57 protein-coding genes (2 of these 57 running past the window's edge) are annotated in these 56,675 nt (G+C 57.8%); 25 read left to right on the top strand and 32 right to left on the bottom strand.

All coding sequences use genetic code 11. From position 1 onward, the window contains the following. Positions 1–1,740, bottom strand: partial view of a heavy metal translocating P-type ATPase gene (locus E6W33_RS07750; RefSeq protein WP_136416101.1) — the 5' portion only. 486 nt of this gene lie to the left of the window's left edge; the window shows 1,740 of its 2,226 coding nt (coding positions 1–1,740); its start codon is at positions 1,738–1,740; its stop codon lies off the left edge, out of view. A gap of 97 nt (positions 1,741–1,837) precedes the next feature. On the opposite strand from E6W33_RS07750, the gene cadR reads away from it, so the two are divergent. Further along, on the top strand, positions 1,838–2,278 hold the full coding sequence (gene cadR, locus E6W33_RS07745) for a Cd(II)/Pb(II)-responsive transcriptional regulator (protein ID WP_282183685.1): 441 nt from the start codon (positions 1,838–1,840) through the stop codon (positions 2,276–2,278). Positions 2,279–2,358: 80 nt separating this feature from the next. Here cadR and E6W33_RS07740 read toward each other — a convergent pair whose 3' ends face one another. Next, positions 2,359–2,889, bottom strand: coding sequence for a hypothetical protein (locus tag E6W33_RS07740; protein WP_136416099.1), 531 nt, complete (start codon positions 2,887–2,889; stop codon positions 2,359–2,361). 325 nt (positions 2,890–3,214) lie between these two features. Between E6W33_RS07740 and czcI the strand changes: the two genes are divergently transcribed. The 5 genes from czcI to E6W33_RS07715 all read left to right on the top strand — a co-directional run bounded on the left by czcI (position 3,215) and on the right by E6W33_RS07715 (position 10,185). Further along, on the top strand, positions 3,215–3,565 hold the full coding sequence (gene czcI / locus E6W33_RS07735; RefSeq protein ID WP_136416097.1) for a cation efflux protein, CzcI family: 351 nt from the start codon (positions 3,215–3,217) through the stop codon (positions 3,563–3,565). 88 nt (positions 3,566–3,653) lie between these two features. Beyond that, a complete protein-coding gene (locus E6W33_RS07730) occupies positions 3,654–4,955 on the top strand; it encodes a TolC family protein (RefSeq protein ID WP_136416095.1) in 1,302 nt (433 codons plus the stop codon). Between the two features lie 9 nt (positions 4,956–4,964). Beyond that, on the top strand, positions 4,965–6,548 hold the full coding sequence (locus E6W33_RS07725) for an efflux RND transporter periplasmic adaptor subunit (RefSeq protein ID WP_136416092.1): 1,584 nt from the start codon (positions 4,965–4,967) through the stop codon (positions 6,546–6,548). An 18-nt stretch (positions 6,549–6,566) separates the two neighbouring features. Next, positions 6,567–9,785, top strand: coding sequence for a CusA/CzcA family heavy metal efflux RND transporter (locus E6W33_RS07720; protein ID WP_136416090.1), 3,219 nt, complete (start codon positions 6,567–6,569; stop codon positions 9,783–9,785). A gap of 19 nt (positions 9,786–9,804) precedes the next feature. Next, a complete protein-coding gene (locus tag E6W33_RS07715; protein ID WP_136416087.1) occupies positions 9,805–10,185 on the top strand; it encodes a hypothetical protein in 381 nt (126 codons plus the stop codon). A 57-nt stretch (positions 10,186–10,242) separates the two neighbouring features. Here the strand turns inward: E6W33_RS07715 and E6W33_RS07710 are convergent, their stop codons facing one another. Further along, positions 10,243–11,058 (bottom strand): methyltransferase domain-containing protein, encoded by an 816-nt coding sequence (locus E6W33_RS07710; RefSeq protein ID WP_136416085.1) that lies wholly within the window; start codon positions 11,056–11,058, stop codon positions 10,243–10,245. A 283-nt stretch (positions 11,059–11,341) separates the two neighbouring features. Between E6W33_RS07710 and E6W33_RS07705 the strand changes: the two genes are divergently transcribed. Together E6W33_RS07705 and E6W33_RS07700 are read left to right on the top strand one after the other, a co-directional pair. After that, positions 11,342–11,869 carry an arsenate reductase (azurin) small subunit gene (locus E6W33_RS07705; protein WP_348983152.1) on the top strand — a complete coding sequence of 176 codons (528 nt, stop codon included), beginning with the start codon at positions 11,342–11,344 and terminating at the stop codon, positions 11,867–11,869. 13 nt (positions 11,870–11,882) lie between these two features. Then, positions 11,883–14,369: an arsenate reductase (azurin) large subunit gene (locus E6W33_RS07700; RefSeq protein ID WP_136416081.1), complete on the top strand. Its 2,487-nt coding sequence runs from the start codon at positions 11,883–11,885 to the stop codon at positions 14,367–14,369. 89 nt (positions 14,370–14,458) lie between these two features. Here E6W33_RS07700 and E6W33_RS07695 read toward each other — a convergent pair whose 3' ends face one another. The 8 genes from E6W33_RS07695 to pstS form a co-directional block, all read right to left on the bottom strand. Beyond that, positions 14,459–15,007, bottom strand: a complete 549-nt coding sequence (locus E6W33_RS07695; RefSeq protein WP_136416079.1) for a type II toxin-antitoxin system HicB family antitoxin — start codon at positions 15,005–15,007, stop codon at positions 14,459–14,461. A gap of 8 nt (positions 15,008–15,015) precedes the next feature. After that, on the bottom strand, positions 15,016–16,344 hold the full coding sequence (phoR, locus tag E6W33_RS07690; RefSeq protein ID WP_136416077.1) for a phosphate regulon sensor histidine kinase PhoR: 1,329 nt from the start codon (positions 16,342–16,344) through the stop codon (positions 15,016–15,018). A gap of 8 nt (positions 16,345–16,352) precedes the next feature. Further along, the gene (gene phoB / locus E6W33_RS07685; protein ID WP_136416075.1) at positions 16,353–17,042 is read right to left on the bottom strand and encodes a phosphate regulon transcriptional regulator PhoB; all 690 of its coding nucleotides are present in this window, start codon (positions 17,040–17,042) and stop codon (positions 16,353–16,355) included. 2 nt (positions 17,043–17,044) lie between these two features. Next, positions 17,045–17,752 (bottom strand): phosphate signaling complex protein PhoU, encoded by a 708-nt coding sequence (gene phoU / locus E6W33_RS07680; protein WP_136416073.1) that lies wholly within the window; start codon positions 17,750–17,752, stop codon positions 17,045–17,047. A 45-nt stretch (positions 17,753–17,797) separates the two neighbouring features. Beyond that, on the bottom strand, positions 17,798–18,565 hold the full coding sequence (pstB, locus tag E6W33_RS07675) for a phosphate ABC transporter ATP-binding protein PstB (protein ID WP_211097260.1): 768 nt from the start codon (positions 18,563–18,565) through the stop codon (positions 17,798–17,800). 25 nt (positions 18,566–18,590) lie between these two features. After that, positions 18,591–19,436: a phosphate ABC transporter permease PstA gene (pstA, locus tag E6W33_RS07670; protein WP_247869567.1), complete on the bottom strand. Its 846-nt coding sequence runs from the start codon at positions 19,434–19,436 to the stop codon at positions 18,591–18,593. Beyond that, positions 19,433–20,440, bottom strand: a complete 1,008-nt coding sequence (pstC, locus tag E6W33_RS07665; RefSeq protein ID WP_247869590.1) for a phosphate ABC transporter permease subunit PstC — start codon at positions 20,438–20,440, stop codon at positions 19,433–19,435. Before pstC ends, pstA begins: the two co-directional genes overlap by 4 nt. 132 nt (positions 20,441–20,572) lie before the next feature. Further along, on the bottom strand, positions 20,573–21,622 hold the full coding sequence (gene pstS / locus E6W33_RS07660) for a phosphate ABC transporter substrate-binding protein PstS (protein ID WP_136416066.1): 1,050 nt from the start codon (positions 21,620–21,622) through the stop codon (positions 20,573–20,575). A gap of 640 nt (positions 21,623–22,262) precedes the next feature. Here pstS and E6W33_RS07655 point away from each other — a divergent pair. Beyond that, a complete protein-coding gene (locus E6W33_RS07655; RefSeq protein WP_136416064.1) occupies positions 22,263–22,646 on the top strand; it encodes a hypothetical protein in 384 nt (127 codons plus the stop codon). Positions 22,647–23,016: 370 nt separating this feature from the next. Here the strand turns inward: E6W33_RS07655 and E6W33_RS07650 are convergent, their stop codons facing one another. The 3 genes from E6W33_RS07650 to E6W33_RS07640 form a co-directional block, all read right to left on the bottom strand. Continuing rightward, the gene (locus tag E6W33_RS07650; RefSeq protein WP_136416062.1) at positions 23,017–23,229 is read right to left on the bottom strand and encodes a hypothetical protein; all 213 of its coding nucleotides are present in this window, start codon (positions 23,227–23,229) and stop codon (positions 23,017–23,019) included. Continuing rightward, a complete protein-coding gene (locus tag E6W33_RS07645; RefSeq protein ID WP_136416060.1) occupies positions 23,226–23,537 on the bottom strand; it encodes a hypothetical protein in 312 nt (103 codons plus the stop codon). Before E6W33_RS07645 ends, E6W33_RS07650 begins: the two co-directional genes overlap by 4 nt. Before the next feature lie 459 nt (positions 23,538–23,996). Next, positions 23,997–24,482, bottom strand: a complete 486-nt coding sequence (locus tag E6W33_RS07640; protein WP_136416057.1) for an arsenate reductase ArsC — start codon at positions 24,480–24,482, stop codon at positions 23,997–23,999. Positions 24,483–24,875: 393 nt separating this feature from the next. On the opposite strand from E6W33_RS07640, the gene E6W33_RS07635 reads away from it, so the two are divergent. From E6W33_RS07635 to E6W33_RS07575, 13 genes are all read left to right on the top strand, one after another. Continuing rightward, positions 24,876–25,214 (top strand): metalloregulator ArsR/SmtB family transcription factor, encoded by a 339-nt coding sequence (locus tag E6W33_RS07635; RefSeq protein ID WP_136416055.1) that lies wholly within the window; start codon positions 24,876–24,878, stop codon positions 25,212–25,214. Between the two features lie 89 nt (positions 25,215–25,303). After that, positions 25,304–25,783, top strand: coding sequence for an arsenate reductase ArsC (locus E6W33_RS07630; protein ID WP_136416053.1), 480 nt, complete (start codon positions 25,304–25,306; stop codon positions 25,781–25,783). An 8-nt stretch (positions 25,784–25,791) separates the two neighbouring features. Continuing rightward, a complete protein-coding gene (gene arsD, locus E6W33_RS07625) occupies positions 25,792–26,154 on the top strand; it encodes an arsenite efflux transporter metallochaperone ArsD (protein WP_136416051.1) in 363 nt (120 codons plus the stop codon). An 18-nt stretch (positions 26,155–26,172) separates the two neighbouring features. Next, entirely contained in the window at positions 26,173–27,951 is a 1,779-nt protein-coding gene (arsA, locus tag E6W33_RS07620; protein ID WP_136416048.1) for an arsenical pump-driving ATPase, read from the top strand. Between the two features lie 17 nt (positions 27,952–27,968). Next, a complete protein-coding gene (arsB, locus tag E6W33_RS07615) occupies positions 27,969–29,045 on the top strand; it encodes an ACR3 family arsenite efflux transporter (RefSeq protein ID WP_136416046.1) in 1,077 nt (358 codons plus the stop codon). 9 nt (positions 29,046–29,054) lie between these two features. Beyond that, positions 29,055–29,705: a hypothetical protein gene (locus E6W33_RS07610; RefSeq protein ID WP_136416044.1), complete on the top strand. Its 651-nt coding sequence runs from the start codon at positions 29,055–29,057 to the stop codon at positions 29,703–29,705. Positions 29,706–29,803: 98 nt separating this feature from the next. Further along, positions 29,804–30,367 (top strand): sigma-70 family RNA polymerase sigma factor, encoded by a 564-nt coding sequence (locus E6W33_RS07605; protein WP_136416042.1) that lies wholly within the window; start codon positions 29,804–29,806, stop codon positions 30,365–30,367. Positions 30,368–30,569: 202 nt separating this feature from the next. Beyond that, positions 30,570–31,361, top strand: a complete 792-nt coding sequence (gene modA / locus E6W33_RS07600) for a molybdate ABC transporter substrate-binding protein (RefSeq protein ID WP_136416040.1) — start codon at positions 30,570–30,572, stop codon at positions 31,359–31,361. Then, a complete protein-coding gene (gene modB / locus E6W33_RS07595) occupies positions 31,361–32,041 on the top strand; it encodes a molybdate ABC transporter permease subunit (RefSeq protein ID WP_136416038.1) in 681 nt (226 codons plus the stop codon). The genes modA and modB overlap by 1 nt, the downstream gene beginning before the upstream one ends. After that, positions 32,022–33,164: an ABC transporter ATP-binding protein gene (locus E6W33_RS07590; protein WP_136416035.1), complete on the top strand. Its 1,143-nt coding sequence runs from the start codon at positions 32,022–32,024 to the stop codon at positions 33,162–33,164. Before modB ends, E6W33_RS07590 begins: the two co-directional genes overlap by 20 nt. A gap of 164 nt (positions 33,165–33,328) precedes the next feature. Further along, on the top strand, positions 33,329–34,363 hold the full coding sequence (locus E6W33_RS07585; protein ID WP_136416761.1) for a permease: 1,035 nt from the start codon (positions 33,329–33,331) through the stop codon (positions 34,361–34,363). Positions 34,364–34,401: 38 nt separating this feature from the next. After that, the gene (locus tag E6W33_RS07580) at positions 34,402–34,644 is read left to right on the top strand and encodes a thioredoxin family protein (RefSeq protein WP_136416033.1); all 243 of its coding nucleotides are present in this window, start codon (positions 34,402–34,404) and stop codon (positions 34,642–34,644) included. A 213-nt stretch (positions 34,645–34,857) separates the two neighbouring features. Next, complete coding sequence (locus E6W33_RS07575) at positions 34,858–36,234, top strand: hypothetical protein (protein WP_136416031.1); 1,377 nt, start codon at positions 34,858–34,860, stop codon at positions 36,232–36,234. Positions 36,235–36,474: 240 nt separating this feature from the next. On the opposite strand, the gene E6W33_RS07570 is transcribed toward E6W33_RS07575, so the two are convergent. The 11 genes from E6W33_RS07570 to E6W33_RS07520 form a co-directional block, all read right to left on the bottom strand. Then, positions 36,475–37,152, bottom strand: a complete 678-nt coding sequence (locus E6W33_RS07570; protein WP_247869566.1) for a nitroreductase family protein — start codon at positions 37,150–37,152, stop codon at positions 36,475–36,477. A 57-nt stretch (positions 37,153–37,209) separates the two neighbouring features. After that, positions 37,210–37,740 carry an Rrf2 family transcriptional regulator gene (locus tag E6W33_RS07565; RefSeq protein WP_136416029.1) on the bottom strand — a complete coding sequence of 177 codons (531 nt, stop codon included), beginning with the start codon at positions 37,738–37,740 and terminating at the stop codon, positions 37,210–37,212. Next, the gene (locus tag E6W33_RS07560; protein ID WP_136416027.1) at positions 37,703–37,990 is read right to left on the bottom strand and encodes a hypothetical protein; all 288 of its coding nucleotides are present in this window, start codon (positions 37,988–37,990) and stop codon (positions 37,703–37,705) included. The genes E6W33_RS07565 and E6W33_RS07560 overlap by 38 nt, the downstream gene beginning before the upstream one ends. 38 nt (positions 37,991–38,028) lie before the next feature. Then, the gene (gene moaA / locus E6W33_RS07555; protein WP_136416025.1) at positions 38,029–39,000 is read right to left on the bottom strand and encodes a GTP 3',8-cyclase MoaA; all 972 of its coding nucleotides are present in this window, start codon (positions 38,998–39,000) and stop codon (positions 38,029–38,031) included. A gap of 48 nt (positions 39,001–39,048) precedes the next feature. Next, positions 39,049–39,207 carry a Sec-independent protein translocase subunit TatA gene (tatA, locus tag E6W33_RS07550; protein WP_136416757.1) on the bottom strand — a complete coding sequence of 53 codons (159 nt, stop codon included), beginning with the start codon at positions 39,205–39,207 and terminating at the stop codon, positions 39,049–39,051. Positions 39,208–39,263: 56 nt separating this feature from the next. Next, positions 39,264–39,932: a Crp/Fnr family transcriptional regulator gene (locus E6W33_RS07545; RefSeq protein WP_136416024.1), complete on the bottom strand. Its 669-nt coding sequence runs from the start codon at positions 39,930–39,932 to the stop codon at positions 39,264–39,266. A 61-nt stretch (positions 39,933–39,993) separates the two neighbouring features. Beyond that, on the bottom strand, positions 39,994–40,815 hold the full coding sequence (locus E6W33_RS07540) for a molecular chaperone TorD family protein (RefSeq protein ID WP_136416022.1): 822 nt from the start codon (positions 40,813–40,815) through the stop codon (positions 39,994–39,996). 63 nt (positions 40,816–40,878) lie between these two features. After that, a complete protein-coding gene (gene nrfD / locus E6W33_RS07535; protein ID WP_211097259.1) occupies positions 40,879–42,156 on the bottom strand; it encodes an NrfD/PsrC family molybdoenzyme membrane anchor subunit in 1,278 nt (425 codons plus the stop codon). Positions 42,157–42,168: 12 nt separating this feature from the next. Further along, the gene (locus E6W33_RS07530; protein ID WP_211097258.1) at positions 42,169–42,945 is read right to left on the bottom strand and encodes a 4Fe-4S dicluster domain-containing protein; all 777 of its coding nucleotides are present in this window, start codon (positions 42,943–42,945) and stop codon (positions 42,169–42,171) included. A 20-nt stretch (positions 42,946–42,965) separates the two neighbouring features. Beyond that, complete coding sequence (locus E6W33_RS07525; protein WP_136416020.1) at positions 42,966–45,500, bottom strand: molybdopterin-dependent oxidoreductase; 2,535 nt, start codon at positions 45,498–45,500, stop codon at positions 42,966–42,968. Positions 45,501–45,595: 95 nt separating this feature from the next. Further along, positions 45,596–46,756, bottom strand: a complete 1,161-nt coding sequence (locus tag E6W33_RS07520; RefSeq protein ID WP_168798565.1) for a 4Fe-4S binding protein — start codon at positions 46,754–46,756, stop codon at positions 45,596–45,598. A gap of 132 nt (positions 46,757–46,888) precedes the next feature. On the opposite strand from E6W33_RS07520, the gene E6W33_RS07515 reads away from it, so the two are divergent. The 3 genes from E6W33_RS07515 to E6W33_RS07505 are packed head-to-tail and all read left to right on the top strand — an operon-like array spanning position 46,889 to position 50,587. Continuing rightward, positions 46,889–47,773, top strand: a complete 885-nt coding sequence (locus E6W33_RS07515) for a PhnD/SsuA/transferrin family substrate-binding protein (RefSeq protein ID WP_136416016.1) — start codon at positions 46,889–46,891, stop codon at positions 47,771–47,773. Positions 47,774–47,783: 10 nt separating this feature from the next. Beyond that, positions 47,784–49,238: a HAMP domain-containing sensor histidine kinase gene (locus tag E6W33_RS07510; protein ID WP_136416014.1), complete on the top strand. Its 1,455-nt coding sequence runs from the start codon at positions 47,784–47,786 to the stop codon at positions 49,236–49,238. Continuing rightward, positions 49,235–50,587: a sigma-54 dependent transcriptional regulator gene (locus E6W33_RS07505; protein WP_136416012.1), complete on the top strand. Its 1,353-nt coding sequence runs from the start codon at positions 49,235–49,237 to the stop codon at positions 50,585–50,587. Before E6W33_RS07510 ends, E6W33_RS07505 begins: the two co-directional genes overlap by 4 nt. 168 nt (positions 50,588–50,755) lie before the next feature. Here the strand turns inward: E6W33_RS07505 and E6W33_RS07500 are convergent, their stop codons facing one another. The 7 genes from E6W33_RS07500 to E6W33_RS07470 form a co-directional block, all read right to left on the bottom strand. After that, a complete protein-coding gene (locus E6W33_RS07500) occupies positions 50,756–51,169 on the bottom strand; it encodes a rhodanese-like domain-containing protein (protein WP_211097257.1) in 414 nt (137 codons plus the stop codon). Then, positions 51,169–53,190 (bottom strand): methyl-accepting chemotaxis protein, encoded by a 2,022-nt coding sequence (locus tag E6W33_RS27800; RefSeq protein ID WP_282183684.1) that lies wholly within the window; start codon positions 53,188–53,190, stop codon positions 51,169–51,171. The genes E6W33_RS07500 and E6W33_RS27800 overlap by 1 nt, the downstream gene beginning before the upstream one ends. Positions 53,191–53,328: 138 nt before the next feature. Next, positions 53,329–53,730, bottom strand: coding sequence for a hypothetical protein (locus E6W33_RS07490; RefSeq protein ID WP_136416010.1), 402 nt, complete (start codon positions 53,728–53,730; stop codon positions 53,329–53,331). Between the two features lie 26 nt (positions 53,731–53,756). Next, positions 53,757–54,728, bottom strand: coding sequence for a GTP 3',8-cyclase MoaA (gene moaA / locus E6W33_RS07485; protein ID WP_136416008.1), 972 nt, complete (start codon positions 54,726–54,728; stop codon positions 53,757–53,759). Between the two features lie 9 nt (positions 54,729–54,737). Then, a complete protein-coding gene (locus tag E6W33_RS07480) occupies positions 54,738–55,829 on the bottom strand; it encodes a 4Fe-4S binding protein (RefSeq protein WP_136416006.1) in 1,092 nt (363 codons plus the stop codon). 3 nt (positions 55,830–55,832) lie between these two features. Next, positions 55,833–56,285, bottom strand: a complete 453-nt coding sequence (locus tag E6W33_RS07475; protein ID WP_136416004.1) for a hypothetical protein — start codon at positions 56,283–56,285, stop codon at positions 55,833–55,835. Continuing rightward, positions 56,282–56,675, bottom strand: partial view of a hypothetical protein gene (locus E6W33_RS07470; RefSeq protein ID WP_136416002.1) — the 3' portion only. The gene runs 299 nt beyond the window's last position; only the last 394 of its 693 coding nucleotides appear in the window; its start codon lies off the right edge, out of view; its stop codon occupies positions 56,282–56,284. Before E6W33_RS07470 ends, E6W33_RS07475 begins: the two co-directional genes overlap by 4 nt.

Raw genomic sequence — 56,675 nt, 5'->3', positions numbered from 1 at the left:
TACCTCGACACCGAGTGCGCGAAGCCGCGCGACGGCATCAACGCTGGTCTCACGGATCGTATCTGCAACCGCGAGCACCATCAGCGGCGAGGCGACGGAACACAACACCACCACCGTTTTGCCCTGCTCTTCCAGGTTCTCCAGTGTGGCTTCCAGTTCAGGGCTGCATATCACCAGCTCATGTACCAATCGGTGATTCCCGAGATAGAACATTTCGCCATTGATCTTGCCCTTGATGCCGCGTCCAGTGATAGCCTGGAATTCGGTCACATCCGCCAGCGGCTGTGTACCGTTCTGTTCACGCCAGTGAGCGACGATGGCGCTCGACACTGGATGATCGGAACAGCTTGACAGGCTGGCCGCGTAGCGCAACAGCGTCCCTTCATTGCCCTCTTTAACCCTCAACACATCGGTAACACCCGGCTTGCCGACGGTGACAGTGCTAGTCTTGTCAAGCGCGATCGCCTTCAGCTTATGTCCCTGCTCCAGATAGACGCCGCCTTTGATGAGAATGCCGTGCCGTGCGGCGGCAGCCAGTCCGCTCACCACGGTCACCGGGGTGGAGATGACCAGTGCGCAGGGGCACGCGATCACCAGCAACACCAAGGCCTTGTAGAGCCAGGGCTGGAAAGCGGCACCCATCCACAATGGCGGGACTACCGCGACCAGTAACGCGAGGAGTACCACCGCGGGGATGTAGTAATGCGCGAACTGGTCGACAAATCGCTGCGTCGGTGCGCGATCCCCTTGGGCTTGCTGGACGCTCTTGATGATACGTGAGAGCGTGGAATTGCTTTGCAATGCGGTGACTGAATAGTCGAACGCGCCGCGCTCGTTGATCGTGCCGGCGAATACCGGATCGCCCGGTTGCTTGGGCACGGGCATGCTTTCACCAGTGATCGGCGCCTGATTGATGGTCGTCTGCCCTTCGGTCACTACCCCGTCGAGTGGGACGCGCTCGCCTGGCTTGACCCGGACAATTGCGCCCAACGACGCCTGCTTGGCAGGTATGTCGCGCCACTGACCATCGATCTGCACGGTGGCGGTTTCGGGCGACATCGCCATCAAGCCCTTGATCGCGTTTCGCGCGCGATCGAGCGACATCGCTTCGATGAGTTCAGCCAGCGCGAACAGGAAGATGACGACCGCCGCTTCCGGCCATTGCCCGATGATGGCCGCGCCGATCACCGCCAGCGACATCAAAAAATTCATGTTCAGCGAGAAGTGGCGCAGCGCAATCCATCCCTTCTTCATGGTGTCGAGGCCGCCGGTCAGGATCGCAATGAGTGCCAGTGCGATAACCGGCCACGATCCCTCCTGCCCGGTACTCCACGCCACAATTTCCGCGCTAATTGCCGTCAATCCCGAAATCGTCATCAGGATCCAGGTGCGGCGAGGAATGCGATGTTTGCCGGTCTCATCGCCTTCATCCACAAACTCGGGCGCCGCTCCAAGCGAGTCGGACTTAGTCACCGGCTCCATGCCGAGTGATTTAAGCGCACCCACGATCGGATCGACCGACGTCAGACGATGGCGCACGGTCAGCTCGCGCTCCATCAAATTGAATTGCATGTTCTCGATGCCATCCATGCCCTGTAGCCGGCTGCGAATCAGCTTTTCTTCGGTCGGACAATCCATTTTCTGAATTAGGAACACCGCTTCGGCGGCGCCCGGGCTGACTACCACGGGTGCAATCGGGGCCACACTAGCGGAACAACCCTTGTTGTCACAGCAACTCATGTAATTCTCCTGTGCATATCTTTCTCATATTGCACATTAGAGACCCTATAGCTACTATAGAGTCAAGCATTTGTTAAAAACGCAGGAAGGAGGCTTCATGCAAGCCGCATTGAAGATCGGCGAGTTATCCAAACTCACGGGATGTCAGGTCGAAACCATTCGGTTTTACGAACAGGAAGGACTCTTGCCCGAGCCGGCACGGTCGCAGAGTAACTACCGCCTGTATGGCGATGCGCATGTCGAGCGGTTGCAGTTCATCCGCCACTGCCGCTCGCTGGATATGACACTCGATGACGTGCGGACCCTGCTGCGGCTACGGGACGCACCTAATGAAAGCTGCGGCGAAGTGAATGCGATGCTGGACCGGCATATCGAGCAGGTGAGCCGCCGTATTGCAGAACTTAAGGCATTGCAGCAGCAGCTCAAGACATTGCGTCGCCAGTGCCAAACAGGACACGTGGTGAAGGACTGTGGCATTTTGCAGGGGCTCACCCATGCTGGCACCTGTCAGTCCGGTTGCCAGATGGCGCCGCGTTAACAAATGGTCCGTTGTCGCATCACGAGCCCCCTCTGAAAGGCAGAGGCGACGTCGATCGTGCCTGCTGTAGATACAGCGGTCTATTTCTGGACGGGACGTGGTGGCATCTGTCCCATCCAACGCTGATGCCACATCATGTGATCCATCATCGTCTGCTGGGCAGCCAGGTATTGGTCCGTCATGTACTGCCGTTGTTTCAACTGCTCCGGCGTCAGATTGGAATAATAGTCGCTCATCCCGCCCCACCCCATGTGTCCGCCCATCATTGGGCCACCCATCATGTGTCCCCCTCCCATCGGGCCTGAACCACAACAGCCCATCATTCCTGGCCCCCACATGCCGTGCATCATGCCCATGGTGTTTTGCATCGTTGACCAATGGTCGTCGAGCAAGCGTTGGCGTTCTTGCGGATTTTGAGTCTGCTGCAGCTTTGCCATCTGCTCCTGCATCTTCTTCATGTTTTCCTGCACCTGCGCCATCTGCTTGTCGAATTCGGCTGGGTTCGGTGCGGTTTGCTTTGCTTGTGCGCTGCTTGCCGCCGAAGGTGCTGTTTGCTGGGCAAACGCTATTGAGCTGGCAAGTGCCATGGCGACCACGATCATTGACTTCATTGCTTTCTCCTTCACGGTTATCTGCTCAAGCAACCTACTTTTCAGTTGTTGAACCAGTCTAAACACGTCATTAAAATATTGGCAACATCCTCATGCCCGTTGTACTCCTGCAGGCAGTCAGTCTCCACTGATTCGGGTCAAAATAGCCGCGGATTCCGTGCTGTATCTGAGTTACTTCTACGACATGCTCAGATGCCAACACGACGGCATGACCAGCGTCGTCGGCATCGAACGGGAGGGGCCTTTCCTTGATCAGCAACGGTAGTACATCATCGTCCGTAACACTACGTTAATGACATCAGATAGAAATGTTATTATCTCGGCCGTGAAAAAATTTCTCCTCATTTTCCTGTTGATGCTGTTGCCGTACCAGTTTAGCTGGGCTGCGGCAGCCGTATATTGTCAGCATGAAACCGAGCGGACAACGCAGCACTTTGGCCATCACAGCCACGCCCATGACGCGAAATCGGACACGGTGAAAGACTCAGGTAACCCGTTCAAAATCCACACCGATTGCGAATATTGTCATTTGGCGTGTCAGTCACCGTTCGTGGCGGAAGAGCATCCTATCGTCGTTCCTGACGGATTAATCTACTCGCAGACTCTGCCGGCACTGTCTTATTCTTCCCATATCCCGGACGGCCCTCGTCGGCCCGACTGGCGTCTCGTCGCTTAAGCCGACGAGACCATCTGTTGTTACTAACTTCTTAGCAATACTCCTCGGACGTCTCGTCGAAGTCTTTCCCTTCCATTAGGAGATTTCGATGTACAGGCTTTTGTTGCCACTGACGTTTGTGGCACTCGGCGTATCAAACGCCGTCGCGGAAAATGTTATTTCTTCATCAACCAATCGCACCATTGCGCTGCCGATGGCTGGCCGTCCAACCGGCGTGCAGGAGCCAGCGGTTCCGCTCACGCTGCATGCTGCGCTCTTATTCGCGTTGGAGGCGAACCCGGACTTGGCGGCCGCCCGCCATGAATTGCAAGCGGTCGACGCATCGGTCATGCAAGCCGGCGTACTCCCCAATCCTGCTCTGGAGTTCTCGGTTCAAGATACGCACCGCGAAACGCGCGAGACCACACTGCAATTCAACCAACCGATTGAACTGGGCGGCAAGCGTGCAGCCCGCATGCAAGCCGCGGAACACGGCCGCAACGCAGCGTCGGCCGAGTTGAATGCGAAACAAGCGGAAGTACGCGCGACCGTCATCAGTGCGTTTTTTGACGTCCTTGCGGCGCAGGAACGCATGCGTCTTGCGCAAACATCCACTGACCTGGCCCAACACGCGACCACGATCGCATCCAAACGCGTTGCTGCGGGCAAGGTGTCACCAGTGGAAGAAACCAAAGCGCGGGTGGCCGAATCGAGCGTGCGATTGGAACTCAATCAAGCGAAAGCGGAATTGGCGGCCGCACGCAAACGGCTCGCAGCAACCTGGAGTAATCCGACCCCGTTCTTTGATCGCGCCGAGGGCCAGCTTGAAACGCTGCCCGAACTGCCAGCCTTCACTGAATTGTCGGCCCGCCTTTCCACTGCTCCGGCTGTTGCGCGCGCGCGTAGCGAGGTCGATCGGCGCCAGGCGCTCGCCCAATTGGAGAGCAGCCGCCGCGTCCCTGATGTGACGGTCAGTCTCGGTGTCAAACGATCCGAAGAATTGGGACGCAACCAGGCGATTGTGGGTGTCTCCATTCCTCTTCCGCTGTTCGACAGCAATCACGGCAATGTCCTGGAATCCTTACGTCGGACGGAAAAAGCGCGCGATGAACTGTCTGCAACCGAGACCCGTCTCGATAGCGATCTCGCGCAAGCTTATGAACAGCTGAACCTGGCGCGCCAGGAGGCGGACGCATTGCAGAAGGAGATTGTGCCCGGCGCTCAAAGCGCCTACGACGCTGCGGCCAAGGGCTTCGAATTCGGCAAGTTCAGCTTTCTCGATGTGCTGGATGCGCAACGCACCCTATTACAGGCCAAATCCCAATACCTGCGCGCGCTGTCCGAAGCGCATCGCGCCGCCGCCGAGATCGATCGCCTTCTCGGTGAATCTTCGCACGCTACCAAGCAGTAAGAACCGATCATGAAAACCAATCTGAGTAAAAAGCAAACCATTTCCATCGCTGTCATTGTTGCCATCGGCGCCTTATTGGGCGGCCTGATCCTGGGCATGGAAAAATCCAAACCCGCAGGCGATGCGCATGAACATGGACACGCACATGAAGAAAAACATGCGGACCATCTCGATGAAAAAGACGGCGACAAGCACGGCCATAAGGATGAGCATGGGCACGATGGACACGATGATCGCCATGACAAAGAAAGTGCCAAGGGGCCGCATGGCGGCAGGATGCTCGAAGAAGACGATTTCGGAGTGGAAGTCCTGCTCACGGAAGAAGGCGGCGAACCGCGTTTCCGCGTCTATCTGTTCAAAGAGGACAAGCCCTTGCCCAGCAACGCCGCCAAGGTTTCCATCACATTGACACGCCCTGATGGCGAGAAGCAGGAAATCTCCTTTATCCCGGAAAAGGATTATTTGAAGAGCAAGGAGATCGTGGCAGAGCCTCACGTGTTTGAGGCAACGGTAGCGGCCCAAACCAGCAAAGAGCCATATCTGTTCACGTTTGCAGAACAGGAAGGGAAGATCGAACTGGCGGACGCACAGGTCAAAGCGGCCGGCGTCACGGTCCAGACCGCTGGGGCGGCGAAACTGAACAGCGCCGTCACCTTGCCCGGGGAGGTCCACTTTAACGAAGACCGGACTGCCCACGTCGTACCTCGGTTGGCCGGCGTGGTAGAAAAAGTCCACGCGAACCTGGGACAAAAGGTCAAAAAAGGCCAGGTACTGGCCGTCATTGCGAGCACTGGCTTGTCCGAGCAGCGCAGCGAGTCGCTCGCCGCGCAGAAGCGCCTGTCTCTGGCGAAGACCACCTACGAGCGCGAGAAAAAGCTATGGCAGGACAAGATCTCGGCTGAACAGGATTACCTGCAGGCCCGGCAGGCGATGCAGGAAGCGGAGATCGCGGTGCGCAATGCACAGCAAAAGCTGCGGGCATTAGGCGCCAATACCGGCACCTCGGGTTCGCTCACCAGCTACGAGGTGCGCGCGCCGTTCGATGGCACGGTGGTGGAAAAGCACCTATCCCTCGGCGAGGCCGTCAAGGAGGACGCCGATATCTTCACGATTTCCGATTTGTCGACGGTCTGGGCCGAAGTCGCGGTCCCTGCAAAGGACCTGAACGTCGTACGCGTCGGCGAGAAGGTTACGGTCAAGGCCACGGCATTCGACGCGAAAGCAACGGGAACGATCGCCTATGTCGGCTCATTGCTCGGCGAGCAGACACGTACCGCCAAGGCACGTGTCGTACTCGCCAATCCGCAGATGGCATGGCGCCCCGGTCTGTTCGTTAATGTGGAAATCGTCTCCAGCGAAGCGGATGTTCCCGTTGCTGTCTCGACCGAGGCAGTACACAACGTGAACGACAAGCCCACGATCTTTGTACGCGTGCCGGGAGGCTTTCTGCCGCAGCAGATCGCGCTGGGCCGCACCGATGGGAAACTGGTCGAAGTCGTCAAGGGGGTGAAGCCGGGCAGCCAGTATGCCGCGGCAGGCAGCTTCGTGATCAAGTCGGAACTGGGTAAAGCCAGTGCCGAACATACCCATTGATGCGGAAGGTAAATCACTATGTTTGAGCGCATCATACGTTTTGCCGTCGAACAGCGATGGCTGATACTTCTCGCGGTGCTCGGCATGGCAGCGGTCGGCGTGTTCAGCTATCAAAAGCTGCCGATCGATGCCGTACCGGATATCACCAATGTCCAGGTGCAGATCAATACCGCTGCCCCCGGTTACTCACCCCTGGAAACCGAGCAACGCATCACCTTCCCGCTCGAAACGGCCATGTCCGGTTTGCCCAATCTGGAGCAAACCCGGTCCCTGTCGCGCTACGGCCTGTCCCAGATCACCGTGATCTTCAAGGATGGCACCGATATTTATTTCGCGCGACAGTTGGTCAATGAGCGCATCCAGGAAGCCAAGGAGCGCTTGCCAGCCGGCGTGACGCCAGCCATGGGACCGATCTCGACCGGCCTGGGCGAAATCTACCTGTGGACAGTGGAAGCCAAAGAAGGTGCGAAGAAGCCGGACGGCTCGCCTTACACGCCGACCGACCTGCGCGAAATCCAGGACTGGATCATCAAGCCGCAACTGCGCAATGTGCCGGGCGTCACCGAGATCAACTCAATCGGCGGCTTTGCCAAGGAATATCAGGTCGCACCGATTCCGGAAAAGCTCGCCTCCTACGGCCTGACTTTGCAGGATATTGTGACGGCGCTGGATCGTAACAACAGCAACACCGGTGCCGGCTATATCGAGAAACGCGGCGAGCAGTTGCTGATCCGCGCACCCGGCCAAGTGCAGTCGATCGACGACATCCGCAACATTATTCTCGGCAATGTCCGAGGCGTACCGATCCGGATACGCGATGTCGGCGAAGTCGATATCGGCCGCGAACTGCGCACCGGCGCCGCCACCGAAAACGGGCGCGAAGTCGTGCTGGGCACGGTATTCATGCTGATCGGCCAGAACAGCCGCACCGTGTCGCAGGCGGTCGACAAGAAGATGGTGGAGATCAACCGCACGTTACCGGAAGGCGTACAGGCGGTGACCGTGTATGACCGCACGTCGCTGGTCGATAAAGCCATTGATACGGTAAAGAAGAACCTGCTGGAAGGCGCAGTGCTCGTCATCGTCATCCTGTTCCTCTTCCTGGGCAATATCCGTGCAGCCGTAATTACGGCCCTGGTTATCCCGCTGGCGATGCTCTTCACTTTCACCGGCATGGTGAGCTACAAGGTCAGCGCCAACCTGATGAGCCTGGGTGCGCTCGACTTCGGCATCATCATCGATGGCGCGGTCGTTATTGTGGAGAATTGCGTGCGACGGTTGGCCCATGCACAGGCACATCATCGCAGACCCTTGACGCTCACGGAGCGCTTCCATGAAGTGTTCGCCGCATCCAGGGAAGCCAGGCGGCCCCTGTTGTACGGGCAGTTGATCATCATGGTGGTGTACCTGCCGATCTTTGCGCTGACAGGCGTCGAAGGCCGCATGTTCCATCCGATGGCCTTCACGGTGGTAACGGCGCTATTGGGGGCGATGATCCTGTCCGTCACCTTTATCCCGGCGGCGGTGGCGCTTTTCATCGGCAACAAGGTCGCCGAAGCCGAAAACGCCCTGATGCAAAGTGCCAAGCGTTTTTATGCGCCAGTGCTGGATAAGGTGATGCTGAATAAGCCGGTAGTGCTGACCTTTGCCGCGGTCACGATCATCCTGTCCGCCCTGCTCGCCACCCGCATGGGCAGCGAGTTTGTGCCCAGCCTGAATGAAGGCGATTTTGCGATCCAGGCATTGCGCATTCCCGGCACCAGCCTGTCGCAATCGGTCGCCATGCAGCAGCAACTGGAGCGTACGCTGAAAGAGACGCATCCGGAAATCGACCGGGTATTTGCGCGCACCGGCACGGCCGAAATCGCTTCCGACCCGATGCCGCCGAATATTTCGGATGGCTACATCATGTTGAAACCGCATGACCAGTGGCCGGAACCGCGCAAAACCCGCGACGAACTGCTGGCGGCGGTACAGGAGACCGTTTCCAGGCTTCCGGGCAACAACTACGAATTTTCGCAGCCGATCCAGTTGCGATTCAACGAGTTGATTTCGGGTGTGCGCAGCGACGTGGCGGTGAAGCTGTTCGGTGACGACATGGAAGTGCTCAACGACACTGCTGCCAAGATCTCCGCTGTATTGGGCAAGGTCCCGGGCGCTGCGGAAGTCAAGGTCGAGCAAACCACGGGGTTGCCGATGTTGACGGTTCATATCGATCGCGACAAAACCTCCCGCTATGGCTTGAACGTCGCCGATGTGCAGGATGCCGTTGCGATTGCCGTGGGCGGGAAAGAAGCCGGCACCCTGTTCCAGGGCGACCGCCGTTTCGACATCATCGTTCGACTGCCCGATAGCCTGCGCAACGACCTGGAAGCCGTGAAGCGTCTGCCGCTGTCGCTGCCGCACGGACAAAACAACGATGGCCGGGCAACGTATATCCCGCTCGGTGAAGTGGCCAGTCTGGAACTCGCGCCCGGTCCGAATCAAATCAGCCGCGAAGATGGCAAGCGCCGTATCGTCATCAGCGCCAATGTCCGCGGACGCGATATCGGCTCCTTCGCAGCGGAAGCGGAACAGCAAATCCGGCAACTGGTAAAGATCCCGGCCGGTTACTGGACGACCTGGGGTGGTCAGTTCGAGCAACTGCAGTCGGCCACACAACGCCTGCAGATTGTGGTGCCGCTCGCGCTGCTGCTGGTCTTTACGTTGTTGTTCACGATGTTCGGGAATATCAAGGATGGTTTGCTGGTGTTTAGTGGCATTCCGTTTGCACTGACCGGCGGCATCGTTGCGCTCTGGTTGCGCGGTATCCCGCTGTCGATTTCCGCGGCGGTGGGTTTCATTGCGCTGTCCGGCGTTGCAGTGCTCAACGGCCTTGTGATGATTTCATTCATCCGTAACCTGCGTGAAGAAGGACGAACGCTGGACGCAGCCATTCGCGAAGGCGCATTGACCCGTCTGCGCCCGGTATTGATGACGGCCCTGGTCGCATCGTTGGGCTTCGTGCCGATGGCACTCGCCACCGGCACTGGCGCCGAAGTGCAGCGGCCGCTGGCAACCGTCGTCATCGGCGGCATTCTGTCGTCGACGGTCCTGACATTGCTGGTCCTGCCGATCTTGTATCGGCTTGCACATCGCCGCGACGAGGATTCCGATACGGCTCTGGGCAACGCCACAATGCCACCCGTTTTACAACGCAATGCCGTGCCCCATTCTGAAACTTCGTCGCTCCATTAACCTTCGAAAGGACATATCGATGAGCTTTACCAAAAAACTGCTGCTGACCGCTGCGACGGCGCTACTCCTGACCATGAATGCCGTCTATGCGCATGAAGCCAAACCGATGCATGGCGGCATCGTCACTGAAGTGAGCGAGGTTCAGTACGAACTGGTGGCAAAGCCGGATGTAATTACCTTGTATGTACGGGACGAGGACAAGCCGGTCGATGTGGCGGGAGGCTCTGCCACAGTGACTCTGCTGACCGGCAGCGAAAAGACGGATGTCAAACTCGTCCCGGCAGGCGGCAACAAGCTGGAAGCAAAAGGCAATTTCAAGCTCTCTCCCGGCACGAAGGTCGCGGCAAGCGTGACGGCCGCGGGAAAAACTCTGCAGAATGTAAAGTTCAAGCTGAAGTAACGAGATGGCCGCGCAACACGGCCATCATTTCCCGCTTGTCAGCCCCGTAGCGGCCCGCTATGGGGCGTCGCTGCGAACATATGTGACAACTTGCCACAGTACTGTTCGTTCATAAAAGCTGCGGCGAAAGCCATGCCGCCGGATGACGGCATCCACAGCCTTGCTTGAGTGTATATAGGTGCGGAAAGCACCGCCACGCAGACGGAGAAATACGTTCACCAGCCCGGCTCCTATCTTGGTGATCCACCGCTCGCGCGGATACACTAGCGCGTAGACATGCTTTGCTTTGGCTATCGACGCGTCAACGAGCGTTTCCATATCCGGATAGCAGCAAATCACGCGGTCGAGAGTGACAATGTCCGCTGGTGCCAATTCACTGGCCAATTCGACGAAATCTCCATGGTGGCAGATTAGACGCTTACGATGTCCACGGCGGTTCGCTTCCTCCTCGGCAACATGGAGGTATGCGACAGATGCCTCGACAAGGACCGCACTGGTCAGCCCAGACGCCAGAAGTTCATGTGGAATTGCGCCTATTCCGCCACCGATGTCGAGAAGCGTCTTGGCATGAGTTCCTGGCGGACCGATCACTCGAAGCAACAGTCGAGTCGAGAAGCGTGGCCCGTACTTGCGGTAGCGAAGAAGGTCGCGCTGCGCTATTCGCTGTGTGAAAAGGCTTTCCGCATCGACGCAATGACTACAACAACTCATTGGTTCAATCCTCCAGCGGCCACTCTCGAATTGGCATTGACTTGCCCCCATATTTACTTTGGCCAGATAGCAGCTCAACGATGCCACGGCGATCAAAAACAACAACCCGAGCAAGGGATACACGTGTGTTGTCACCCCGCAGCTACTTGGGAGATCCAACATTCTGCTTCTCGACTTCGATGGGATCTTGTTGCCCAGTGGCTGTCGGACAAGCACCCGCCCGTTCATGTTTTAGCCGCAGATCAATGCCCTTCCGCATAGAGCTTGAAGTTCCGCAGTCATTGCTCTAATTAGTAATCATCAATACCTCAGTGTAAATCGCAGACGCTGATGTGATCCACCGCGCTTCTTGGCTTTCCTAATCTCAGTTTCGGCAATTTGACGCTGTCCTTATAGCAGCCTACTTTCAACGTTGGACCATAAGCGAACGCTTTCCCTCACATTGATGGCGGAGGAGACCATGACATTAAGCCGAAGAGATTTTCTGAAAGTTACTGGCAGCGCCGCCGCAGGCGTTGGCATTACGGTCGGAAAAGCGACCCACGCTGAGGCACCACCGGCCGATGTCGGACGTGCCACCCTACCCTATGTGCCAAAGGTGATCGGACGTGCCGGACAAATGAAAAATAATGTCCCAGTCGCCTTCACGTTTCCCGATCCCTCATCCCCATGCGCAGTTCTCAAGATGGGTACACCGGTACCGGGCGGTGTCGGCCCCAATCAGGACATCGTCGCCTACAGCACGCAGTGCACGCATATGGGCTGCCCGGTGTCGTATGACCCTGCGGCGAAGACCTTTAAGTGCCCCTGCCATTTCAGCACTTTTGATCCCGAGAGATCCGGTCAGATGGTCTCCGGACAAGCCACGGAAAACCTGCCAGCCATCGTACTTGAATATAACGCCAAGGACGACACGGTAAGGGCAGTCGGTGTGGAAGGACTGATCTACGGACGCCAGTCCAACCTACTTTGAATGGAGGCGCACCATGAGTACCAGCAAAGACCGTGTCGCCCTGCCCCCAGTGGGGGCCCAAAAGACCAATATGACATGCCACTTCTGCATCGTGGGATGCGGCTATCACGTGTACAAATGGCCAGAAAACATGGAAGGAGGACGCGCCCCCGAGCAAAACGCGCTCGGGCTGGAGTTTCGCAAGCAACTCCCGCCACTGTCCATCGTGATGACGCCGGCTATGCAAAACACGGTTACCGACAAGGATGGCAAGCGCTCCAACATCATGATCGTGCCTGATAAGCAGTGTGTGGTGAATCAGGGGTTGTCGTCCACGCGCGGCGGACAAATGGCCAAGGTAATGTATAACCCCTCCGGCGTCGGAAAGGAACGGCTGCGCAGCCCGCGCGTTTATGTGGCCGACCAGTGGGTCGATACCAGTTGGGAGGACGCGCTCGCGTTGTATGCTGGACTGACAAAGAAAATTCTCGACAACGACGGACCGGCAGCACTGGCCTTCGATTGCTTCGATCACGGCGGCGCCGGCGGCGGATTCGAAAACACGTGGGCGACCGGCAAACTGATGTTCGATGCCCTCAAGACTCCGCTGGTACGGATCCATAACCGGCCTGCATACAACTCCGAATGCCATGCCACGCGTGACATGGGCATCAGCGAACTCAACAACAGTTACGAAGACGCCGAACTGGCCGACGTGATGATGGCGATCGGGTGTAATTCCTATGAAACGCAGACCAACTATTTCCTGGCGCACTGGATACCCAACCTGCAGGGAAAAACGATTGATAAAAAGAAACAGCGGTTTCCCGGTGAGAGCGTCGGTGCCGCAAAGATAATTTTTGTTGACCCTCGCCGTACTGACACCATGACCGTCTCAGAACAGGCGGCTGGCAAAGCCAATGTGCTGCACCTGGACATCGAGCCCGGTACCGATATCGCATTGTTCAACGGCCTGATGACGTATGTGGTGGATCAGGGGTGGCACGATAAGGAGTTCATCGCTGCCTATACCAAGGGGTTTGAGGCGGCGATAAAGACCAACCGCATGTCGCTAGAGGATACCAGCCGCATTACCGGTATCCCGGTGGACAAACTGAAGCAGGCGGCAGAGTGGGCGTACAAGCCCAAGCCTTCCGGGCATCGACCGCATACGATGCATGCCTATGAAAAGGGCATCATCTGGGGAAACGACAATTACGTGATCCAATCGGCATTGGTCGATCTGGTGCTGGCCACGCACAACGTCGGGCGCCGTGGCACCGGCGTCGTCCGCATGGGCGGACACCAGGAAGGTTATACCCGTCCCCACTATCCGGGTGAAGGCAAGACCTTTGTCGACCAAGAAATCATCAACGGCAAAGGCATGATGTACACCGCGTGGGGTGCCAATCCATTCCAGACCACGCTCAATGCACAACAGCATCGCGCGGTGATCCTGCGGCGCGCCAGCATCGTCAAGGATGCGATCGCAAAGACGCGCGGCGGCTCGACACCGCAAATGGTGGATGCGATATATGACGCGGTGAAAAACAAAGGCGGGCTGTTTCTCGTCAATATCAATCTCTATCCGACCACGCTCGCAGAGGCGGCGCACCTGATGCTGCCCGCAGCGCATCCGGGCGAGATGAATCTGACGTCGATGAATGGCGAACGCCGCATGCGCTTGTCTGAAAAATTCATGGACCCACCTGGATCGGCCAAGCCCGATTGCCTGATTGCTGCCGACATTGCCAATACGTTGAAGCGGATGTACCAGGTCGAAGGGAAGCAGAACATGGTGGCACGGTTCGCCGGCTTCGACTGGAAGACTGAAGAAGACGCCTTCAATGACGGCTTTCGGCGCGTGGGACAACCCGGCGTCGAACCGATCGACAGCCAAGGTGATAAAACCGGCCATCTCGTCACCTATGCAAGGTTGCGTGCGATGGGCAACAACGGCGTGCAGCTGCCGGCAAAGGACTACAAGGATGGCAAGTTGTTAGGCACGGAAATGCTATACATGGACAACAAATTCGACACCAAGGATGGCAAGGCGGAATTCAAGCCGGCCACTTGGGCGGGGCTGCCGAAACCCGTGGCGGACCAGAAGGCAAAGTACCGATTCTGGATAAACAATGGCCGGATCAACGAAGTATGGCAGACCATGTATCACGACCAGTACAACGAGTTTGTCCGCGGGCGCGTTCCAATGGCGTACCTTGAGATGAACCCCGAAGATGCGCGCGCGTTGAATGTTGCGTCTGGCGACGTCGTGGAGGTATTTAACGATTATGGGTCAACCTACGCCTTGGCATACCTGGAGCCGCAAATCAAGCGCAACCAGACGTTCATGCAGTTCGGGCACTATAACGGGGTCATGGGCAACGTGACCACGTCCTGGGTGGACCGCAACGTGGTGCCCTATTACAAGGGAACCTGGGCCAACATTCGTCGGATCGGCCCCGTGCAAGACTTCAGGGAGACGGTTAGTTTCAAGAGCAGACGGTTTCTATCGACATAATCGACATCGGGGGGGCGCTGACTGGCGCAAGCCATACCTGCCCCCTCCACCAGCCCTATATGTTCTGATTGGCCGCGCCGGCGACGCAACTACCGCGTCAACGTCGGTCTGGGCTTCTGAGGTGATGCGGGCAAGTTCGCTTCAGCCTCCATCGTTTTCAACAATTCGTAATACGCTTTATCGTCGGCCGCCTTGGTCTCTTGCGGCAAGGATGGCCATACCGATGAAGGAGGTTCGTTGAGCGATCGCGCGATAGCGCAGCGCACCTGGCGAGTTCCTCGACCTGAGAATGCGCTCGACAGCATCACCGGTGCGTCGGGCGCGATCAATCCAATGCAAGCCGCCAGCTGCCTATTGGACAAGTTGCCGAATTTTTCGATGAGGCGGTATTTCACCGGTCCGTATTTCCTCATCATTGCCGGACGCATTGCTCGTGCGGATGAAACCGGCGTGGTTGGCGCGGGAATCGGCTTTCCTGTATTGACTGCGTTAAAGATCCATTCCTCGATCGCCTGTTCGGCACGCTGGAGTGCTTCGGCATAGCTTTGCCCTTTTCCACGACAGCCCGCCAGCTCCGGCACGTTGGCGACATAGATAACGCCATCGTGATAGAGATGAATGTGGTAGCGCGGCTGCATCGCAGGAGTTAGACAATTTCATCGAGGAGAGGGGCGGCACGGTCCCCTTTAGCAACACAGGTCCGTGAAAATTTCACGGCAAAGGTGCTTCCCTGATCAGGTACCGAGTGAACCGCCAACACGGCGTCATGGCGCAATAAGACATGCTTAACAATGGCCAAACCCAGCCCTGTGCCCTTCGTTTCCCGGGAACGGCTCTTGTCGACACGATAGAAGCGCTCGGTCAGACGGGAAATGTGTTCGGGCCGAATGCCTATCCCATTGTCTTGAACAGAGAACTGCGGTCCTTTTTCCGTGTCTTTCCAAATCAGTTGAATGACGCCGCCTGCAGCCGTGTACCGTACAGCGTTAGAAACAAGGTTACTGAATGCACTGTGTAATTCGTCCCGACTTCCCTGGATATCCGGCCCGTCGAACGTCAGACCGATCTCATGTCTGCCGGCGGATAGTGCGTGCGCTTCCTGCAATACCTGGTCAAGCAGACTCCACATATTGACCGGCTCACGTCGGACTGGATAATCGATCGACTCGAGCCGCGTCAAGGCCAGCATATCGTCAATCAGATTCTGCATGCGCAGGCCTTGCTCCCGCATCAGCTTGAGATGATCGAGCCTTGTCTGTGCTGCGAGATTGGGCTGGTTCGCCGCGATTTCGAGAAAGCCGTTAATAACGGTCAGCGGTGTGCGCAGCTCGTGCGATGCATTCGCGACAAAATCACGCCGCATCATCTCGATCCGTTCCGCATCGGTCACATCGTGGGTGACGAGAATCTGGCGGCGATTTTCAAACGGAATGATTTGCACGATCAACTTGCGCTCGCGCAGAGAAAGCGTCAGCGGCTGCTCATAGCGCCCGAGGATGATGTAATCCATGAACTCCGGGCTGCGGATCAGATTGGTTACGCGCATGCCCTTGTCACGATCGAGCTGCAGGCCGAGATGTTTTTCCGCCGCCGGATTGCACCACTCCAGGAACAGCACGTCGTCCATGATGACCACGCCATCCGGCAACAGACTCATCGCCTGCCGAAAGCGCGCCAGCCACTCGGTCAGTTCGGCCTGGTTTTTTTCGTCGTCGCGGCGCAGTTTATAAAGGCGGGAAAAGATATCGGTCCAGGCGCCCCACCCGTCCGGCAGCCTGGCGCTGGCCGGATGATCCAGCCAGTCGGCAAGGCGATACAGGTAATGCAGTTGCATAACCAACGCAATGCCCATGCCGATCAATCCCGTCGCAAGGCCTGCGATTGAGCCAAAAAAGTACCAGACAATTCCGGCGCCGATCAACAGCAGCGACAGACGCAAGCCGGCCGGAACCCAGAATAGCAACTGTGGATTCATGAATGAAATTATTTCTCGGACAACATGTATCCTACACTACGGACGGTCTTGATCAGAGTCTCTGCTTCCTTGAGCGCCTTGCGCAGTCGCAGCACATGTACGTCCACCGTACGCTCTTCAATCGCCACGTGATCGCCCCACACCTTGTCCAGCAGCTGGCTGCGCGAAAACACTCGCTCCGGATGCGCGAGGAAGAACTTCAGCAGCTTGAATTCAGCATGGCCGATATCGATCTTCTGGCCATGCAACATGACCGTGCAGCTGGCCGGATCCAGCGCGACTGCACCGACGGTCATCAGGCTCTGCGCATGCTCCGGGCTCTTACGGCGGAGCAGCGCCTTGATGCGCGCAGTCAATTCGCGCGGCGAAAAAGGCTTGGTGATGTAATCGTCGGCGCCGTTATCGAGGCCGGCGATCTTGTCCTCCTCCATGCTTTTCGCCGTCAGCATGATGACCGGCAGTTCCTGCATCTGACGATCGGCGCGAATGCGCGACAGCAGGCGCAGGCCGCTCTGGTCCGGCAGCATCCAGTCGAGCAGAATCAGTTGTGGCGAGCGGCGCTGGATGAACTCCCATGCCTCGCCAGCGCTGCCGACGGTAAACGTATTCCAGCCCGCTTCCTGCAGCGAAAAGGTCACCAGTTCGGCAATCGACGGTTCGTCCTCAACGACCAGGATCGTAGTTTTGTCGACTGCCATGATCACACCGAACTATCCAGCTTGGTGTACACGTAATCGGTGTGGCGAATGTCCTTGCCTTCGACGACGTAAATCACATATTCGGCAATGTTCTTCGCATGGTCGCCGATGCGTTCGATCGCCTTGGCCACCCACAGCGTATCGAGTGCAACCGAAATCGTACGTGGATCTTCCATCATGAAGGTGATCATCGTGCGTAGGATGGCGCCGAATTCGTGGTCGATGGTAACGTCCTGCGCAATGATCTTGGCTGCCTGCTTTTCATCCAGCCGGGCAAAAGCATCCAGTGCATCATGGAGCAGATTGGCGGTATTGGCCGCCATCACGCGGATCGACTCGTAGTGATTGAGCACGCCGACAGTGCCGCGCTCCTGCAGATTCTTGCCAGTCCGAGCAATCTTCGTCGCTTCGTCACCGACGCGTTCCAGATCAGTAATCACCTTCAGCGTTGCTATTACCGTACGCAGGTCATTCGCCGCCGGCTGACGCTTCACGATCAGGTGGCTGCACGCATCGTCCAGCGTGACTTCCAGACGGTTGACGTTCTCATCCGACCTGATAACCTGTTCCGCCTGCTCGATATTCCCAGTGCGAAAGCTCGCGATCGCGTCATTGAACTGACTCTCCACCAATCCGCCCATCAGTAACACTTTGGAGCGGATCGTTTCGAGATCCATATCGTATTGCTTTGAAGAGTGGTCACCTGGCATGCAAGGGCTCCTTGTATTCAGTAGTAGACGGCCGTATCGTGGAAACTATCCAAAACGGCCGGTAATGTAGTCCTGCGTTTCCTTCTTTACGGGATTCATGAAAATCTGATCGGTCTCGCCAAACTCCACGAGCTCGCCCAGGTACATATACGCCGTATAGTCGGAACAACGCGCTGCCTGTTGCATGTTATGGGTCACGATGGTGATCGTGTAATCCTCTTTCAGTTCACTGATCAGTTCTTCGATCTTGGCGGTCGAAATCGGATCGAGCGCCGAGGTCGGCTCGTCCAGCAGCAGAACGTCCGGTTTGACTGCAATGCCGCGCGCGATACACAGGCGCTGCTGCTGACCACCGGACAGCGACAAGCCGCTCTTGTTGAGCTTGTCCTTCACTTCGCTCCATAGGGCTGCCTTCTTCAGCGCACCTTCGACACGTTCATCCATTTCACCCTTGGACAGGTTTTCATACAGACGCACGCCAAACGCGATGTTGTCATACACCGACATCGGGAACGGGGTCGGCTTCTGGAACACCATGCCGACTTTGGCACGCAGCATATTCAAGTCCTGACCCGGATCGAGAATATTGTGGCCGTGGTACATGATCCGGCCTTCGGCACGCTGGCCGGGATACAGGTCGTACATACGGTTGAGCGTGCGCAGCAGGGTCGACTTGCCGCAGCCGGACGGACCGATGAAGGCCGTCACCTTTTTCTCATGGATATTCAGGTTGATGTTCTTTAATCCCTGAAAACTTCCGTAGAAAAAATTCAGGTTTGAGATTTGCAGCGTGGTCTTCTCGGCCTTCTGCATGGGTTGGATGCCTCGATCATTCATATTACTTCGGAACCTTCTGGCTAAATAGTGTGCGTGACAGAATATTCAGACCCAGCACGCTGAAGGTGATCAGCAGCGCACCGCCCCATGCCAGTTCCCGCCAATTGTCGTACGGGCTCATCGCAAATTGGAATATCACGACCGGCAGGTTCGCAAGCGGCGCGTTCATGTCGGAGCTAAAAAACTGGTTGTTCAAAGCAGTAAACAGCAGCGGTGCCGTTTCACCGGAAATGCGTGCGATTGCGAGCAGCACGCCGGTCACGACACCCGCCTTGACCGCACGCAGGCGCACCATCATCGCCACCTTCCAGCGCGGCGCGCCAAGCGAGAACGCCGCTTCCAGCAACCCGCTCGGCACGAGTTTGAGCATGTTGTCGGTAGTGCGGACAACGACTGGAATTGCAATCAACGAAATCGCGAAGGTGCCGGCCCAGCCCGAGAAATGCTTCACGTTCGCGACATAGATTGCATAGACGAACAAGCCGATCACAATCGACGGCGCCGACAGCATGATATCGGTAACGAAGCGTGTAACCTGTGCCAGCCAGCTCTCCTCGCCATATTCGGCAAGATAGATGCCGGCCAAAATGCCAATCGGCGTACTGATCGCCGTTGCCGCCCCCACCATCATCAGGCTGCCGACAATGGCGTTCACCAGGCCGCCGCCGTCACTGCCCGGTGCGGGCGTGGTTTCAGTGAACATCACCCAGCTCAGGGCGCCAAAGCCCTTGATCAGCAGGGTAAACAAGATCCACATGAGGAAGAACAGGCCGGTGGCCATTGCGAGGATGGACAGACTAATGCCTAAGCGGTGCACCCACAGGCGCTTGCGATAAACAGGATTCACGACTTTTTTCCTTCCCGGCGAGCCAGGCTCAGCAACATCAGTTTTGCGCCAGACAATACGATGAAGGTAATAACAAAAAGAATCAGGCCGAGAGCAAACAGCGACGACATATGCAGCGTCGATTCCGCTTCCGCAAATTCGTTGGCCAGGGTCGACGCGATGCTATTCCCTGCCGAGAAAAGCGACCACGACAGCTTATGTGCATTGCCGATCACGAAAGTCACCGCCATGGTTTCGCCGAGCGCGCGACCGAGGCCGAGCATCACGCCGCCAACCACGCCGGTCTTGGTATATGGCAGCACGATCTTGCGCACCACTTCCCATTTGGTACAGCCTAGGCCGTAGGCCGATTCCTTCAGCACCGGCGGGACAATCTCGAACACGTCGCGCATGACGGATGAAATGAAGGGAATAATCATCACGGCCAAGATGAGTCCTGCCGCGAGAATACTGATACCCATGATCGGGCCGCCAAACAGATTGCCGAGTACCGGCAATTTACCCAATGTCTGATGCAACGCCGGCTGTACGTAATCAGCAAACAGCGGCGCGAAAATGAACAGTCCCCACATGCCATAGATAATGCTGGGCACGCCAGCCAGCAGTTCCACCGCGGTGCCAAGCGGCCGACGCAGCTTCGCTGGGCATATTTCGGTAAGAAACAGGGCGATGCCAAAACTGATCGGGAACGCGATCGCCAAGGCGATGGATGCGGTCACAACAGTGCCCACAATCGCGATCATTGCGCCGTATTGGTCGTTGACCGGATCCCACTCTACCGTCGTAATGAAGGCCGGTCCAAACTCCTTCAGCGCAGGTAAGGCGCCGATAATCAACGAGATGATGATCCCAACCAATACCAACAAGACGCTTAACGCGAAAATCAATGTCAGCTTATGGAAGATGAAATCTTGCAAACGCTGCTTGCGCATGATGGCGATCATCGCCTTGGCAGAGATATCGGATTCCATCGCCTTGCTTTCGGCAGTTGCAAGAGATGTCATCATGGGAGCTGATTTAGCATTCATAGAGCGGAAATTGCGATCGGGCATAACGCGCCGAGCGCCGCTGTCATCTGTGGATGGCATGTCGGAGCTCGGCAGCTAAGGAGAAACGAAGGTTTCCGTCAGCGTCGATTACCAGATTGATTTGCCGGCTGCGTCTTTCAGTTGTCCTTTCCACGCATCGGACACCGACTTGGTTACCGCGCCAGGCAGCGCCACGTACTCAAGTTCGGTCGCAAGATCGCCACCATTCTTGAATGCCCAGTCGAAGAACTTCAGGACTTCCTTGCCTTTGGCTGCGTCTGCCTGAACCTTGTGCATGATGACAAACACCGCGCCGGTGATCGGCCAGCTGCTCTTGCCAGCCTGTTCCGTCAAGACAATCGCGAAACCCGGGGTCTTCGACCATTCTGCACCGGCCGATGCCGCCTTGAAGCTCTCGTCGTCCGGCTGGACGAACTGGCCGTCCTTGTTCTTCACCTGGGTGTGGCTCATCTTGTTTTTCTTGGCATATGCGTATTCCACGTAGCCGATCGAATTCTTGATGCGTTGAACGTTAGCGGCGACGCCTTCGTTGCCCTTGCCACCCACGCCGACCGGCCACTTCACTGCAGTGTTTGCCCCTACCGTGGTCTTAAATTCAGGATTGACCTTGGACAGGTAGTCCGTCCACAGGAAAGTCGTACCGGAACCGTCCGCGCGGTGCACGACGGTGATGTCTTCTGCCGGCAGCTTGACACCCGGATTCAGGGACGCGATTTCCGGCGCATTCCACTTGGTAATCTTGCCGAGATAGATCTTGGCCAAGACATCACCGGTGAATTTCATTTGACCAGGCGTTACACCGTCGAGGTTAACAACCGGAACGACGCCACCAATTACTGTAGGAAATTGCATCAGGCCTTCGGCTTCCATTTCTTCGAACTTCAGAGGCATGTCGGACGCGCCGAAATCGACGGTTTTTGCCTTGATCTGCTTAATGCCGCCTCCGGAACCGATCGACTGATAGTTCAGGCTCGTGCCTGAGGACTTCTTGTACACTTCGGCCCATTTCGCAAACATCGGATAGGCAAAGGTAGAACCCGCTCCAGTAATCGTCGTATCGGCCGCGTGTGCACTCGACAAAGCGGCAGCAGCAAATGAAAGGACGCCAAGGGCTTTGATAAGTCGGTTGAAATACATATGTGCTCCCAGGTTAATTTAACAACGCGATGCATACCTTAGCGCCTCAATGTGACACCTATATGACAACGTGTCATAAATTTCATAAAAGCAAATTTCTTGCTTCCTTGTCATCTGGTTGGGATTAGTCCAGATAACCGCTGCCCCAAAGCGCGAAGAAGGCCAGCAGGGTCGCCATCCAGACATAGACAGTGACATTCTCGATCACCCGGCGCTTAACATAGTGATACTTCATGCGAGCTCCGCTTTTCCAAGCATTCAATATTTCCATAATTATGGAATAGCAGAACACATAATGCAACGATCTACCGATCAACGGCAGCAGGCGGCTGTCCGCACCTTTGTCGATTGCGGCTGAACGGCATCACGCCCGCATCCGGTATTGCCCTTGGCTTTCTCGCTGACGCCGAATACGCGCCCCCGAAGACAAAGCGGTTCCTGCGGCGCGTAAATTAACCGAATGATTTCCAAGCACGTGTATACCTGATGAACCAGTCGGACAGCACGACCATTTACCCGTTCTTTTAGAAAAGCCCATGCGTTCGGCGCCGCTTTTCAAAGAATGAAACCGGACACTTGAATTCACAGCCCGCGCCCATATTTCTACACTTGCAGTTTCTATTTACAAGGATCCGTGGCAATGCAGTCAAGCGAGAAAGTCGACATCTCACGCATACTAATTCATCCTTCGGATGGTTCTGCTTCGAGCGCCAGAGTGACATCGATCGAGGCTGCTAACTCGGTGCTACAAAACTGGGCACATGACGCTTCCGGCATGTGCCAGAATGAATGCGAAGTAGAGATCATTTTTGAAGACGGGTTACGCTACTCGGGACACTATCCGCTAACAAAGCACGAGAAGCGTGTATCACTGAGTCGCCATGTTCGTCGCCAGCTAACCGCATTGGCTAAAACCGCATGCATCAAGAGAGGTCAAGCACCGGCCAACGAGCCGATCCTCAGCCCGAATGAAGCAGATCCGGCAGAATGCGCCAAGACGGTACTTGAACATTACAACATTTAGCGGGCAGGTGTTATCGGGCCGGGCTTACTGAAAGTTTCCGTCGACTATTTGTTGCTAATACCGGTCTTCCAACTCGATAGCTGCAGCAACTGGCGCCTCATTTCCATGACTCGTTGGAATGTCGCTCAATTTGCTGACGGTCATACCATCCTTACCATCGCAGTCGTTCTCCTCCCGTTTCGCATTGTCCGATGCGGCATTAATCCTGCGCTGCAGGCCGTTCTTGAAATTCCGCGCAGTGCCGGCAATCTGGCGCACCGCCCTCTTGAGCTGCGCCTTGCGACGATCCGGTTCACGTATCAATCACATCGTCGATCGCCGGCGTTTCCAGCATCGGCATCAGATGATCCACCTTGGAGAGCAATTCCAGTTAGCACCGCCCGAATTTGGAAATGACCTTCACCTCCAGGGTCAACGGCTCCGTGTCATAGCTCGCCAGGCTGGTAATACCATGCGCGACACATAGAGCTTCGGCGCCTTCGATCGCCTTGTTCACGTCTGCGGACAGCTTTGCGATCTGTTGCTGCAAATCGGCTTCCACTTTCTCGACCATTTCATGCGAGAGCTTGGTGCGCGCCGTCACCGAAAGGAAAAGGGCTTGTCCAATTCTTTTGCTGCTTTCTTTGCGCTTTCCACCGTTTCGTTTAAGCCTTCCGATGTCGCGGAAACAGATACTTTCCCTTCTGCAAGCGCAAGCAAACCCTTACCTGAGCCAACTGGCAAAAATTTGGTCTCTATGCCGACTGCCGATTGCAGCGCTGAAGCGGCGGGCTCGAATAACTGCTTTTGAACGGTAGTGGAACCGGATACTTCGAGCGCGGCAGCCGATGCGATGGCCGGCACCAGACTGACGATGGCGAGCAAATTGAAAGCGCGGTGTACGAGCTTCATGAGAATATCTCCAGGGGAATTAGCGAAACGAAGAATAATGATCAGGCGAGGCAGCGCGGGCGGTATCGAGGCAAATTTGACGATTCAATGCGATCAATGCAGCGTGCTTCAAAGTCAGAAATATAACGGAAGACCATTTTATGCACATGGTTATTGCATCGCAATAAATCCACCAACAAACGCGGCTCGAGTTGCAAAACCCTTGACGTAAAGTAAGTCGACGCTGCCTATCGCGTCGATTTACGAACTGAGAAAATGTGCGGAATGAATTCCGCAATACAGGAAGTTACTTGCAGCGGAGCAGCGGATAGTTTGAGATAGCAAACGTCTGGAACGCATCTTTTATGCCGTTTGTTATAACTCCCTGCGGCCATACAAGGTGTGCGACAAAGTTAATTAGGAATCTTGTGGTGCTGCGCTTCGCCGGATGCGCATTGTGTCGCAAACCGGCGCATGGACCTACCCCATGTCTCTGAGCGCATTCTGCAATGAGCGACGTTCAAGCTTCTCGAATGGCAAGCTCAAGAAAATGCGTATGCGGTTGGCAATCTCAACGTAGGTTTGATTGAACGCCTTGCGCCGCGCTTGATCATCTTCCACAGTCGTAGGGTCGAGGAATCCCCAATGCGCGCTGACTGGTTGACCAGGCCACGAAGGACAGGATTCGCCGGCAGCGTGATCACAAACGGTAAAAATAAAGTCCATCTTCGGCGCCTCCGGCCGCGTGAACTCTTCCCAGGATTTGCTGCGCAAGTGTGTAACGTCGTGATTCTGAATCCGCAGCACCTCGAGTGTCAGCGGATGAATCTCGCCGCCGGCACGGCTCCCCGCACTATGTGCTTGAAACCTTCCGGCTCCGAAATCATTCATGATGGCCTCGGCCATGATGCTGCGGGTCGCGTTGTGGGTGCAAATGAACAAGATGTTATGTATTTTGCTGTCCATATAGTCTCTCCTATCCGAGGGATTCCAATGCCGGGTACGTAATTGCCGTAAGTCACCAGCACATCAACATCACGATCACAAGTTCGCGGCTTTCAAGGTCAACACCGGACGCTTCAAATATTTTGGAATTGTCGAATTTTAGTGTGCGTTTATGACACGAAGATGACAAGCTGCCTTGAAGATCCTGTCGGAATTTAATCAAGCAGCCCGGATAAGAGTAACAACGCAAGTGCCAGCGCAGTGCCGATCCAGACATGAACAACATGGTTTTGAAGTACCCGCCGGCGAATAAAGTGATACTACATAAATCAAACTTTCGCGTGCATCAATCTCATATTTCCATTATTATCGAATCATAGAAATTCTCAACCGCTTTCGATTTATTTTTCTCCAATGAACACAAAGAATGCCATTTCCGCACTGGCTGCACTGGCCCAGGAATCGCGACTTGCCGTTTTTCGGTTGCTCGTGCAAATCGGCCCGGCTGGCATGGCGGCAAGCAAGATTAGCGAAAGCCTCGGGATTCCCCCGTCCTCCCTGTCCTTTCACTTGAAGGAACTGACTCATGCCGACTTGGTGATTCCAAGGCAGGATGGCCGCTTCGTCATCTATGCCGCGAATTTCGAGACGATGAATGCACTCATGGGTTTCTTGACGGATAACTGCTGTGGTGGCAATCCCTGTTCGCCGGTCTGCAAGACAGAGTGCGCAACAGTGGATACGGCATCTTGAGCACCTGCCGTACCGTAAGACACACGCCCAAACATGCGTTCCCAACAAATTCAACCGTTTCCCATTACTAAACCGAAGACCTGATTCTCATGAATGTCCTTTTTCTCTGCACTGGTAACTCCTGCCGCTCCATCCTGGGTGAAGCGACCTTCAACCATCTGGCCCCTGAGGGCTGGCGCGCGATGAGCGCCGGCAGCAAACCGACGGGACAAGTCCATCCGCGTTCCCTGGCGCTGCTGGAGCGCGAAGGGATCTCGACCGACGGCTATTACAGCAAATCCTGGGACAACCTGCCCGCGACGCCCGATATCGTCATCACGGTGTGCGCCAGCGCCGCTGGCGAAACCTGCCCGGCCTATTTGGGCCCTGTCATGCGCACGCACTGGGGCGTGGAAGACCCCGCGCATGCGACCGGCACCGACGAAGAAATCGACGCAGCCTTCATGAAGGCGTACCGCATCCTGCGGGCGCGCATCGAGGCCTTCCTGGCGCTGCCGCTCGACAAACTGAAAGAAGACAAGGCGGCGTTAAAGGCCGAGATGGACAAGATCGCGCTAATCGGCGCATAAGGAAAAAAATGACAGCAATTCAAATTTACGATCCGGCCTTGTGCTGCAGCAGCGGCGTCTGCGGCGCCGATGTCGACCAGCAGCTGGTGACCTTTGCGGCCGACGTCAAATGGATCGAACAGCAAGGCACCAAGGTAGAACGCTTCAACCTTGCGCAGCAGCCGCTCGCATTCGCCGAAAACCCGGTCGTCAAGGGATTTCTGGAGCGCTCCGGCCAGGAAGGTTTGCCACTGATTCTGGTCAATGGCGAAGTCGCGCTCGCCGGCCGTTATCCGCGGCGCGCCGAACTGGCGCGATGGGCCGGCATCAGCCAGTTCGCCGTGTCGGCACCACCCGCAAACAGCTGCAAGCCCGGCTCCGGCTGCTGCTAACCATCCAAAGGACAAGCGATGCGGTTCCTCGAAGATACACCTCCATTCCTCTTTTTTACAGGCAAGGGCGGCGTCGGCAAGACTTCGCTCGCGTGCGCGACCGCCATCCGGCTCGCGAATCAGGGCAAGCGGGTCCTCCTGGTCAGCACCGACCCTGCCTCGAATGTCGGCCAGGTGTTCGGCATCGCGATCGGCAACCGCATCACGGCGATACAAGCCGTGCCCCGCTTGTTTGCGTTGGAGATTGACCCGCAGGCGGCGGCACAGCAGTACCGCGACCGAATCGTCGGTCCGGTTCGGGGCATCTTGCCGGAGGCAGTTGTCAAAGGCATCGAGGAGCAGCTCTCCGGCGCCTGCACGACGGAAATCGCGGCATTCGACGAGTTCACCGCGCTGTTGACCGACCAGACGTTACTACGGGAATACGATACGATCATCTTCGACACCGCCCCCACCGGCCACACCATCCGCTTGCTGCAACTGCCAGGGGCGTGGACCGGATTCCTTGAAGAAGGCAAGGGAGATGCGTCGTGCCTCGGCCCGCTTGCCGGCCTGGAAAAACAGAGAAACCAATACCGTGCAGCCGTTGACGCCCTGTCAGACGCGCAACGTACGCGTCTGATCCTCGTAGCGCGCGCCCAGCAGTCGACGCTACAGGAAGTGGCCCGCACCCATGAAGAGCTTGCGGCCATCGGGTTGACTCAACAATACCTTGTGATCAACGGCATTCTGCCCGAAGCGGAAACAGCTACCGATCCGCTTGCAGCCGCGATCTGGCAACGCGAGCAAATGGCACTCACTCACCTGCCGCCCAACGTTTCCCGGCTTCCCGCCGACCGTGTTGCGCTCATGCCGTTCAATCTGGTCGGGCTGCCGGCACTGAGCCAGCTCCTTGCCTCCTCAGCACCGCAGGCCGACGCGACTGCTTCTGACGTGCCGCTTCCGCCTGCGCCCGATCTTGCGGCGCTGGTTGACGACATCGCACAGGACGAACACGGCTTGATCATGGTGATGGGAAAAGGCGGCGTCGGCAAGACCACGCTGGCAGCGGCCATCGCAGTAGAGTTAGCCAGCCGCGGACATGCCGTTCACCTGACCACATCGGATCCTGCAGCCCATCTCGCCGATACGCTGTACAGTTCGCTTGACCACATGACGCTCAGTCGCATCGACCCCCATGTCGAAACCGAGCGCTATCGTCAGCACGTGCTGGAGACGAAAGGCAAGGAACTCGATGCGCAGGGCCGCGCGCTGCTGGAGGAAGATCTGCGTTCGCCCTGCACCGAAGAAATTGCCGTTTTCCAGGCGTTTTCACGCGTGATCCGCGAGGCAGGCAGGAAGTTCGTAGTGATGGATACCGCCCCGACGGGTCATACGCTCCTGTTGCTTGATGCAACCGGCGCTTATCACCGCGAAATCGTGCGCCAGATGGGCAACAAGGGACTGCACTTCACCACCCCCATGATGCAGTTGCAAGATCCGAAGCAGACCAAGATTTTAATCGTGACCCTGGCTGAAACGACGCCTGTTCTGGAGGCGGCGAACCTGCAGGACGACTTGCGCCGGGCGGGGATCGAACCATGGGCCTGGATTGTCAACAATAGCCTCGCCTACGCCGCCCCACGATCCCCGCTCTTGCGCCAGCGCGCGGCAAACGAGATGCAGCAGATCGATGCCGTCGCCACCCGCCATGCACAACGCTGGGCGGTCGTGCCGTTGCAAGCGCAAGAACCGGTCGGTGTTGACCGGCTGCGCAGCCTGGCGCGCCATTCTTCCGACCTTTATTCTCAACCCTGAATCAACAAGAGACCGTCATGTCCGCACAATGTGAAGTTAACGGGAAACGCGCCGCTGGTGCGCCGCTCAGCTTTTTTGAACGCTACCTGACCGCCTGGGTCGCACTCTGTATCGTCGTCGGCATCGTGCTTGGACAAGCCTTGCCCGGCGTATTCAAGACCATCGGCGCGATGGAGATCGCCAAAGTCAACCTGCCGGTCGGTTTGCTGATCTGGGTGATGATCATCCCCATGTTGCTGAAGATCGACTTTGGCGCATTGAGCCAGGTGCGCGCCCATGTCAAGGGCATCGGCGTGACCTTGTTCGTCAACTGGCTGGTCAAGCCGTTTTCGATGGCATTGCTCGGCTGGATATTCGTGCGGCACCTGTTTGCGCCGATGCTGCCTGCCGCACAGATCGACAGTTATATCGCCGGCCTGATCCTGCTTGCCGCCGCGCCCTGCACCGCGATGGTGTTCGTCTGGAGCCGCCTGACCGACGGCGATCCGTATTTCACGCTGTCGCAGGTGGCGATGAACGACCTGATCATGGTGTTCGCCTTCGCGCCGGTCGTGGGCTTGCTGCTCGGCGTGTCCAGCATCACCGTGCCGTGGGATACGCTGATCACCTCGGTGATCCTCTATATCGTCATTCCCGTCCTCATCGCGCAAGCACTGCGCAGATTTCTTCTATCCAAGGGGCAGGACGCCTTTGACGCGACAATGACGAAAATCCAGCCGTGGTCGATCGGCGCACTGCTGTTGACCCTGGTGCTGCTGTTTGCCTTCCAGGGCGATGCCATCATCAAGCAGCCGTTGGTCATTGCGCTGCTCGCGATACCGATCCTGATTCAGGTCTTTTTCAACTCCGCGCTGGCTTATTGGCTGAACCGGAAGGTGGGCGAAAAGCACTCGGTGGCCTGCCCGTCGGCACTGATCGGTGCGTCCAATTTCTTCGAACTGGCGGTGGCTGCCGCGATCAGCCTGTTCGGGTTTGAGTCCGGCGCCGCGCTCGCCACCGTGGTCGGCGTGCTGATTGAAGTGCCGGTGATGCTGCTTGTCGTGAAGGTGGTCAACGCCACTCAACCCTGGTACGAAGCCGGTAACCGGGCTTGACGGGCACGCATGGTGCATGAGCGATTTCCCCATCTGAAGCCAGGTTCAAGCCAGAAAAACCTTCCCTCAGTAGGGCACACGCTGGCGCTGCTGGGTCCGGCCCTGACCGCCCATGCCGTCGCCTCTGCGCTCACGGTGTATGCGGCGACGGTACCGGCGCTAATCGCCCTCGCCGCGACGCTCGCGTTTGCGGCTGCTTGGCGGTACGGCCCTCGCCGCGTGAGCGTGCGTGCAGGCCACGTGTCGTCGCGTGTCATCTCCGATCTCTATGGCTCATTCTTAGCCGCAGCCGCGACACTGGCCGGGGCCTGGGCCATCACCGCTGTCATTGGTGACGCTCATGCCTATTACTGTTCCGAAGCGGTTCCGTGGCGAATCGAAATCGCCCTGTTTGGAAGTTTCGCCTTGGGCCTCTTGTGCAGAATGGCCGAGGCGCGCGGGCTGCAGATGCTGGCATATCCGCTCACCTTGCTGGCCCTGTTCTGGATCGCGCCGTATTACGGATATTTTTCCGGTCCTGTTTTCCTGGGCATTGGGCTGATCACCGACTGCACAGATCGCTCCGTCGTTCAACTCTGTGTGGCTGCCTTCGGAATGGTTGCCGGAACAGCCATTGGCAGATCGATTGCAGCCTGGCTGTCGTCGAATTCATCCAGCTAGCACGTTCGTCAAATGCCAAGGGCGCAGCCCAGGAGCATGCGTCAACAGAACCGCCCCATTGTTTTAACGTACATCAGTAGATGTCTAGAGGCACCGTGATGAAGAATTCACTCGTTCCACAAATCGGCAACGACACCTGCGTGCTCAATGCGTGGGAAGATCACGAGATCGAGCTGCGCCGTTACCTGGCACACCAACTGCCCGACCCGCATCTGGTCGACGACCTCGTACAGGAGATTTTTCTAAAGGCGATCGCCCAGGGCAAAAACTTCTGCACCCTGGAAAATCCGCGGGCCTGGCTGTTTCAGGTCGCACGTAATGCGCTAATCGACAGCGCGCGACTAACCAAACCTACGGTACCGCTGCCTGATGACCTGATTCAGGAAGAATGCGATCTTGCACCGGTAGATGCGCTGGCCGAATGCCTGCCACGCGTGCTCGCGGCATTATCCGAGGAAGACAGCGAAATTCTTCGACAGTGCGATATCGAGGGAATGAAACAGCAGGCGTTCGCCGATGCGCACGGGCTCAGCCTCTCCGCTGCAAAATCGCGCCTGCTGCGCACGCGGCAGCGCATGCGTGAATGGATGATCCAGAACTGCCAGGTCAGATTTGACGAGGCCGGCTCGGTGTGCTGTCACGTGTCGCGGACCGACACCTGAAGCTAATGCTCAGGCAAACTGCGGCACGCGCCGAAGTCCCGCCCAATTCTCTGTACCTCGTCGAAGTGTCGTCATGAATGCCATGGCACTTGGCAAGACGAGGCCGCAAGAGTAAATTGCCATTCTGTTTTGATGTACCTGCGCGTATGGCCCGGCCCACGGTCGCGGCATGCCGCGTTCTGACCACGGCAAAGCCTGCCTCATGCACACTCGCTACTCAACATTTCGGCTCCGCACCCTGCTCTTCGCGCTGGCGCTGGTAGGCACCGGCCCCGCCCGTGCGGCCGAACCGATCGTGGCGGCAGCAGCCGACCTCAAGTTTGCGCTGGACGAGATCGCGCAGTCTTACAGGAAGGACACCGGACAGTCGGTCAGGCTTACCTTCGGCTCGTCCGGCACCTTCGCCACGCAAATCCGCAGCGGCGCCCCGTTTGCGATATACCTGTCAGCCGACGAAGATTACGTGCTCAAGCTGCACGCGGATGGCTTCACCCGCGATACCGGCATCCTTTACGCCGTCGGCCGCATCGTACTGCTGACGCCGCCCGGATCCGAAATGCAAGTCGATAGCGAGCTGAACGGGCTGTCGGCGCAGCTCAAGGCGGGCAAGATCAGGCGGTTTGCGATTGCCAATCCGGCCCATGCGCCTTACGGCCGCCGCGCCGAGGAAGCCTTGCGCAAGGCGGGCCTGTGGGATACGATCAAGCCGAAACTGGTGTTTGGCGAAAACGTCTCGCAGGCCGCGCAGTTCGCCATCAGCGGATCAACCGACGGCGGCATCATCGCCCTGTCGCTGGCGAAATCACCTCAGATGGCCGGGTACGGCCGCTACGCGCTCATCCCGGCCGACTGGCATGCGCCGCTCCGGCAGCGCATGGTGTTGTTGAAGAACGCGGATGCTACGGCACAGGCTTTCTATCGCTATCTGCAGGAACCCGCCGCGCGCGCCGTAATGCGTCGCTACGGCTTTGAGCTGCCGGGCGAGGCCAGGTGATGGACTGGCCTGCGCTCCTGCTGTCACTCGAACTCGGCGGACTCACCGTGGTGCTGCTTTTGCCAGCCGCACTGTTCGTGGGACGTACCTTGGCGTTCCGACGTTTTCGCGGCAGCTCGCTCGTCGAAGCCATGCTCGCCGTGCCGCTGGTGCTGCCGCCCACGGTGGTCGGCTACTACCTGCTGGTCGGCCTGGGCGGCGAGTCCTGGATCGGCCAACAGGTTGAACGCATGACCGGCCACGGACTGGTTTTCCACTTCTCCGGCCTGGTCGTTGCCTCGATCGTTGTCAATGTCCCGTTCGCCGTACAGCCGATCCAGCGCGCGTTTGAAACCATCCCGCACGAGCTGCGTGATGCCGCCGCCTGTTGCGGCATGGGTTTCTGGCGCACCCTTCTGACCGTAGAGCTGCCGCTGGCCTGGCCGGGCGTTCTGACCGCCATGGTGCTCGCCTTCGCGCACACGCTGGGCGAGTTTGGCGTGGTACTGATGGTCGGCGGCAGCATTTCCGGCGAGACCAAGACCATTGCCATCGCCATCTACGACAAAGTGCAGGCCTTCGACTTCACGGCGGCCGGCCACATGTCGCTGCTGTTGCTCGCTTTCTCGGTGGCCGTGCTGGCCCTGGCGGGTGGTTGGGGTAGACGCTTCGGAAGGCGCCATGGACTGCCCCGGATCTGATTTCAGCCTCTCAGTTCGCCAGGCCGCGCCGATTCCGATCGACGCTGAGCTGACTTGCCTTGGCGGGCAGCTTCTTGCCTTGGTCGGCCCATCAGGCAGCGGCAAGTCCACCCTGCTGCGTCTGATTGCCGGATTATCCCGCCCGGCCCACGGCCGCATCGCCTGCGCATCGGTCTGCTGGTTCGATAGCAAACAAGGGGTGCACCTGTCGCCACAACACCGCCGGGTGGGATTCGTGCCACAGCATTACGGCCTCTTCCCGCATATGAATGCGCTGGCCAACGTGATGGCGGGCTTGCACCATCTGCCAGAGCAGGAGCGCCGGCACCGTGCCCACGCCTGGCTGGACAAGGTGCATCTGGCCGACCTGGCACAACGCCGGCCGGCGGAACTGTCTGGCGGCCAGCAGCAGCGCGTGGCACTCGCACGGGCGTTGGCCCGCGAGCCGGCCATCCTGCTGCTCGACGAGCCATTTTCGGCGGTGGATCGGGCCACCCGCGAAGCCCTTTACGTCGAACTGGCCGAGCTCAAGCGCGAGCTGGTCTTGCCGATCGTGATGGTCACGCACGACCTCGACGAAGCGCTGTTGCTTGCGGATCGCATCGCCTTGCTTGCACATGGCCGCACGCTGCAAAGCGGCCCGCCTCATGAGGTGATCGCGCGCCCGGTGAACGAAACCGCTGCCCGCATGGTTGGCATAAGCAACCTGTTCGATGCCGACGTGCTGCGCCACGATAATGCGGCCGGGCGGACCTGGCTCAAGGCGGGCATAAACCAACTTGCCTGCCCGCTGGCCGCGACCTGGCCGGCTGGCAGCCGGGTGCGTCTGATGGTGCCGCCCAGCGCTGTGCGCCTGCGCTCGCTGGCCACCGGCGAGCTCCCTGCCGGCCACAACCGTCTTCAACTCATCGTGCATGTCGTCCTGCCCCTCGGAGATCAGGCGCGCATCACCGCACGGATTGCGGGATGCGACGAGCCGCTCCAACTGCGCATCCCGCTGCGTCTGGCCGAAGCGCTTCGCTTGCAACCCGGCGCACGCACCGATGCGGTGTTGCGCGAGCATCAACTTCACATCATGCCCCTGGCTGAAAAAGGCCAAGTCGGCCAGACGGCAGAACGATAGCGTTCCGCCCTGCTCTCTGCGCGGACTGCGCCAGGATTCGCGTCAGCAATAATTTTTGCATCCTTTTTCCGGCTCATTCGTCTTCAGATTGAACGATAAAAACCTGAGTGCGCCGTAACGCGCAAAGGTTTTCAAAACCTCAACAATCTGGAGAATCTGACATGATGGAACGTTCCATAGCACGAGTCCGCACAAGTCCCCGTGCGTTCCTCGTTGCCGCATTGCTGGTGTGGATTGCACTGTACCAGTTGCTCTCGCCGGCCTCGGAAGCACTGGTCGCCGTGTTGCCGGTTATGCGCGATAGCGATCTTGGCGCCGCCCTGCAATTCTTCTTTTACGACACGCCCAAGGTGCTGTTGCTCCTGACTGGCATCGTCTTCGTCATGGGGATAATCAATACGTATTTCACGTCGGAGCGCACCCGTGCCTTGCTGGCAGGCCGCACCGAGGGAACGGCCAACGTCATGGCCGCCGGTCTCGGGATTGTGACGCCCTTCTGCTCCTGTTCGGCGGTCCCGCTGTTCATCGGCTTCGTCCAGGCCGGTGTGCCGTTGGGTGTCACGTTTTCCTTCCTGATCGCCGCACCGATGGTCAACGAAGTGGCATTAACGCTGCTGTTCGGCATGTTCGGATGGAAGATTGCGGGGCTCTACCTCGGTCTGGGTCTTTTGGTTGCGATCGTCTCCGGCTGGATCATTGGGCGTCTGAAGATGGAAGCGCACCTTGAGGATTGGGTGCGCAACATGCCTCGGATGAAAGCGACTACCGGCGCAAACGTTCTCACGCTCGGTGAACGCATTGACGCGGGCTTGAGCAGCGTCCGTCAGATCGTTGGCAAAGTATGGCCCTACATACTGGCCGGCATCGCGCTTGGCGCGGGGATTCATGGCTATGTACCGGAAGATTTCATGGCCGGAATCATGGGCAAGGACGCATGGTGGTCGGTTCCGCTGGCAGTGATCATTGGCGTGCCGATGTACACGAACGCCGCCGGCGTGATCCCTGTCGTGCAGGCGCTGCTCGCCAAGGGCGCGGCGCTTGGCACCGTACTGGCATTCATGATGAGCGTGATCGCGCTGTCGTTGCCCGAAATGATCATTCTGCGCAAGGTGCTGAAAGTACGCCTGATCGCCACCTTCGTCGGCGTCGTGTCGGCCGGGATTCTCGTGGTCGGCTATATATTCAACGCAGTGCTTTGACCGTTCACCATGTCTGAGTTACTTAAGAGGAGCGCCAAATGGAAATCAAGGCCCTCGGCACTGGCTGCGCCAATTGCCGCGCCACCATTTCGCTGATCGAACAAGTCGCCAAAGCCAAAGGCACACCGATCGATGTGCACAAGGTGGAAGATATCCGGGCCATCATGAGCTATGGCGTCATGTCCACTCCGGGCGTCGTCATCGATGGCAAGGTGGTACACGCTGGCGGCATACCTAGCCGCGACAAGATCGAGCAATGGCTGGCAAGCGATAAAACCTGAGTTTTTCACTAAAGAAAGCAAAGATTCGTTCGTGGTCGCCGATGTAGCGATGTTTGACCTGAGTCATTCTTATTCGGATCGGCGCCAGCGTAGAGTGAAGTGTATCTTCGCGGCCCGGCCGGTCAATCGATACCGGTCGGGCGTTGCAGCTTACCACGTCGTTGTCATCCACCCTAACGCACTTACAGTTGTTTAGAACACCAGGACATCACAATGAGTTCTCATCTCGAATCACCACCGATCGACGGATTGAGCCGACTTGTATCGGCGACGCTCAACAGTGGGTGCTTTTGCACCAGCCTGGACGAGGCCGCATTGGGCCACGCGCTGGAATCCGAGTTGGGCTCCCCCGGCCTGTCGGCACTCGTTAGGGAGTGGTGCCCGTACTTATTTTCGGCGCAGCCTGTATTCATCTCCACCGACCATATGGCGCGCATGGCGCAGGTTGTCGGCGCAGTCGAATCCGTGGTGGCGCTTCCCGCATTCCGCCGCGCGGTTCTCGCCGATGCGCCACCTGTCGCGCACTATGATGCGGGTGGCGCCAAGGGCGTGTTTTACGGCTACGATTTTCATATTGATGGAGATAGCGTCGGGCTTATCGAGATCAACACCAATGCTGGCGGCGCCATGCTCAATGCGGTGCTGGCACGGGCACAAAGCGCGTGTTGCCCCGAGATGGAAAGCATGATTCCGCCGTTGGCGTCCACTCGTGCACTGGAACAAGGTATTGTCGATATGTTCCAGAACGAATGGCAACGTTGCGGACGCAACCGACCTCTACGCAGCATTGCGATCGTCGATGAATCTCCGGAGCAGCAATACCTGTATCCGGAATTTTTGTTATTTCAACAGCTATTTCGGCGTAACGGCTTGGAAGCAGTGATCGCCGCGCCGTCGGAATTGACGCTACGCGACGGCGTCCTGTGGCATCGCAATGCGGCCATCGACCTGGTGTATAACCGCCACACAGACTTCATGCTCACGTCACCGGCGAATGCCACCCTGCGCACCGCGTTCCTCGACGGCGCGGTGGTGCTTACACCGCATCCGCAAGCGCATGTCTTGTATGCCGATAAACGCAACCTGGCGCTGCTCACCGATCCTGGCCGTCTTGACGCACTGGGCGTAACGCCGGAAATCAAGGCCATCCTGTTGGCTGGCATTCCACATACGGAAATCGTCGATCCCGCGCAGGCCGACCGGCTATGGAATGAACGCCGCCGGCTGTTCTTTAAGCCGACCGCGGGTTACGGTAGCCGCGCTACCTATCGTGGTGACAAAGTGACCAAGCGCGTCTGGCAGGACATCCTGGCCGACGACTATGTCGCTCAAGCCATCGTTGCCCCTGGCGAAAGGGTCATCGGACATCGAGACTCGCCGCAGATACTCAAGTTCGACGTACGAGTCTATGTGTACGACGGCGCAGTGCAATGGGTCGCCGCGCGTCTGTACCAAGGCCAAACCACGAACTTCCGAACGCCAGGCGGTGGGTTTGCGCCGGTATACAGCGTTGCGAACGAATCAGATTCAGTCGACGCCCACATGATCCAATTAGGAAATTCTGATCTATCGAACGAACACATCGGATGAGTTCATCAGCACCACGCATGATCACGACCATACGGATATCGACGCGACACGCCGCGCGTTCGAGGTACGATCCGGCCTTTTGGCCAACTCGCTCGCGCTGCTGGCCGGCGCCGTCTGGAGACCGAGATGAGGAGCATATCGGATGGAATATATCCTCCTACGTCAGCGTTATAGGGCAGGAAGCACCACTTCTTCGCGTGCCTGCGGTAAAAGCTGATGATCTGCGCCAAATAAATCGCCTCACAGAGTCGAAACAAATTCCCGCGGATGGGGACGAGAATGGGGCGCCTTTTGTTTTACGATAGTTCCAATATTGACGCTGCAAACCGGTTGCTCGTCCTCAGTGAGATGGAAAAGCTTACGGACATAAGTCGAATGCAAGGACTTTCCGCTGGTAAGACCAGCGCCATACCCCATCGCATGTGCCATTAGCAGGACATTCTGGATTGCGCTGCCTAGCGATACGTACCGCTCGAATTCAGGGATGTCGGATGCTTTTTGGCTTTGCAGTCGTGCAATTGCCACCATCATGAACGGCGCCCGGTACGCTTTTTCCTGTGCAGCGGAGATTTGGTCCTGCGTTGCGTCCGGAGCATTGTCAGCCAATGCAGAAGCAAACGCGGCGGCCAGCGATGCACGTTTGTCATTGGGAACGATCACGAAACGCCATGGTGTCAGCCGGTCATGATCCGGTGCCGCCGCAGCGGCACGGAGCAAGCACAGGATTTGCGCAATGGACGGCCCAGGCGCTGCCAACCGCCTTGGCGACACATTATGGCGCGCGCAAATGAGGCGCTGTGCCAAGTCGCTGAGATCGGGTTCGGGCACGGACGAGACCATGCAACATGGCGACTGCACCGCATCGATTTGCTTGCACCCGGCTTGTTCATGTCGACACCAGTCTGGAATAGGAGACATTCTTATCCTCGCTTTCAATCACTGAATTCTTGCGTCCATGCTGAAAGGTGGTCGGCATTAGTGGGTCGCGCCAGTCTTTTTCCTCGTACGTCGCCCCCTGCTGGAGACGCCATCCAGACCAGTTCCCTCTATCAGGTCCATTAGCGATACCGAATCGAGAAATTCGAATATTTTCCTGTTCAAGGTGATGGATAGTGCGTAGACCATACCTGTCGCATCTCGGCCAGAATGACCATCCTGCCATTCATGTTTACGCCTATGCTCGACAGTGCGCGACTCTTGCATCGCCAATATGATGTCGGACACCCTGATCAGTTCAGCCGAATGGGCCAGTCTGTAACCACCTCCCGGCCCTCGCGTTCCCACGACAAAGCCATGCCTGCGCAGCGTCGCGAAAATCTGCTCTACATACGAGGCCGATAACATCAGCCGTGCGCCGACCGCAGACAGGACTACGTAACCGTCCCCCTGATGCAATGCCACATCAACCAACGCCTGCACCGCAGCCATTCCTTTGTTGGATACGCACATCGCGTCTAGCTTGCGTTCGCTAGATATTGCCAGAGGCATCGAACGACTTGCTGTCATTTCCCGTTCCCACGTCTTTTAGAATGGCATCCAGCACTTGCTCGACTTGCGCAGCAGTCATCCAGCCTTCCTCGAACAAAATGGTGGGCACCAAGCGCGTATATCCGGGTATTTGCTGCTTTGCGCACAGATGAATAGCCATCGCTTCCTGCAATTGGGCTTCCGTGATAAAGCCCATCTCCACGGCTACGCTGCCGAATTGGGCAGAATAGACGTTGGAAAGATCTGCCGGCACGCCATTCGGTGTCATTCGCTCCTCCAGGTAAAAATCTCGATGCAGCCTGCCTCCTATCCGCCAACGGACGACATGAAGCGGACGATTTGAGAGGGCTGTTCCTTAAATTCATGCCGTAGCGGCTTGCGCAGAATCGCCGCGCGTATCAGTGCTTCCAGCTCGCCGTCACTGCATCCATCGCGTAACGGTGTTCGCAGTTCGAGCGTGTCGTTCTGTCCCAGGCACAGATAGAGCGTGCCGTCCACGCCCAGCCTGACCCGGTTGCAGGTGGCGCAAAAATGTTGTGAGATGGGGGTAATGAAGCCGATTTGAAACCGCCGGTCTTGCGATACCAGGTACCGGGCGGGTCCGGCGCCGGGCACGATGCCGTCGACCAGGCCGAAACGCACGCGCAAGCGCTTCTGTGTCGGCCCCAGTTCAAGCATGCCGGTATTCCTGCCCGATTCGCCGACAGGCATTACCTCGATCAGGCGCAAAATGAATCCCTGTTCCATGCAGAAGGCGACCATGGTATCGATCTCTTCATCGGTAATGCCAGCCATAGCGACCATGTTGATCTTGATCGGGCTGAATCCCTCGCGGCGCGCGGCATCCAGGCCGCGCAGCACCTGCTGCAGCACATCGCGCTGGGTAATGGCGGCAAACCGGCCCGGGTCCAGCGAATCGATGCTGACATTCAGCCGGGTGACGCCTGCCGCGCGTAGCGCGTGCGCGTGTTTCTCCAGTTGGGTGGCATTGGTGGAGAGCGACAGATCGCTGATGCCGGGGGTGGCGGAAATGCGTGCGGCCAGTTCCGGCAGATTTTTCCGCATCAGCGGCTCGCCGCCGGTGAGACGGATACGCTGGACGCCCAAGCGTGCAAACACGCGCACCACGCGCTCAATCTCGTCAAAGCTCAACCAATGCGCCGGCTCCTCGAATCCATGAAAGCCTTTCGGCAGACAGTAACTGCACCGCAAATCACAGCGGTCGGTTACTGACAGCCGCAAATATTCGATCGTTCTACCGAATCCGTCGGTTAACATCGCGATTTCCTCCTCTACACCCAGATCATGGCGTCACGTGTGCCCGCCTCACTCGGCGGGCTTGTTCGTTTCGCTTTTCAAGCCATCGTTAAAGCCCTTGACCGCCTTACCCAGGTCCGATCCCATGCTGGCAACGCGTTTTGTTCCAAACACCAGCATGACAATCACGAGCACAATCAACCAGTGCCAGATGCTAAATTCGCCCATCATTACTCCTTGCCTGACGCCGCAGCGCCTGTTTCAATTTCAAGTCACTTTGCCGCTTACTGCAGCAAAGATTGCATTCTTTCTTCATTCAGTATCCTCACTCGCCGCCCCGCCACGGAAATCACGCCTTCGCCGCAAAGCCCTTGCAACTCCCGGGAGAAGGTCGTCGGCGCCAGGCTGAGTCGCGCCGCAATCAATGCCTTACAGGCGACCAGCTCGATGCAGTCACCGGGCGCCTGACGCTGTTGCCGCAACAGATAGTCTGCGATGCGCTGTCTCGCGCTATGCAGCGCATGACTTTCAATGTCGCGCAAAAGCGCATGGAACTGGTTTCCAAGGTGCGACAGCAAGGCATGCGTGAACGCGAAGTTCTCTCTGACGACCGCAGTGATGCATGGTCGGTTGACATGCAACAGCACCGAATCCCGCGTCATCCGTCCGAACGTCAGATACCGCCGTTCCAGCAGCATCTCGCCTAATCCGAAACATTGCTTCATCCCCAGGATCGCAATAATCCTTTCACCGCCATTGCAAAGCTCAAACCCGATTCTGACTTGCCCATCTCCAATCACGAACATACCGTCCGCTGCATCTCCGGGACATATCACGGAGGTTTCGGCAGTGGCATGAATAACGCGCGCCCCGGCGGCGATCATGCCTAGTTGATACGGGCTCAGCGACTGGAAAAGCGGCGTCTCGGACAGGATGCGTTTTATCTCCTGCATGGTGCCTCCTCAGCATGCGCAAAACGATGGCTTGTTCAATCCCCCTAACGTTCAGAAAAGATCACCCTCCTGCACACGTGTTGTGACCTGGAGAAAACCACTTTTGCGATCCGCTCCGGCAGTCAGGACAGATGCTAAGGTGCTCGGCAGGCAGGCCCTGCAGTTGCAACGCCTTGGCCATGATTTGGATTTCCTTTTCCCGTGCATAGGGCTTGCCGCAGGCACCGCAATTTCGCCATATGCCCTTGTTCAGATCCAGGCGTGCCTTCCTGCGCTTCTCGCGTCGATCGTTGCGCGTTGCCTCATCGGCGGGGAACATTTGTTGCAACAGCGTGAGCGCGATCCGCGCCAGGTGCAAATACGGCGAATCGACATCGCCGTCCTCTTCGATCGCTTGTGTCATTGACGTCAATCCCGGCAGCAGGAAGTACTGCGCCAGTTGCACCCGGTCTGCATCCGTCTCCGGCATGTCGCTCAACATCCCCAGAAACTCAAGCAGGCAAGAGACGTGATCGGGCAGATCGCGGAAATCCTCCTGTTTTCCGACGCCATAGCGCCCCAGCAGGTATTCGATTGCGTCGATCGCTGGCCCGTTGAGCGAGCCGTCGAGATAGCACCCAAGGTTCAGCCGCGCCCGCATCGGTGGCACCAGAAACAGGCGGCTGTAGTGAACCAGCAGCGCCTCGTCGTCCTGGAATACGCTTAACGCAGCGCGCAACGCGGCGACATGATTCCCGATATCCAGCGCTTCCTCCTCGGCGAGCGCGGCGAGATCTTCCGCGAGGTCAGTTCTAAACGCGTGCAGAATGCCCGGCGACGCCGGCGGCATAAAGGCATTGGCCAGGATATGGCAGACGGAATCGGCTATTTCTATGGTATTCATGGATTGTCTCGGAAAGCCGGCGGGAAATTTCTTCCATCCCCCGCCGGAAAATTGCCCTATGGATCAAGAATGAACCATCTTCCCTTCGGGCAGCATCTCAGACTCGGGATGCGTATCACTCAGCTCGAACAGCGTTTCACCAAGCGCGTACAACGCGAGCGCAATTCCGATGCCAACCACCGCCAGCGCCCATTCCGTAACGGACGGCACATAAGGTGCGACACTAAATGCCCACGTTCCCTTGAACATTGGCACCATCTGTCCGCCGATGATGAATTCATAGCGATTGATAAACAGGCCCGCCAGAACCAACGCAGCCGCCAGAATTTGTTTGCTGGGATCGCGCTGCATCGACCTGGAGATCATCAGCAGGAACGGCACGCCGAAGCACAACCATACTTCGATATGGAATAGAGGATTCTTGACCAGCGCCTTGAACCCTTCCAGGCCGTCGAGATTGCTCCACAAGCCGGTCCAGAAGCGCGTCAGGATCATGACCAGCGTGAGGCCGATCAGCGTGGCGAACAACATCGGAAGATCGCGTCCCGACGCCATCTCCTTCAATCTGGCCGGCATCTTGTTGCGGTCGAAGCCATATGCCATATAGGTGGTCAGCACGATTGCCGCAGCCCCGGACAACGCCGCCGTCAACATGAAGAAGATCGAAGTGAACGACCCATACCACATCGGACGCATCGCCATCGAGCCAAACACCAGTCCCAGCATGCCGGAGGCCAGGATCACGGCGATGAAGCCGAGACGGGCGACCATATGGCTTAACGGGCTATCCCAATCCTTGCGCCAAAGCAGATAGAACTCCACCAGCAGCAGGCACAGGTCAATGGAATAAAACACGCCCATCCAGAACATCGGGCTCATCACCTGCAGTCCGGTAGGCACCGCCCAGAGCAGGCGGAACGGATGCCCGAGCTCAAGTATCAGTTGGGAGAAGCCAGCGATCAGGGTGATGATCGCAATCCATATGCAGCGCTTGGCGATCGGATAGAACTGGGTGAATCCGAACACCGTGGCCAGCGAGGCGATCATCGTCAGACCCGACGAGGTCAGGACGAAGAACGCGTAGGAAGCAATCGGCAGCCCCCATACCACCCCGTTACTCGATGTATTGAACGAGGCGTGCCCGACAAAAATCAACTGATACATCGCGAAGCCGAAACTCACCGCCAGCGCCAACAGCGAAGCAAACCACCACCTGCCGGCAGCGGAAGGCTGCTTGCCGAGGTTAAGGCAAATCCAGAGAAAACGCATCGTACCCTCCGAGCGCCATAAATCACCGAGCGCGCGGAACGCTTCGCCAAAGTCCTTGGGTTCTCTAATCATGATTTATTCTCCTTAAGCCTTATCGTTGCCGTCGTTGTCGTCTTTGGCGCGGTTGCTCGGGACAGCGCCGGCTTTTCCGGTGAGGTAATACACCTGGGGCTTGTTACCCAACTGATCCAGCAGCCGAACGCCCTTCTTGTTGGCGATCATTTTCGACACTTCGGAAGTCGGGTTCGACAGATCACCGAAGAAGCGCGCGCTCGGCGCGCACGTCACCACGCAGGCCGGCGTATATTCGCGCTGCGCCGGATTGCTCGGATCGAGATCGGCGGTTCCCTTCGGCGCCTTGCTGACGCGGTGGTAACAGAAGGTACATTTCGACACCACATCGTGCGGTTGCACGCCCACGCCATGCGCCCAGTCTTCTTTCGCATCGGGCATTTTCCAGGGCGGGCTCCACGAATGCGCGTCTTGGCTCTTGAAGACCTGCTTCATGTCCGGGCCGCCGTAATTCGGCTTTTCCTCGGTATAGAAACGCACGCCGTATGGACAGGCGACCATGCAGTACTTGCAACCGATGCAACGGTTCCAGTCGATCAGAACGAAGCCATCCTCGTTCTTGTAGGTGGCCTTGGTCGGGCACACCGCAATACAGGACGGCTTCTCGCAGTGCTGGCACGGACGCGGAAACCACTTGAGCTGGGTGCTCGGGTATTCGCCTTCGTTAAAGAAAATCACGTCCTGCCAATGTTCGCCGGGCAGCCGGTTGTTTTCCATGCCACAGGCGATGGTGCATGCCTGGCAGCCGGTGCATTTTTCAAGGTCGATGACCATTCCCCACTTAGCCATGATAGAGATTCCTTAATTCGTTAGATTTTTTCGACGAACACTTTGCCGGTATGGAAGCAAGCCAGTCCGGAAAGCGGTTCGGACACATTGGCCACCAGCTCGTTGGGGCTGCCGGACGGCATGCGCGGCGCTTTGGCCCAACGTCCTTGCGCCCAATGCCCGTGAATCATCGGCAGCGCGACAGTATCGGGTCGGATGCCGTTGTACACGCGGACGAGGGCCTCGATCTGGCCGACTTCGTTCTTGATGCGGACCCGGTCGCCATCGGCGATGCCGCGCTTTTTCGCAGTCTCCGGGTGGATTTCGAGGTAGACATTGCGGTTGCCGCCTTGCGTCGGCTGAATCATCGCCGACACGTGCGGCAGATTGGCCCCGCGCCCCTCCGCCTGCGCGGCGAGTTTGGGTGAAATAAGGTGTAGGTCGCCGCCGCCCGGGTGCTTAGGCTCAATCCATTGCGGGAATGGCGCGAGTTCGGCCGACAACCCGAAATGCTTGTTCACATAGTCGGCATGATGCTCGAGTTCGGACACCTTGATCTCGAATTTTCCCGTCGGGGTGGGCAACAATTTTTCCTTGACCTCTTCCTGCGTCAGCACCTTGTTGTATCCCTTGCCGTCCCACTCGTAAAACACCCCGTTCTTTTGCAGGTAGACATAGGGTTTGCGGTACCAGACGCCCTTGGCCTTGAAGCTCTCGAAGTCGTTGACACCATTGTCGCCCGGCTTGTCTTTGAAGCCCTCGCACATCCACTTGATAATGTTTTCGGTGTTGCCGATTTTCTTGTAATACTCCGAGGTCGGTCCCTTGATGCGCTTGCCGACTTCGATGATGACGTCGCCGAAAGACTTGGTGTCGTACAAGGGCTTGATCGCCGGCGTACGGATCATGGAGATCGGGTAGCCTTCGTACGGGTAGGTGTCGGCAATCTGCAGACGTTCCAGGTACGTATTATCAGGCAGGATTAGGTCTGCAAAAATCGCCGTTTCACCGGGATACGGAGAGGTATCGATCACGTACATCTGACGCATCGCCTCTTCCCACTTGGTGCAGTCCGGCCCCGAGAAAACCGGCCCGGTCATATAGAAAATGACCGTATCCAGCTTGTACGGGTCGCCATTCAATTGGTTGATGGCGCTCTCCTGCCGCATGTTCTTCACCAGTGGCCACTTGGCGCTCTTGGCGCCGTCCTGGCGCGGTTTCTTGCGATCCGGCGACTTGGCGTAGTCGTCCATGTAGTCGTCGACATTGATCGGCAGCTTGGCCCATGCGGTCTTCATCTGGTAGCCGCGGATGCCGCCCTTGGCAAACATGTTGCCGGTCAGCGCATTGAGGGCGTGAATGGCCATGCCGTTATAGACGCCATTGGTATGCGCGGAAGCGCCGCGTTCGAACAAGGCTACCGCCGGCTTGGTTGAGCCGAATTCTAGCGCGACGGCCCGGATGTCTTTGGCGGGGATCGTGGTGATTTTCTCCGCCCATTCCGGGGTGCAGTCCTTGAGCACCAGGTTCCACCATTCGGCCACGCCGACAGTCCATTTTTCCTTGAAACTATTGATATCGACAACTTTGCCTGTCTCGAATTTCGGATCAGGCAGGCGCGGCGCCGCAGGGTCGGCGGGTTGTGTCACCGGCAGAAAATCACCAACGAAGTCCCTGTCCCACAAGCCTTCTGTCATGATCACGTGGGCAATCGCCAGCGCCAGTGCACCGTCAGTGCCGGGCTTGGTCAACAGCATCCGATCGGCCGCCGCGGCGGTGGTGCCGACATGCACGTCGACCACGGTGACTTTGGTTTTCGCGGGCTTGGTGCGCATCTTTCCCCAGTTCTGCATGTTTGCATTGAAGGGGCGGAAGGATTCGAGAAAGCCGGCGCCGAACACTAGCAAGTAATTGGTATTGGCATAGTCGTAGGCGCTATACGAGTGGTGGCCATCCATGAAATGCTTGACTGTTTCGCTGGCGTCGGAACAGATCGAGGAGTGGCCCAGGTCCCCGTTGGGCGTGCCATACAGCTTGCCGAACTCCTGCAACAGCCCCACATCGGTATAGCCCCAGCCCCGGCCAGTCATTGTGGCATAACGATGCGATTCACCTTTGTCGCGCAAGGCGTTCAGGCGGCCGGCCACGATATTGAGCGCCTCGTCCCAGGAAATTGGCACCCAGCCCGGATCTTCGTTCCGGCCTTTCTTGGGATTGGTACGCTTCATCGGGCCTTTGAAGCGGTCGGGATCGTACAGCAGGTATTGGCCGAAATGGCCTTTCGGGCACAGCTTGCCATTCGAGAGCGGATTGTCCAGCGTGCCGAAGATCGCATGGACCCGGCCGTTGGTGGTATAGACGTCAATCCCGCAACGCGCCGGGCACTGGCCGCAGAAACTCTTGGTAATGGCCGTTTCGGCACTTTTCTCCGCAACCGGTTGTGCCTGCGCCTTGGCGATCGTGGTCAGGCCGCCCTGCGAGATGCCAAGTCCGACGGCGCCAACCGCCCCCGCCGCCCCGGTCGCCTGCAGAAACCGGCGACGGCTCAGTTTCGGATTCAAAATGGAGTCAGACATGTTTTCCCCTTCTAAATAATAGAGCTGCTCGATAACGCATAACGCCCTCAGTTTTTGAGAATCTATGCGCGGGATAAATCGTTTCCTGAAAGGAATTAAGCATTAAACGTGCCAAAGAGATTTCGCACCTGTGTTCGCTGCTTTGTGCAGGCTGGGCACAGCTTGCTGTTCTCATCGCCTACGTATTCACGATGACAGTTGGTGCAAACAACCGATGTATAGCGTGTCAGCCGCTGAATGCCGGAGCTGCCGCCCTGCGCATCGATCGTGATTGCACTCTCGGGACAGGAGCGCGCGCAGAGACCGCATGCAATACAGATATCGGGATCGAATTCAATCCCAATTTCATCCGCCTCGTCATACATCGCAATCGCGCCGGTCGGACACACGCCACTACAGACGCCATGGTGCTGACACCCCTCCGAAATTTTCAGCACTGGGCGCAGCGCATCGGGCGATGCATGTCCATAGTGGGCGGCGAGCTGAACCAGTAGCGCATGCACCTCCTCCTGCGCGGGCATGGGACACGATAACTTGCGTCGCAATGGCTTGATGGGCGCCGGAGCGGCAGGTGGCGCCGGCATGCTGGCCGCCACTTCATGTACGAACCTGCGGAAAAAAGCGCGCCGTCCAATCGCTTCCGCAGCCACGGGCGGTGGAATCTCGCGAGGCATCAGCTTGAGCGGTATGGGATGCGACGCCCATGCCGGTAGTGTGGCGGGCGGGCGGCCGCATGCCTCCAGCATGCGATTCGCCTGCTGCAGCACCGCGTTTCCAGGGTGGCGTACACCGCCCGCGCTGCAGGCGCTGCACCAGTCATGCTCCACAAAGAGGATTTTCCTGTCGGCGGCGGCTGCGGCCCAGCCAAGCAACTGCGGCAGCGTGATACCACCTAAGCAAGGAACGCTGATCGTATCGCTGCGATGCAACGCTCGCGGCACTTTCCAGCACTCTACGTGCAATACCGCGTTACCGTTCGGTAACTTAGCGTTGTTAAAGCCCTTGACTGCCAATGCGCCAGTCGGACAAGAAGCGGCGCAACGACCGCAACCAAGGCAAGCAGCAAGCATCTCCGGACCGTCATTTCGCACGCTTAAAGCAGCGGCGGGACAAATCTCTTCGCAGCGTCGGCACGCATCCGGCGCGCTGCGCGCGGAAACGCAGGCGTCGCGCCAAAAGAGAAGGCGTGCCTCACCTTCAAAGGGCCGGTAACGCTCCGGCACAGGATTTGCGAAGGAAGTGTCGGTGGAATTCATGGCTATCATTTCGCAAGAATCGAGCCAATGTTTCTTCCGTAACAAGGTGTCATGCCTGACCTTGCAGAACCGGAAGACCATAGCGCTATAATGGTTACCATTGGGTGACATCTGATCAAATGGGAGCAATTGATGTTACGAATCGGTAACCAGACTCGGAAAACAAGACGCCGATTAATACAAGCGCTCACCGGCGGCGTTGCAACACTGTGCTGGCCGCTGGCGGCATGGACAAGCGATGTAAAACCACTTCGGATCGGATTGACGCCGGCATTCCTCAATGATCAGCACGGGTTGCTGGAAGAGTGGCGGCGCTATCTTGAAAAAAAGCTTGGTCGTTCTGTGCGGTTCGTGCAGCGCGACAGCTACCGCGAAACGATGGACTTGCTGAGGCAGGAGCAACTCGATTTTGCGTGGATCTGCGACTATCCCTACCTGCATCTGAAAAAGCAGGCCCGATTGCTGGCCGTGCCCGTTTATCATGGTCGCCCCTACTATCGCTCCTACCTGCTGGTTTCGGCCAATGACCAGCACACGACCTCCATCAAACAACTAAGGAATAGCGTGTTCGCGTATGCGGATCTCTATTCGAACACCGGATACCTGGCGCCACGCTACGTCTTGCTGCAGCTCGGGGAAAACCCGGCGACGTTCTTTCGCAAGACGTTCTTTACGCACTCGCATCGCAAAGTGGTGGAAGCGGTGGCAATCGGACTGGCGCAAGCCGGAGCAGTGGACAGCTTCGTGTGGGAGACGCTGGCAATCATCAAGCCCGAGCTCACCGCGAAAACCCGCATTGTCGAAAAATCACCCGAATTCGGCTTCCCGCCCTTTGTCGCGCACTGGTCGGCGTCTGAAGCCGACTTTAATGCCTTTCAGAGCGTGTTACTCGACATGGCCACGGATGTCGAAGGAGCGGCATTACTCAAGCGCCTCAATCTCGATGGCTTTACGCCAGGAGCCGCACAGATGTACGAGCGAGTGGAACAAATGATGCGTGCTGTCGGCGAAGAATAGGTTGCCGTTCATGAAGAGCTTTTTCGACCTCAGTTTTCGCAGCAAGATTCCGCTCTGGGGTGGGCTGCTGATCGTCGTGACCGCGCTGTCGATCTCTGCTTCCCTGCTGTTTCGCATGTATGACGACCTGGAGCAGGACATGGCGGCAAGTGCGGACAGCCTGGGACGCGCTGTGGCCAGTACGTTATTCCCCGCGCTGCTGCACGAGGATGTCTGGCGCGCCTACGAACTGATCGATGCCCCGTTCCGCGGCATACAACGGACCAACCCCATGCAAGCCGAGAAGTTGTTGGTGATCGATACAGGCGGGAAGGTGATCGTTTCAACACAACCGGAACGCATGCCGATGCTGGCCGACCTTGCGCGGCTCGGCGCAGACTATGCCGATCTCGCAACCCGCCTTCCCAACAACGATAAAAAGTTAGCGCATGCTCTCGAACTCAAGAAAGAGGAGCATTATTATTTCGCCATTCCGATTGCCGATGAGGAAACTCAGCTCGGCACACTGGTGCTGGTCTATTCCCGTTCCGCGCTCATGCGCCGCTTTTTCGAAAGTGCGTGGCGTGTCAGTCTGATCGGTCTGATCATCATGGCCGTGCTGCTGCCGTTAAATTGGTACTGGGGACGCCGCATGGCGGTTCCGCTGGCACAACTGACCGAGCGCATGGAACGACTTGGCGCCAATGAATTACCTGATGACCTTGATCCAGCCCTATATCCTTATCGCGATGAACTCGGTAGACTTTTCGACGCCTATGAGCTGATGCTTGGCGCATTACGCGAGAAAGCCATTCTGGAAAAAGAGATGGTGCGCAGTGAGCGGCTGGCAGCCGTCGGCCAACTGACTGCCGGCATAGCACATGAAATCAACAACCCGTTAGGTGGAATGCTAACCGCGATCAATACACTCAAGCACCATGGCGACGGCAATCCGCGTACGTTGAAGACGATTTCCCTGATTGAACGCGGACTCCTGCAAATCAAGGAGACCGTTGCTGCCCTTCTGGTCGAGGCGCGCGTCAACAGCCGCAATTTGTCGCCCCATGACATCGAGGACATCCATACGCTGATTCAGCCTCAGGCTCAAAAGAAATCATTGAAAATCGATTATCGGGGCAGCCTCGCCCAGGAAGTCCCCTTGCCTGCCAACCTGCTGCGCCAGATCTTCATCAACCTCTTGCTCAACGCGGTTCAGGCGGCGAACGAGCGCGGCATCGTCTGGTGCAACATCGCTCTCGACGACAAGGAGCTCATGTTCGAGGTTGGCAACGACGGCCAGCAAATCACCCAGGCGCAGCGTGAGCGGCTGTTCGAACCGTTCGTGACACACCGCGAGTCCGGGCACGGACTTGGTCTGTGGGTCACCTATCAGATTATGCAAACACTGGGAGGACGCATTGTCGTTACAGGCGATGACGACATTACCCGCTTTGCAGTTCATATACCGTTTGGAGCAACAGTGTGAATACCCATGTGTACCGTATCTGCCTGATTGAAGACGATCCCATCATGGGTGAAGCGCTGGCCGATCGCTTTGACCTTGAAGGATTTGCGTGCGACTGGTTTCAAACAGGCCGGTCGGCGCTTCCATCGATCACCAGCAAGCCCTACGACGTGGTGCTCAGCGACATCCGGTTGCCGGACATAGATGGCGAACAGTTGTTTTCAGAGTTGACGCAAAATGGAACGCCCTTGCCGCCATTTATGTTCATCACCGGCCATGGCGCCATCGAGAGCGCCGTCCGGCTCTTGCGGCTGGGAGCGGAAGACTATCTGACCAAGCCATTCGATGTCGAAATGCTGCTCTCCAAGCTCAAGTCGATTTGCGAACGCTCGCGTCCGCGCACGGAACATGCGCCGATGCTTGGTATCTCAGCGGCGATGCGGCATATTGCCGAAATGCTGCCCCGTATCGCCAGCCGTGCCGGTTCTGTCCTTTTAACCGGCGAATCCGGAATCGGCAAGGAAGTGGTCGCACGTGCGTTGCACCGGTTGCGCGACCCGAAAAACGAGCTGCCGTTCATCGCAGTCAATTGCGGCGCCTTGACCGAAACCCTGCTGGAAGCCGAATTATTCGGCTATGAAAAAGGCGCGTTCACCGGCGCACTCAAGACCAAGAAGGGTTTTTTTGAACAAGCCAACGGCGGAACGCTGTTCCTGGACGAAATCGGGGACATGCCCTTTCCGATGCAAGTGCGGCTATTGCGGGCGATCCAGGAACGAAAAATCACACGGGTAGGCGGCGAGGAAGAAATCCCGGTCGATATCAAGTTGACATGCGCGACACATCAGAACTTGCTGCATATGGTCGAAAACGGCGCGTTTCGCGAAGACCTGTATTACCGTATCAATGTGATTCACATTCCGATCCCGCCTCTGCGCGAACGAAAGGAAGACATACTCTGGCTCGCGCAATTCTTTCTGGACTCGATGACGGAGCCCGGGTCGCCGCGACGCACGCTTCATCCTTTGGCCGAACAGGCACTCCTGGATTATTCATGGCCGGGCAATGTCCGAGAACTACGGAATTGCATCGAGCGCGCATCCATCATTTCTCATCATCCCGTACTTACCCCGGCCTCGCTGTTTGAATCGGCGATCCGCTTCGACAACACGGTCGATGTGTACAAGAACACCTTAAATGAATACCTGCATTCTTGCGAAAAACGCTATATCGAGCTGGCGCTTCAAAGCAACGAAGGGAAAATCGGCGAGACTGCCGCCTCGTTGGGAATCAGCCGTAAAAGCTTATGGGAGAAGATGCACAAGCTTGGCATTTCAGAGCAGAAGAAGGTTTCCGGCAAGAGCAGCTGAGCGATAGCCCGTTCTCGCAAATAGAGCATCGTGAATTAGCTGACCTACTGCATGCTGCGCAGGCCGAATGGGATGCAAGTTCTGCTCACGCCCATCGCCTCCCAACAATTGGCCCCCTGTCGCTGCCAAAACGCTGAACTCCCAGACCAGTTCCCCTGCTCCATCACGCTATTTTTCGACCTTGACGATCGGCAAAGCCGCTCTTTCCCATGCATTCATTCCACCCTGAACGTCAAAAACCTCGGTAAAGCCCGTCTCGCTCAACATGCGTGCCGCTTGCGCAGACCGCCTGCCAGAACGGCAGATCACCGCGATCGGTTTGCGCTCAAACGCACGGATATCCTCCAGCCGGCTTTGCAGTTGCCCGAGCGGTATCAAGATGCTATCGGGCGCGTGGCCTTGTGCATACTCTTCGGGTTCCCGCACGTCCAGCAACAAGGCCCCCTGGCTGGCCATGAATCGGCCTTGCTCCACGTCGATCGCGTGAACTTGGGGCCCAACGGCATGCGCAGGCGCGCACAGCACGCCGCTTAGGCTAAAGGCGATCAACATGCCCAGCGCCCTCTCGCGTAACGTGTTCATCAACGGTTTCCCTCTCTGGAGATTTCTGTATATGGCCTTCCATTGTGGCCAATCGCCTTGCGTTCCCTCTCCAATCTGAAGACACTGACCAGTTGCGCCAGATGGCCAGCCTGACCGCGCAAGGATTCCGCCGCTGCCGCCGCTTGCTCCACCAACGCGGCGTTCTGCTGGGTAGCCTGATCCATCTGCGCTATCGCCTGATTGATCTGCTCGATACCCGATGTCTGTTCCAAGCTGGCAGCGGTGATGCCGCCCATGATATCGGTTACTCGCTTGGAACTCTCGATGATGTCATGCATAGTGATGCCGGTTTGATCGGCCAAGCCGGCGCCGGCGTCGATTTTTTCCGCTGCCTCGTCAATCAGCGCCTTGATTTCCTTGGCAGCCCCTGCCGAACGTTGCGCCAGGTTGCGTACCTCGGCTGCCACGACAGCAAAGCCGCGGCCCTGCTCGCCGGCGCGCGCCGCTTCGACTGCGGCATTGAGCGCCAGGATATTGGTCTGGAATGCGATGCCGTCGATGACACCGATAATGTCCGCCATTTTTCGCGACGACGTCTTTACCAGGCTCATGGTGTCAACGACTTTCGCCACTACGTCCCCGCCGCGAACCGCGATTTCTGAAGCGGAGATAGCCAATTGATTGGCCTCCTGCGCATGTTCGGCATTTTTCCTGACTGTGCCAAGCAAGGTGTCCATGGACGACGCGGTTTCTTCCAGCGTGCTCGCCTGCTCTTCCGTGCGCGAGGACAGACTGGCGTTGCCCGTCGCAAGCTCGGCAGACACGGTGGCAATGGTTACCGTACTCTGGCGTACGTCGGAGACGATGCGCGCAAGGGCAGTCAGCAATTCATCGAACGTTTCCGAAATCGCGCCCAGCTCTTCTTCGGTATTGGTGCCATACCGGTTTGACAGGTCAAATCCGCCATCAGAAGTGGATATTTCGCCGATCGCCGACGTCAGGCGGGCAAGCGGCTTGGCCACGTGCCTGTTAATGACATAGCTGTAGGCAATGAATGCCGCCAGGAGAAGAACCGAGCACAAACCGACGATGAAATAACCCAGCTTTAACAGCGGTGCCAGCAGTTCCGCAGCTTCCTGTTCCACCACGATGGTCCAGCCTGAATCATAGAACGGCATCGACACCCCGAGCATTTCAGTGCCATCCTGGCTTTTATAGCTGCCCATCGTTTCGCGGCAGCCGGTCACGCATTGGGTATTGGTGACATAAGTCCCGCTGGAAGAGCAGACGATATTGAGCGAGCGGTCTTGTTGCGTCGCCTTCCAGGGGTATTCGCTCCCTTTCCGCTTCAATATCGCATCGGGATCACGTCGCGACGCGGTGATCATGACGTTATCCTTGTTCACAATGTAGTAGTCAAACGTCTTGCCTATCCCGGCCAGATAGAATGCGCCCATGCCGCGCTCCAGGTTGCCGATCTCTCCATTGACAATCAATGTCAGCATGCGTGCGTCGGCATGCACGTAGACGGTGCCGCCGGCACCTTCGGCGGTGAAGCTGAGCACCGGCGTTTCGCCATCCATCCAGACATCGGAATAGCCGGTCTTGAGATCCAGCTTGCGGGTCCAATCCTTGCCTTCTCTTCCAGGGTCGGACGAAACCGCAATCTTACCGTCGCGCACCAGATCGATCGCATGGTAGACGCGCCTGGTGGCGATGCGCCGTTTTCGGGCGGCGATTTCATCCTTAAAGGGATGGTTGGCAGGATCGAAGACGTCGGTTTCGACCACTTTGGCGAAATGGCGCCGCAACATGGCCGGGTCTGCGTCGCCTGCCAAATTAGCCAATTGCGCAGCAAGCTTTTCGTTTTGCCCGATGAAGCGAATTATTCCCTGCTGCTTGGCGTCGACAAAATTCATCAATCCGCCCAGTGCTGTTTTGACCTCCAGCAGATACGTCTGGTAGAACAGGTACCCCGTTCCTCCCCCCATGATCGGCAAGAACACCAGCGCGGCGATCAGAATCAACTTCCACTGCAGCTTGAGGTTCTCGAAGCGCATTCATCTTCTCCTTGCGATTATGGACGGCAATCCGTACATGGGCGGCGTATCCGCGCACCGGGAAGTGTCACCATTTCCTGTCGCATGCGATGGTGGTCGATCACCGCATGGCCGTGCCCGCTTGGCCGGTTCAACCGGTCAAATTGATATCGGGATGGACGTAATCTCCGTATGCCGGGATGCAACCGCCTCAAGCGCTGCCTCCAGCGGCATTCCCGCCTCCACGTTATCCATGATCACTCGCTGCAAGATTGCGCCGAGCATCGTCACATTGGGCTCGCAATGCCTATACACGAGGCGCAAAAAGCCGCTGAGATAGGGGTCGGCGCCCACCTCGCGCTCGAACTCATCGAATTCGCGCCCCGTCGCCAACCAGTAGCACATGTCGTAGACAATCGCGAACAGGCGTTCCAGCTCGGCTGGCTGCTTTTCGCTGGGCAGGTTGAGGCGAAACTCTTCCAGCAAGTCGCGACGGAACTCCGAAAGGCCATAGTCGACGTGTCCCCGCACGACATCATCCGGCGTAAATTCCCATTCCATGACGATCTTTTCCTTTCCAAATGATGTCAGCCGCCCGTCGCGGACATGAAGCGTACGACACGCAGCGGGTGCTCTTCAAAATCATGACGCAATGGCTTGCGTCGTATGCCGTCCACCATCAACGCCTCAAGCTCCGCATCCGAACATCCGGCACGAAGCGGTGTGCGCAAATCGATGCGGTCGTTCTGTCCGAGACACAGGTAGATCACGCCGTCCACGCTCATGCGCACACGGTTGCACGTTTCGCAGAAATGCTGTGAGATCGGCGTAATGAAGCCGATCTGGAAGAGCCCGTCCGGCGACACGAGATATCGCGCCGGACCGGCGCCGCGGACGATGCCATCCACCAGCCCGAATTTTGCGCGAAGGCGTTCCTGGATCGGCCCGAGCCGGACCGTCCCGGCATTTCTGCCTGCGGAACCAACCGGCATGACCTCGATCAGGCGAAGAACAAATTGCCGATCGATGCAGAAGGCCACCATGTCGTCTATCTCGGCGTCGGTGACGCCCGGCATGGCGACCATGTTGATTTTGATCGGACCGAAACCCGCTTCGCGGGCAACGGCCAGGCCGCGCAGTACCATGTCGAGCGCGTCGCGCCTGGCAATTTCGGCAAAGCGCCTGGGATCAAGCGAATCGAGGCTGACGTTCAGGCGCGTGACGCCTGCGGAACGTAGTGCTTTGGCCTGCCGCGCCAGCTGCGTGCCGTTGGTCGACAGAGACAGGTCTGCAATCCCCGGCAAAGACGAGAGGCGCGCTGCAAGTTCCGGCAGGTTCTTTCGCAACGTCGGCTCGCCGCCGGTCAGCCGCACCCGGTGCACGCCAAGGCGTGCGAAGGCACCGATCACACGCTCGATTTCATCGAAGCTAAGCCAGTTGGCTGGCTCCTCGCCGCCGGCACATTCCTCAGGCATGCAGTAGGTGCAACGCAGGTTGCAGCGATCGGTAACGGATAGCCTCAGGTATTCGATTCCGCGTCCAAAGCCGTCATATAGCATCGTCGGGTCCTAGCCAAAGAGCGCCGTAAAATCCTCGTCATCGCCGGTACATACCTGGCACGTGTCGGCCGGCTCATGCGAGACAAAGAATCGGTCGCAGCGGTTGCACCGTTGCTTGGAGAGATGGTGCAGCACCATCGGTTCCGGAGCCTTCCAGTGACGGATCTCGTGCGCCAGCTGCAGGACTCGCGGCTGACACGCTTCGACACACACGCTGCAGCCGACGCAGCGCTGGAACTCGAATGCCAGTTCCCAGCCGACGCCGCTTTCCCTGACCTGAACGGCGCCGGTCGGACAGGCACGCGCGCACGCCTCGCAGGCGGTGCAGCCGTCCGGCTTCTCCACTTGCGCGGCGAAAATGGCCGGATGCACGGGCAGCGCCCTTTCCGCGTCCTGCGGCGCCTGTTCCAGCACCGCCTGCAGCACTTCCCTGCCGGCAGTGGAAAACTGGCGAGCAAAGCGGATTGCCTTGAGCGGCGCCGATGGTTCGTCGCTCTCTTGAACCGGACGCGCGATCTGATCGACACCGCGTCCAATCAGGCGTCGGAACAGGTGGCGGCGTCCCGCGCTATGCGTCGGCTTTCCTGGCCGCGCTTGCAGTGTTGCAGACACCGTGATTTCCGCCCAGCTGTCGCTGCCCGCTGCCGTCTTCAATTCCGCCACCGCCTCCAGATGAAGCTCCAGCTGGCGTGCGGCATGTTTTCCATGCTCGCAAGTAGCGCAGTGCTGTGTGCCGGCAAGAGTCACGCCTGTGCCACGGCTCGTCAGGTGGGTCAGCATCGCGGCGTCGATCGTGCCCAGGCATGGCACCACTTCGTCGCCCTTGAGCCCGGAAGGAGCGCATGCAATAGTCAGCGCGGGCTTATTGGCGGCGCGTTTGAGGATGTCGATACGCGGAAATTCGGCGGCATGCAATGCTTCGGTCGGACAAGCGGCAACACACAAGGTGCAATTGCGGCACGCCGACGGATCGATGCGGATGCCTTCTTCCGACAAGGTGACCGCGTCGTACGGGCAAGCGTCGGCGCAGCGGCGGCATTGGCTGTAGCGAAAACGATAGCGCGTGCAGTGGGAAGCGCGGAATTCGGGAAGGCTTGCCATGGGTTATTTATATTCCTGCAATGCTGGCCCCTGCTCACAGGTATTGCTCGGTATGGTGAACCGTTGCGGCATGGTCGCAGCCGACGCGCTGCCAGTCATCTTTCCGCCCTGCTCCAGCTGCTGCCAGGTGGCGTAGCCGCCCTTGATCGCGACCGCGTCCTCTCCGCTACGCCGCGTGATCGTTCTTGCCGCACCCAGCGCAAGTTTGTCGCTGTCGCCGATCACCACCGCAAAGCCTCCGGCTTTCGGCCGGAGGCTTGCGTTGCAAACGACGGAAAACGCCAACGGATGCTGCAGGCGCTTGATGTCCGAGCGCGCGTCGACCACGCAGCATGGCTGTTCCTTGGCAAGCTTGTCCTTCAGTTGCGCCGCATCCAGCAACTTCGCAGTACCGGCAGATGCCGGCAGAGCAAGCATGCAGCCGGTGAGAAACAGCCATTTCTCCAATCTGCTCATGCGAGCACCTCGATCGACGCTTCAAGACGCTGCCGCAGCGCGCGCATTGCAACCGCATCGTCCCGCTGCAACTGCCTGAGCGCGATATTTCTGGCTTGGCCGTACCGTACCCAGTCCTCCAGTTCAGCGGGCGCGTTTGTCCGCGGCGTGAGCCACAACGCCGGTCCAAAACACTCCACCATCCCGGCGCAGATGTTCAGGTCGTCATCATCCTGCATGTCGACAGCGACCAGCGCCGTGGTGACACCGCGCGCGAGCATTTGCCCGATCCACCACTGCGCATCGGTGCCGGTGGCGCTACCGTCGCTTTTCAGCACTTCCCACGCAGGCGCGCCTGAGGAAGGGGTGATGCAGCGAAAGTCAGCGTTGGAATAACTGTCGAGCGCCCAG

The sequence above is a fragment of the Herbaspirillum sp. ST 5-3 genome (assembly GCF_004804275.1).
GTDB lineage: Bacteria > Pseudomonadota > Gammaproteobacteria > Burkholderiales > Burkholderiaceae_D > Noviherbaspirillum.
The sequence above is the reverse complement of the archived record's forward strand: the minus strand, read 5'-3'. Positions and strand labels throughout refer to the sequence as shown.

Coding starts and splice junctions, on each gene's coding strand:
- cadR (WP_282183685.1), top strand. CDS start 1,838: ATGCAAGCCGCATTGAAGATCGGCGAGTTATCCAAACTCACGGGATGT.
- E6W33_RS07740 (WP_136416099.1), bottom strand. CDS start 2,889: ATGAAGTCAATGATCGTGGTCGCCATGGCACTTGCCAGCTCAATAGCG.
- E6W33_RS07730 (WP_136416095.1), top strand. CDS start 3,654: ATGTACAGGCTTTTGTTGCCACTGACGTTTGTGGCACTCGGCGTATCA.
- E6W33_RS07725 (WP_136416092.1), top strand. CDS start 4,965: ATGAAAACCAATCTGAGTAAAAAGCAAACCATTTCCATCGCTGTCATT.
- E6W33_RS07720 (WP_136416090.1), top strand. CDS start 6,567: ATGTTTGAGCGCATCATACGTTTTGCCGTCGAACAGCGATGGCTGATA.
- E6W33_RS07715 (WP_136416087.1), top strand. CDS start 9,805: ATGAGCTTTACCAAAAAACTGCTGCTGACCGCTGCGACGGCGCTACTC.
- E6W33_RS07710 (WP_136416085.1), bottom strand. CDS start 11,058: ATGTTGGATCTCCCAAGTAGCTGCGGGGTGACAACACACGTGTATCCC.
- E6W33_RS07705 (WP_348983152.1), top strand. CDS start 11,342: ATGGCGGAGGAGACCATGACATTAAGCCGAAGAGATTTTCTGAAAGTT.
- E6W33_RS07700 (WP_136416081.1), top strand. CDS start 11,883: ATGAGTACCAGCAAAGACCGTGTCGCCCTGCCCCCAGTGGGGGCCCAA.
- E6W33_RS07695 (WP_136416079.1), bottom strand. CDS start 15,007: ATGCAGCCGCGCTACCACATTCATCTCTATCACGATGGCGTTATCTAT.
- phoR (WP_136416077.1), bottom strand. CDS start 16,344: ATGAATCCACAGTTGCTATTCTGGGTTCCGGCCGGCTTGCGTCTGTCG.
- phoB (WP_136416075.1), bottom strand. CDS start 17,042: ATGGCAGTCGACAAAACTACGATCCTGGTCGTTGAGGACGAACCGTCG.
- phoU (WP_136416073.1), bottom strand. CDS start 17,752: ATGCCAGGTGACCACTCTTCAAAGCAATACGATATGGATCTCGAAACG.
- pstB (WP_211097260.1), bottom strand. CDS start 18,565: ATGCAGAAGGCCGAGAAGACCACGCTGCAAATCTCAAACCTGAATTTT.
- pstC (WP_247869590.1), bottom strand. CDS start 20,440: ATGACATCTCTTGCAACTGCCGAAAGCAAGGCGATGGAATCCGATATC.
- pstS (WP_136416066.1), bottom strand. CDS start 21,622: ATGTATTTCAACCGACTTATCAAAGCCCTTGGCGTCCTTTCATTTGCT.
- E6W33_RS07655 (WP_136416064.1), top strand. CDS start 22,263: ATGCAGTCAAGCGAGAAAGTCGACATCTCACGCATACTAATTCATCCT.
- E6W33_RS07645 (WP_136416060.1), bottom strand. CDS start 23,537: ATGAAGCTCGTACACCGCGCTTTCAATTTGCTCGCCATCGTCAGTCTG.
- E6W33_RS07640 (WP_136416057.1), bottom strand. CDS start 24,482: ATGGACAGCAAAATACATAACATCTTGTTCATTTGCACCCACAACGCG.
- E6W33_RS07635 (WP_136416055.1), top strand. CDS start 24,876: ATGAACACAAAGAATGCCATTTCCGCACTGGCTGCACTGGCCCAGGAA.
- E6W33_RS07630 (WP_136416053.1), top strand. CDS start 25,304: ATGAATGTCCTTTTTCTCTGCACTGGTAACTCCTGCCGCTCCATCCTG.
- arsD (WP_136416051.1), top strand. CDS start 25,792: ATGACAGCAATTCAAATTTACGATCCGGCCTTGTGCTGCAGCAGCGGC.
- arsA (WP_136416048.1), top strand. CDS start 26,173: ATGCGGTTCCTCGAAGATACACCTCCATTCCTCTTTTTTACAGGCAAG.
- arsB (WP_136416046.1), top strand. CDS start 27,969: ATGTCCGCACAATGTGAAGTTAACGGGAAACGCGCCGCTGGTGCGCCG.
- E6W33_RS07610 (WP_136416044.1), top strand. CDS start 29,055: ATGGTGCATGAGCGATTTCCCCATCTGAAGCCAGGTTCAAGCCAGAAA.
- E6W33_RS07605 (WP_136416042.1), top strand. CDS start 29,804: ATGAAGAATTCACTCGTTCCACAAATCGGCAACGACACCTGCGTGCTC.
- modA (WP_136416040.1), top strand. CDS start 30,570: ATGCACACTCGCTACTCAACATTTCGGCTCCGCACCCTGCTCTTCGCG.
- modB (WP_136416038.1), top strand. CDS start 31,361: ATGGACTGGCCTGCGCTCCTGCTGTCACTCGAACTCGGCGGACTCACC.
- E6W33_RS07590 (WP_136416035.1), top strand. CDS start 32,022: ATGGACTGCCCCGGATCTGATTTCAGCCTCTCAGTTCGCCAGGCCGCG.
- E6W33_RS07585 (WP_136416761.1), top strand. CDS start 33,329: ATGGAACGTTCCATAGCACGAGTCCGCACAAGTCCCCGTGCGTTCCTC.
- E6W33_RS07580 (WP_136416033.1), top strand. CDS start 34,402: ATGGAAATCAAGGCCCTCGGCACTGGCTGCGCCAATTGCCGCGCCACC.
- E6W33_RS07575 (WP_136416031.1), top strand. CDS start 34,858: ATGAGTTCTCATCTCGAATCACCACCGATCGACGGATTGAGCCGACTT.
- E6W33_RS07570 (WP_247869566.1), bottom strand. CDS start 37,152: ATGTCTCCTATTCCAGACTGGTGTCGACATGAACAAGCCGGGTGCAAG.
- E6W33_RS07565 (WP_136416029.1), bottom strand. CDS start 37,740: ATGACAGCAAGTCGTTCGATGCCTCTGGCAATATCTAGCGAACGCAAG.
- E6W33_RS07560 (WP_136416027.1), bottom strand. CDS start 37,990: ATGACACCGAATGGCGTGCCGGCAGATCTTTCCAACGTCTATTCTGCC.
- moaA (WP_136416025.1), bottom strand. CDS start 39,000: ATGTTAACCGACGGATTCGGTAGAACGATCGAATATTTGCGGCTGTCA.
- tatA (WP_136416757.1), bottom strand. CDS start 39,207: ATGGGCGAATTTAGCATCTGGCACTGGTTGATTGTGCTCGTGATTGTC.
- E6W33_RS07545 (WP_136416024.1), bottom strand. CDS start 39,932: ATGCAGGAGATAAAACGCATCCTGTCCGAGACGCCGCTTTTCCAGTCG.
- E6W33_RS07540 (WP_136416022.1), bottom strand. CDS start 40,815: ATGAATACCATAGAAATAGCCGATTCCGTCTGCCATATCCTGGCCAAT.
- nrfD (WP_211097259.1), bottom strand. CDS start 42,156: ATGATTAGAGAACCCAAGGACTTTGGCGAAGCGTTCCGCGCGCTCGGT.
- E6W33_RS07530 (WP_211097258.1), bottom strand. CDS start 42,945: ATGGCTAAGTGGGGAATGGTCATCGACCTTGAAAAATGCACCGGCTGC.
- E6W33_RS07525 (WP_136416020.1), bottom strand. CDS start 45,500: ATGTCTGACTCCATTTTGAATCCGAAACTGAGCCGTCGCCGGTTTCTG.
- E6W33_RS07520 (WP_168798565.1), bottom strand. CDS start 46,756: ATGAATTCCACCGACACTTCCTTCGCAAATCCTGTGCCGGAGCGTTAC.
- E6W33_RS07515 (WP_136416016.1), top strand. CDS start 46,889: ATGTTACGAATCGGTAACCAGACTCGGAAAACAAGACGCCGATTAATA.
- E6W33_RS07510 (WP_136416014.1), top strand. CDS start 47,784: ATGAAGAGCTTTTTCGACCTCAGTTTTCGCAGCAAGATTCCGCTCTGG.
- E6W33_RS07500 (WP_211097257.1), bottom strand. CDS start 51,169: ATGAACACGTTACGCGAGAGGGCGCTGGGCATGTTGATCGCCTTTAGC.
- E6W33_RS27800 (WP_282183684.1), bottom strand. CDS start 53,190: ATGCGCTTCGAGAACCTCAAGCTGCAGTGGAAGTTGATTCTGATCGCC.
- E6W33_RS07490 (WP_136416010.1), bottom strand. CDS start 53,730: ATGGAATGGGAATTTACGCCGGATGATGTCGTGCGGGGACACGTCGAC.
- moaA (WP_136416008.1), bottom strand. CDS start 54,728: ATGCTATATGACGGCTTTGGACGCGGAATCGAATACCTGAGGCTATCC.
- E6W33_RS07480 (WP_136416006.1), bottom strand. CDS start 55,829: ATGGCAAGCCTTCCCGAATTCCGCGCTTCCCACTGCACGCGCTATCGT.
- E6W33_RS07475 (WP_136416004.1), bottom strand. CDS start 56,285: ATGAGCAGATTGGAGAAATGGCTGTTTCTCACCGGCTGCATGCTTGCT.